The sequence below is a fragment of the Mesorhizobium sp. M0062 genome (assembly GCF_040323125.1).
GTDB lineage: Bacteria > Pseudomonadota > Alphaproteobacteria > Rhizobiales > Rhizobiaceae > Mesorhizobium.
In genome coordinates this window covers 55386-110060 of record NZ_JAMYUO010000005.1, presented here as the reverse complement: position 1 = coordinate 110060, position 54675 = coordinate 55386, and the positions used below count along the sequence as shown (strand labels likewise).

At 62.8% G+C, this 54675-nt stretch carries 60 protein-coding genes (1 of these 60 cut by a window edge); 36 read left to right on the top strand and 24 right to left on the bottom strand.

Translation table 11 applies throughout. The features are described 5' to 3' along the window. Window positions 1-145: the 5' portion of a DUF922 domain-containing Zn-dependent protease gene (locus NKJ64_RS08425; protein ID WP_023728091.1), read on the bottom strand. It extends 476 nt beyond the left edge of the window; the window shows 145 of its 621 coding nt (coding positions 1-145); its start codon is at window positions 143-145; its stop codon lies beyond the left edge, outside the window. A gap of 148 nt (window positions 146-293) precedes the next feature. Between NKJ64_RS08425 and folP the strand changes: the two genes are divergently transcribed. Genes folP through folK form a run of 3 tightly spaced genes read left to right on the top strand, consistent with a single transcriptional unit; the run spans window position 294 to window position 2018 of the window. Next, window positions 294-1139 carry a dihydropteroate synthase gene (folP, locus tag NKJ64_RS08420; protein WP_352462334.1) on the top strand — a complete coding sequence of 282 codons (846 nt, stop codon included), beginning with the start codon at window positions 294-296 and terminating at the stop codon, window positions 1137-1139. A gap of 17 nt (window positions 1140-1156) precedes the next feature. Further along, window positions 1157-1516, top strand: coding sequence for a dihydroneopterin aldolase (gene folB / locus NKJ64_RS08415; protein WP_023673502.1), 360 nt, complete (start codon window positions 1157-1159; stop codon window positions 1514-1516). Continuing rightward, window positions 1500-2018 carry a 2-amino-4-hydroxy-6-hydroxymethyldihydropteridine diphosphokinase gene (folK, locus tag NKJ64_RS08410; RefSeq protein WP_023685987.1) on the top strand — a complete coding sequence of 173 codons (519 nt, stop codon included), beginning with the start codon at window positions 1500-1502 and terminating at the stop codon, window positions 2016-2018. Before folB ends, folK begins: the two co-directional genes overlap by 17 nt. Here folK and NKJ64_RS08405 read toward each other — a convergent pair. Continuing rightward, complete coding sequence (locus tag NKJ64_RS08405) at window positions 2015-2563, bottom strand: DUF924 family protein (protein ID WP_023673500.1); 549 nt, start codon at window positions 2561-2563, stop codon at window positions 2015-2017. The genes folK and NKJ64_RS08405 overlap by 4 nt on opposite strands. Then, window positions 2563-4410 (bottom strand): monovalent cation:proton antiporter-2 (CPA2) family protein, encoded by a 1848-nt coding sequence (locus tag NKJ64_RS08400; protein ID WP_023673499.1) that lies wholly within the window; start codon window positions 4408-4410, stop codon window positions 2563-2565. The genes NKJ64_RS08405 and NKJ64_RS08400 overlap by 1 nt, the downstream gene beginning before the upstream one ends. Window positions 4411-4570: 160 nt before the next feature. On the opposite strand from NKJ64_RS08400, the gene NKJ64_RS08395 reads away from it, so the two are divergent. From NKJ64_RS08395 to NKJ64_RS08385, 3 genes are all read left to right on the top strand, one after another. Further along, a complete protein-coding gene (locus tag NKJ64_RS08395) occupies window positions 4571-5560 on the top strand; it encodes an AraC family transcriptional regulator (protein ID WP_023673498.1) in 990 nt (329 codons plus the stop codon). Between the two features lie 59 nt (window positions 5561-5619). Next, a complete protein-coding gene (locus tag NKJ64_RS08390; RefSeq protein ID WP_352462333.1) occupies window positions 5620-6828 on the top strand; it encodes an MFS transporter in 1209 nt (402 codons plus the stop codon). 183 nt (window positions 6829-7011) lie between these two features. Continuing rightward, complete coding sequence (locus tag NKJ64_RS08385) at window positions 7012-7278, top strand: hypothetical protein (RefSeq protein ID WP_023685989.1); 267 nt, start codon at window positions 7012-7014, stop codon at window positions 7276-7278. A gap of 342 nt (window positions 7279-7620) precedes the next feature. On the opposite strand, the gene NKJ64_RS08380 is transcribed toward NKJ64_RS08385, so the two are convergent. The 4 genes from NKJ64_RS08380 to NKJ64_RS08365 all read right to left on the bottom strand — a co-directional run bounded on the left by NKJ64_RS08380 (window position 7621) and on the right by NKJ64_RS08365 (window position 11381). Next, window positions 7621-8169: a hypothetical protein gene (locus NKJ64_RS08380; protein WP_023673495.1), complete on the bottom strand. Its 549-nt coding sequence runs from the start codon at window positions 8167-8169 to the stop codon at window positions 7621-7623. 82 nt (window positions 8170-8251) lie between these two features. Then, window positions 8252-9316 (bottom strand): YcjF family protein, encoded by a 1065-nt coding sequence (locus NKJ64_RS08375; protein WP_023693368.1) that lies wholly within the window; start codon window positions 9314-9316, stop codon window positions 8252-8254. Then, the gene (locus NKJ64_RS08370) at window positions 9313-10791 is read right to left on the bottom strand and encodes a YcjX family GTP-binding protein (protein ID WP_023673493.1); all 1479 of its coding nucleotides are present in this window, start codon (window positions 10789-10791) and stop codon (window positions 9313-9315) included. The genes NKJ64_RS08375 and NKJ64_RS08370 overlap by 4 nt, the downstream gene beginning before the upstream one ends. Before the next feature lie 86 nt (window positions 10792-10877). Beyond that, window positions 10878-11381, bottom strand: a complete 504-nt coding sequence (locus NKJ64_RS08365; protein ID WP_023696494.1) for a SixA phosphatase family protein — start codon at window positions 11379-11381, stop codon at window positions 10878-10880. Between the two features lie 69 nt (window positions 11382-11450). Here NKJ64_RS08365 and NKJ64_RS08360 point away from each other — a divergent pair, with 69 nt between their 5' ends. Together NKJ64_RS08360 and dksA are read left to right on the top strand one after the other, a co-directional pair. Further along, window positions 11451-11630 (top strand): hypothetical protein, encoded by a 180-nt coding sequence (locus NKJ64_RS08360; RefSeq protein WP_023696495.1) that lies wholly within the window; start codon window positions 11451-11453, stop codon window positions 11628-11630. Window positions 11631-11635: 5 nt separating this feature from the next. Beyond that, window positions 11636-12052 carry an RNA polymerase-binding protein DksA gene (dksA, locus tag NKJ64_RS08355; protein WP_023673491.1) on the top strand — a complete coding sequence of 139 codons (417 nt, stop codon included), beginning with the start codon at window positions 11636-11638 and terminating at the stop codon, window positions 12050-12052. Between the two features lie 175 nt (window positions 12053-12227). On the opposite strand, the gene NKJ64_RS08350 is transcribed toward dksA, so the two are convergent. Next, on the bottom strand, window positions 12228-12944 hold the full coding sequence (locus tag NKJ64_RS08350) for a flagellar biosynthetic protein FliO (protein ID WP_023693371.1): 717 nt from the start codon (window positions 12942-12944) through the stop codon (window positions 12228-12230). A 205-nt stretch (window positions 12945-13149) separates the two neighbouring features. Here NKJ64_RS08350 and cckA point away from each other — a divergent pair, with 205 nt between their 5' ends. Continuing rightward, window positions 13150-15720, top strand: coding sequence for a cell cycle histidine kinase CckA (cckA, locus tag NKJ64_RS08345; RefSeq protein ID WP_352462332.1), 2571 nt, complete (start codon window positions 13150-13152; stop codon window positions 15718-15720). Between the two features lie 84 nt (window positions 15721-15804). Further along, complete coding sequence (locus tag NKJ64_RS08340) at window positions 15805-16515, top strand: purine-nucleoside phosphorylase (protein WP_023712397.1); 711 nt, start codon at window positions 15805-15807, stop codon at window positions 16513-16515. A gap of 5 nt (window positions 16516-16520) precedes the next feature. On the opposite strand, the gene NKJ64_RS08335 is transcribed toward NKJ64_RS08340, so the two are convergent. Beyond that, window positions 16521-16823: a ribbon-helix-helix domain-containing protein gene (locus tag NKJ64_RS08335; protein WP_023670924.1), complete on the bottom strand. Its 303-nt coding sequence runs from the start codon at window positions 16821-16823 to the stop codon at window positions 16521-16523. Window positions 16824-17043: 220 nt separating this feature from the next. Between NKJ64_RS08335 and NKJ64_RS08330 the strand changes: the two genes are divergently transcribed. From NKJ64_RS08330 to NKJ64_RS08320, 3 genes are all read left to right on the top strand, one after another. After that, complete coding sequence (locus NKJ64_RS08330) at window positions 17044-17439, top strand: VOC family protein (RefSeq protein ID WP_352462330.1); 396 nt, start codon at window positions 17044-17046, stop codon at window positions 17437-17439. Between the two features lie 80 nt (window positions 17440-17519). Continuing rightward, a complete protein-coding gene (locus NKJ64_RS08325; RefSeq protein ID WP_352462329.1) occupies window positions 17520-18044 on the top strand; it encodes a gluconate 2-dehydrogenase subunit 3 family protein in 525 nt (174 codons plus the stop codon). Between the two features lie 51 nt (window positions 18045-18095). Continuing rightward, window positions 18096-19667: a GMC family oxidoreductase gene (locus NKJ64_RS08320; protein ID WP_352462328.1), complete on the top strand. Its 1572-nt coding sequence runs from the start codon at window positions 18096-18098 to the stop codon at window positions 19665-19667. A 65-nt stretch (window positions 19668-19732) separates the two neighbouring features. Here the strand turns inward: NKJ64_RS08320 and NKJ64_RS08315 are convergent, their stop codons facing one another. Both NKJ64_RS08315 and NKJ64_RS08310 read right to left on the bottom strand, forming a co-directional pair. Continuing rightward, the gene (locus tag NKJ64_RS08315) at window positions 19733-21646 is read right to left on the bottom strand and encodes a PhoX family protein (protein WP_023815807.1); all 1914 of its coding nucleotides are present in this window, start codon (window positions 21644-21646) and stop codon (window positions 19733-19735) included. A gap of 117 nt (window positions 21647-21763) precedes the next feature. Then, window positions 21764-22159 carry a hypothetical protein gene (locus NKJ64_RS08310; RefSeq protein ID WP_023706180.1) on the bottom strand — a complete coding sequence of 132 codons (396 nt, stop codon included), beginning with the start codon at window positions 22157-22159 and terminating at the stop codon, window positions 21764-21766. Window positions 22160-22471: 312 nt separating this feature from the next. Here NKJ64_RS08310 and urtA point away from each other — a divergent pair, with 312 nt between their 5' ends. The 6 genes from urtA (at window position 22472) to NKJ64_RS08280 (ending at window position 28963) form a co-directional block, all read left to right on the top strand. Then, window positions 22472-23782, top strand: coding sequence for an urea ABC transporter substrate-binding protein (urtA, locus tag NKJ64_RS08305; protein WP_352462327.1), 1311 nt, complete (start codon window positions 22472-22474; stop codon window positions 23780-23782). Window positions 23783-23894: 112 nt separating this feature from the next. Beyond that, window positions 23895-25511 carry an urea ABC transporter permease subunit UrtB gene (gene urtB / locus NKJ64_RS08300; RefSeq protein ID WP_352462326.1) on the top strand — a complete coding sequence of 539 codons (1617 nt, stop codon included), beginning with the start codon at window positions 23895-23897 and terminating at the stop codon, window positions 25509-25511. Next, window positions 25508-26740: an urea ABC transporter permease subunit UrtC gene (gene urtC / locus NKJ64_RS08295; RefSeq protein ID WP_023670933.1), complete on the top strand. Its 1233-nt coding sequence runs from the start codon at window positions 25508-25510 to the stop codon at window positions 26738-26740. Before urtB ends, urtC begins: the two co-directional genes overlap by 4 nt. 4 nt (window positions 26741-26744) lie before the next feature. Further along, entirely contained in the window at window positions 26745-27491 is a 747-nt protein-coding gene (urtD, locus tag NKJ64_RS08290; protein WP_023696501.1) for an urea ABC transporter ATP-binding protein UrtD, read from the top strand. 69 nt (window positions 27492-27560) lie between these two features. Then, window positions 27561-28256 carry an urea ABC transporter ATP-binding subunit UrtE gene (gene urtE / locus NKJ64_RS08285; RefSeq protein WP_023700798.1) on the top strand — a complete coding sequence of 232 codons (696 nt, stop codon included), beginning with the start codon at window positions 27561-27563 and terminating at the stop codon, window positions 28254-28256. A gap of 530 nt (window positions 28257-28786) precedes the next feature. Next, window positions 28787-28963, top strand: a complete 177-nt coding sequence (locus NKJ64_RS08280) for a hypothetical protein (protein ID WP_023670936.1) — start codon at window positions 28787-28789, stop codon at window positions 28961-28963. Between the two features lie 92 nt (window positions 28964-29055). Here NKJ64_RS08280 and NKJ64_RS08275 read toward each other — a convergent pair whose 3' ends face one another. The 8 genes from NKJ64_RS08275 to NKJ64_RS08240 all read right to left on the bottom strand — a co-directional run bounded on the left by NKJ64_RS08275 (window position 29056) and on the right by NKJ64_RS08240 (window position 37348). Then, entirely contained in the window at window positions 29056-30201 is a 1146-nt protein-coding gene (locus tag NKJ64_RS08275; protein ID WP_352462325.1) for a GGDEF domain-containing protein, read from the bottom strand. A gap of 322 nt (window positions 30202-30523) precedes the next feature. Next, window positions 30524-31327 (bottom strand): DUF72 domain-containing protein, encoded by an 804-nt coding sequence (locus tag NKJ64_RS08270; protein ID WP_023670938.1) that lies wholly within the window; start codon window positions 31325-31327, stop codon window positions 30524-30526. Window positions 31328-31355: 28 nt separating this feature from the next. After that, on the bottom strand, window positions 31356-31820 hold the full coding sequence (locus tag NKJ64_RS08265) for a GNAT family N-acetyltransferase (protein WP_023688637.1): 465 nt from the start codon (window positions 31818-31820) through the stop codon (window positions 31356-31358). A gap of 34 nt (window positions 31821-31854) precedes the next feature. After that, on the bottom strand, window positions 31855-34776 hold the full coding sequence (uvrA, locus tag NKJ64_RS08260; protein ID WP_023706186.1) for an excinuclease ABC subunit UvrA: 2922 nt from the start codon (window positions 34774-34776) through the stop codon (window positions 31855-31857). A 781-nt stretch (window positions 34777-35557) separates the two neighbouring features. Continuing rightward, complete coding sequence (locus NKJ64_RS08255) at window positions 35558-35779, bottom strand: hypothetical protein (RefSeq protein ID WP_032891865.1); 222 nt, start codon at window positions 35777-35779, stop codon at window positions 35558-35560. A gap of 146 nt (window positions 35780-35925) precedes the next feature. Then, on the bottom strand, window positions 35926-36534 hold the full coding sequence (locus tag NKJ64_RS08250) for an ATP-dependent Clp protease proteolytic subunit (protein ID WP_023684630.1): 609 nt from the start codon (window positions 36532-36534) through the stop codon (window positions 35926-35928). Window positions 36535-36563: 29 nt separating this feature from the next. Beyond that, window positions 36564-37037, bottom strand: coding sequence for an SRPBCC family protein (locus tag NKJ64_RS08245; protein ID WP_023706187.1), 474 nt, complete (start codon window positions 37035-37037; stop codon window positions 36564-36566). Then, window positions 37034-37348 carry an ArsR/SmtB family transcription factor gene (locus tag NKJ64_RS08240; RefSeq protein ID WP_023670944.1) on the bottom strand — a complete coding sequence of 105 codons (315 nt, stop codon included), beginning with the start codon at window positions 37346-37348 and terminating at the stop codon, window positions 37034-37036. Before NKJ64_RS08240 ends, NKJ64_RS08245 begins: the two co-directional genes overlap by 4 nt. A gap of 133 nt (window positions 37349-37481) precedes the next feature. Here NKJ64_RS08240 and NKJ64_RS08235 point away from each other — a divergent pair, with 133 nt between their 5' ends. From NKJ64_RS08235 to NKJ64_RS08220, 4 genes are all read left to right on the top strand, one after another. After that, window positions 37482-37883: a hypothetical protein gene (locus tag NKJ64_RS08235; protein ID WP_023730163.1), complete on the top strand. Its 402-nt coding sequence runs from the start codon at window positions 37482-37484 to the stop codon at window positions 37881-37883. Window positions 37884-38093: 210 nt separating this feature from the next. Continuing rightward, entirely contained in the window at window positions 38094-38627 is a 534-nt protein-coding gene (gene ssb, locus NKJ64_RS08230; protein WP_023684633.1) for a single-stranded DNA-binding protein, read from the top strand. A 37-nt stretch (window positions 38628-38664) separates the two neighbouring features. After that, entirely contained in the window at window positions 38665-39063 is a 399-nt protein-coding gene (locus NKJ64_RS08225; protein WP_023684634.1) for a DUF2306 domain-containing protein, read from the top strand. Window positions 39064-39099: 36 nt separating this feature from the next. Next, window positions 39100-39513: an OsmC family protein gene (locus tag NKJ64_RS08220; protein ID WP_352462410.1), complete on the top strand. Its 414-nt coding sequence runs from the start codon at window positions 39100-39102 to the stop codon at window positions 39511-39513. A gap of 9 nt (window positions 39514-39522) precedes the next feature. Here the strand turns inward: NKJ64_RS08220 and NKJ64_RS08215 are convergent, their stop codons facing one another. From NKJ64_RS08215 to NKJ64_RS08205, 3 genes are all read right to left on the bottom strand, one after another. Next, window positions 39523-40152 carry a MarC family protein gene (locus tag NKJ64_RS08215; RefSeq protein ID WP_023670949.1) on the bottom strand — a complete coding sequence of 210 codons (630 nt, stop codon included), beginning with the start codon at window positions 40150-40152 and terminating at the stop codon, window positions 39523-39525. A 106-nt stretch (window positions 40153-40258) separates the two neighbouring features. Then, window positions 40259-40636 (bottom strand): VOC family protein, encoded by a 378-nt coding sequence (locus NKJ64_RS08210; protein WP_352462409.1) that lies wholly within the window; start codon window positions 40634-40636, stop codon window positions 40259-40261. A gap of 33 nt (window positions 40637-40669) precedes the next feature. Continuing rightward, entirely contained in the window at window positions 40670-41206 is a 537-nt protein-coding gene (locus NKJ64_RS08205) for a hypothetical protein (protein WP_352462323.1), read from the bottom strand. A gap of 87 nt (window positions 41207-41293) precedes the next feature. Here NKJ64_RS08205 and NKJ64_RS08200 point away from each other — a divergent pair, with 87 nt between their 5' ends. Continuing rightward, entirely contained in the window at window positions 41294-42145 is an 852-nt protein-coding gene (locus tag NKJ64_RS08200) for a helix-turn-helix transcriptional regulator (protein ID WP_352462322.1), read from the top strand. 222 nt (window positions 42146-42367) lie between these two features. Then, window positions 42368-45157: a DNA gyrase subunit A gene (gyrA, locus tag NKJ64_RS08195; protein ID WP_352462320.1), complete on the top strand. Its 2790-nt coding sequence runs from the start codon at window positions 42368-42370 to the stop codon at window positions 45155-45157. A gap of 57 nt (window positions 45158-45214) precedes the next feature. On the opposite strand, the gene NKJ64_RS08190 is transcribed toward gyrA, so the two are convergent. Then, window positions 45215-45361, bottom strand: coding sequence for a hypothetical protein (locus NKJ64_RS08190; RefSeq protein WP_023700785.1), 147 nt, complete (start codon window positions 45359-45361; stop codon window positions 45215-45217). 194 nt (window positions 45362-45555) lie between these two features. Here NKJ64_RS08190 and coaD point away from each other — a divergent pair, with 194 nt between their 5' ends. From coaD to tgt, 7 genes are all read left to right on the top strand, one after another. Then, window positions 45556-46056 (top strand): pantetheine-phosphate adenylyltransferase, encoded by a 501-nt coding sequence (gene coaD, locus NKJ64_RS08185; protein WP_023670954.1) that lies wholly within the window; start codon window positions 45556-45558, stop codon window positions 46054-46056. A gap of 169 nt (window positions 46057-46225) precedes the next feature. Continuing rightward, window positions 46226-46720: a peptidylprolyl isomerase gene (locus NKJ64_RS08180; protein ID WP_245260126.1), complete on the top strand. Its 495-nt coding sequence runs from the start codon at window positions 46226-46228 to the stop codon at window positions 46718-46720. Window positions 46721-46763: 43 nt separating this feature from the next. Then, complete coding sequence (locus NKJ64_RS08175; RefSeq protein ID WP_023693397.1) at window positions 46764-47276, top strand: peptidylprolyl isomerase; 513 nt, start codon at window positions 46764-46766, stop codon at window positions 47274-47276. A 12-nt stretch (window positions 47277-47288) separates the two neighbouring features. After that, window positions 47289-47738, top strand: coding sequence for a DMT family transporter (locus NKJ64_RS08170; protein WP_023684639.1), 450 nt, complete (start codon window positions 47289-47291; stop codon window positions 47736-47738). Next, on the top strand, window positions 47738-48826 hold the full coding sequence (gene queA, locus NKJ64_RS08165) for a tRNA preQ1(34) S-adenosylmethionine ribosyltransferase-isomerase QueA (protein ID WP_023834129.1): 1089 nt from the start codon (window positions 47738-47740) through the stop codon (window positions 48824-48826). Before NKJ64_RS08170 ends, queA begins: the two co-directional genes overlap by 1 nt. Next, window positions 48816-49085, top strand: coding sequence for a hypothetical protein (locus tag NKJ64_RS08160; protein ID WP_023684641.1), 270 nt, complete (start codon window positions 48816-48818; stop codon window positions 49083-49085). The genes queA and NKJ64_RS08160 overlap by 11 nt, the downstream gene beginning before the upstream one ends. Beyond that, complete coding sequence (tgt, locus tag NKJ64_RS08155; RefSeq protein WP_023715836.1) at window positions 49078-50208, top strand: tRNA guanosine(34) transglycosylase Tgt; 1131 nt, start codon at window positions 49078-49080, stop codon at window positions 50206-50208. The genes NKJ64_RS08160 and tgt overlap by 8 nt, the downstream gene beginning before the upstream one ends. 6 nt (window positions 50209-50214) lie before the next feature. Here the strand turns inward: tgt and NKJ64_RS08150 are convergent, their stop codons facing one another. Beyond that, window positions 50215-50637, bottom strand: coding sequence for a DUF4864 domain-containing protein (locus NKJ64_RS08150; protein WP_023684643.1), 423 nt, complete (start codon window positions 50635-50637; stop codon window positions 50215-50217). Between the two features lie 193 nt (window positions 50638-50830). Between NKJ64_RS08150 and NKJ64_RS08145 the strand changes: the two genes are divergently transcribed. The 4 genes from NKJ64_RS08145 (at window position 50831) to NKJ64_RS08130 (ending at window position 54594) form a co-directional block, all read left to right on the top strand. Continuing rightward, complete coding sequence (locus tag NKJ64_RS08145; RefSeq protein ID WP_023693402.1) at window positions 50831-51442, top strand: DsbA family protein; 612 nt, start codon at window positions 50831-50833, stop codon at window positions 51440-51442. 68 nt (window positions 51443-51510) lie between these two features. Further along, window positions 51511-51747: an Lrp/AsnC family transcriptional regulator gene (locus tag NKJ64_RS08140; protein ID WP_023670963.1), complete on the top strand. Its 237-nt coding sequence runs from the start codon at window positions 51511-51513 to the stop codon at window positions 51745-51747. Between the two features lie 307 nt (window positions 51748-52054). Beyond that, window positions 52055-53467, top strand: coding sequence for a circularly permuted type 2 ATP-grasp protein (locus NKJ64_RS08135; protein ID WP_023670964.1), 1413 nt, complete (start codon window positions 52055-52057; stop codon window positions 53465-53467). A gap of 185 nt (window positions 53468-53652) precedes the next feature. Continuing rightward, complete coding sequence (locus NKJ64_RS08130; protein WP_023693403.1) at window positions 53653-54594, top strand: alpha-E domain-containing protein; 942 nt, start codon at window positions 53653-53655, stop codon at window positions 54592-54594. The last annotated feature ends 81 nt before the right edge of the window (window positions 54595-54675 follow it).

Genomic DNA, 54675 nt, shown 5'->3' with positions numbered 1-54675 from the left:
CATGCTTCGACAATTGCGTCTCGATGTCATCGAGCGTGCTGCCGCCGATGGCAAAATAGCTGTAGGTCTTCACCAGATTGGCAGCATTCGCCGGCAGGACGGTCAAAGCCAGCATCAGGGCGCAGAGCAGGGGTCGTTTCATCATGTTGCCTCTTCACTCACCTTGCTTTACGGCCGTTGCCGGCGCAACGGAATTGATCTTCCACCGATCACGCATCGTTGATGGATTGCAAGCGCTCGATGAGCCACATGCCAATGAGCCACATGCCAATGAGACACATGGTTGAAGGACAATGACGACAAGGCGATGGCAACTGGCGCATAAGTGCCATCTCGACCTTGGCGAGAAAGCCATTGTGGTCGGCATTCTCAACGTCACGCCCGACAGTTTTTCGGATGGCGGACTGTTCATCACGCCTGACCAGGCGGTGGCGCAGGCGCACCGCATGGTGGAAGAAGGCGCCGCCGTCGTCGATATCGGCGGGGAATCGACGCGCCCCGGCGCCTCGCCCGTGACGCCTGAAGAAGAGCAGGGCCGCATCCTGCCGGTGATCGCAGCACTCGCCGGTTCAGGCGAAGCCCTGGTATCGGTCGACACCTATCGCGAGGAAACCGCGCGCCTCGCCGTCGCCGCCGGTGCGCATATCGTCAATGATGTCTGGGGCTTGCAGCGCGAACCGGGCATCGCCCGCGTCGCCGCCGAGACCGGCGCCGGACTGGTCATCATGCATACCGGGCGCGGGCGGCAAAAACTGCCCGACGTCATCGCCGACCAGTTTTTGTTCCTCAAGGCTTCGCTGGAAATCGCCAGGCGCAGCGGCGTTGCGGACGATCATATCGTACTCGATGCCGGCTTCGGCTTCGCCAAGGAGACGGCTGAGGAAAACCTCGACCTGATGGCGCGGTTTTCCGAGCTTAAGGAGCTCGGTTTTCCCTTGATGGCCGGCACCTCCAGAAAACGCTTCATCGGCACCGTCACCGGCCGCGAAGCCGGCGCGCGCGCCGCCGGGACGGCAGCCACCAGTGTCATTCTGAGGCTGAAGGGCGCCGATCTGTTTCGCGTCCACGATGTCGCAATCAACGTGGACGCACTGGCGGTCGCCGATGCTATGCTGGCGCGCGAAAAGCCAGGACGCTGAGCCCAGGACAGTAAGAAATGTACGTCATCCGCATGAAGAACTGCGCCTTCTTTGCCCGGCACGGCGTGCTGGATGAGGAAGAGGCGCTTGGCCAGCGTTTTTATGTCGATGCCGAGTTGACGGTCGAGCCCAGCCGCCCGCTGGAGGATGATTCCATCGAGGACACCGTCAATTACGGCATCGCCTTCACGGTGATTGAAAAGATCGTCACTGGACATCGCCGCTTCCTGATCGAGGCGCTGGCGCTCGAAGTGGCGAAGGCGCTGACTTCACGGTTCCCGCAGATCAGGAAGGCCGAGATCACCGTGCGCAAGCCCAACGCACCGGTGCCCGGCGTGCTCGATTATGTCGAGGTGACCGTTGTCTGGCCAGAGTAACAATAACACGGTCTATCTCAGCCTTGGCGGCAATCTCGGCGATCCCTCGGCCTCGATGGCGGCGGCGCTGCGCCTGCTCGACGCCGACGAGAGCACGCGCGTCGTCGCCGTCTCCTCACTTTACCGCACGCCGCCCTGGGGCAAGCTCGACCAGCCGGATTTCCTCAACGCCGCTGCCGAAATCTCGACCTCGCTGGCGCCAAGGGCGCTGCTCGACCTCTGCCTCGAGGCCGAGCGCAAGCTGAAGCGGGTGCGCGAGGAGCGCTGGGGTCCGCGCCTGATCGACATCGACATATTGGTGTTCGGCGACCGCACAATCCACGAAACCGGGCTGGAGGTGCCGCATCCCCGAATGGTGGAGCGCGCCTTCGTGCTGGCGCCCTTGGCAGAGATCGCGCCGGATCTGGCGGTGGGCGGCAGGAGCGTGACCGAGCGGCTCAGCGCCGTCGATACGTCAGGCATAGAGCGGCTGGCTTCCGGCCGCGATTGGTGGCTGGGTTAACCGGAGAAGCCGCCGCCATCGAGAAATGCCTGTTCGTCCGCCGTCGTCTCGCGGCCAAGCATCTTGTTCCTGTGCGGAAAGCGGCCGAAGCGCTGGATGATGTCGCGGTGCTCGATGGCGTATTTCACATACTCCGGCGCCCTGGCGGTGGTGAGCTCGACCGATCTGTCCTGGTCGGCGGGCAGTTCCGAATGTTCGTAGGGCAGGTACAGGAAGACGCGCAGGTTTTCTTCCAGCGAAAGGTCATGGCCGGCCGCAATCGCCTTGGCGGCAAAGTGCCGTGCCAGCGGATCGGTGGCGTACATATGGCCTGAGCCGCGAAAGCAGTTGCGCGGAAACTGGTCGAGCAGGATCATCAGCGCCAGCGAACCCTCGGCATGCTCCGACCATGCGTCGCACTCGCGCCGCGCGGCGGCAAAGTGCAGGTCGAGAAACCTGCTGCGGAAATCCGCGTCGAAGACGTCGTTCTTCTCGAACCACGCGTCTTCGCCGGCCTCGCGCCAGAATTTGGTGACGGCGAGCGCGCGCTCATCCGATGCGGTCATCAGCTTTCCCCCTGATCGGCGGGCTCGGGCTTGTGCAGCACGCCGGCCGTCTCTTCGTTCAGCGCCTGGCCGGGCCGGCGCGGTTGCGTCAGCGGCGTCGGGATCGGCGTGCCGGTATTGCCCCTGAGGAAACGTTGCCCGGCGCGGACGCCTTCGGCCAGCTGCGTCTCCAGTCGGGCATTGTCGCGCCGTCGCACATCCTCGATGACATCGGCGACATCTTCCGGCTCGACGCCCAAAACCTCGAGCGCGGAACCGCCGAAGACGAGGGCCGATTCGAAGGTCTCGCGCAGCTGGAAGTCGACCCCGGCGCGGATGAGCGACAGCGCGGTGCCACGATCGAAGGCACGCGCCAGGACAGTCAGCAGCGGGAACTCCGCCTTGATCAGTTCCGCCATGCGCACGGCGGCGTCCGGCTTGTCGACGCAGATCAGCACGGCGCGGGCGCGGCCTGCACCTGCGGCGCGCAGAATGTCGAGCCGCGTGCCGTCGCCATAATAGACCTTGAAGCCGAAATCGGCGGCCGCCTGGATCATTTCGACATCATTGTCGATGATCGACACGTCGATGCCGCGCAACAAAAGCGGCTGGCTGGCGATCTGGCCGAAACGGCCGAAGCCGATGACCAGCACACTGCCGGTAAGGCCGTCGGCGATGTCGACGCCTTCAAGCGACTGCTCGTCGCGCGGCGTCACATATTTGAGCGCAATGATGGCCAGCGGCGTCAGCACCATGGAGATGATGATGATCGCGGTCAGCGTTGCGTTGGCCCGGCTGTCGATGATGCCAACCGCCGCCGCGGCCGAATAGAGGACGAAGGCGAATTCGCCGCCTTGCGCCATGATCACGGCGCGTTCCAGCGCTTCACGATGACCGCTCTTCAGCAAGCGGGCGACGAGGTAGATGCCGAGCGCATTCATCGCCATGTAGGCGACGACATAGACGGCGATCAGCCGCCAGTTGTCGGCCACCACATGTAGGTCGAGCGACATGCCGACGGCGAGGAAGAAAAGGCCAAGCAGGATGCCGCGGAATGGCTCGACGTCGGCCTCCAGCTGGTGGCGGAAGGTCGATTCCGACAACAGCACGCCGGCGAGGAAGGCGCCCATCGCCATCGAGAGGCCGGAAAGCTGCATGACCAGCGCCGACCCCAGCACGACCAGAAGGGCTGCCGCCGTCATGACTTCGCGCGCCTTGGCGTCGGCCAGGATGCGGAAGAACGGGTTGAGCAGATAGCGGCCGGCCACCACCAGCCCGACGATGGCGCCAAGACCGATGCCGATTTCGGTCAGCCTTTGCTGCAGGGTCATCTCGCTGCCGCCCGGCGCCAGGAAGGCGACCAGCGCCAGAAGCGGCACGATTGCCAGATCCTCGAGCAGCAGGATGGACACGATGCGCTGGCCCTTGGGGCTGGCCATCTCGCCACGCTCTTCCAGAAGCTGCATGACGATCGCCGTCGAGGTCAGGACAAAGCCGGCGCCGGCAACGAAGGATTGCGCGATCGGAAAGCCGCCGGCGAGACCAACACCGGTGAGCAGCAAGGCGCAGACGCCGACCTGCAGCGCGCCGAGGCCGAAAATCTCGCGGCGCAGGCCCCATAGCCGCGACGGCTGCATCTCCAGCCCGATGATGAACAGGAACATGACCACGCCGAGTTCGGCGACATGCAGGATGGCTTCCGATTCGGAAAAAATGCCAATACCGAACGGGCCGATGACCACGCCCGCGGCGAGATAGCCTAGGATCGAGCCCAGCCCCATGCGTTTGAAGATCGGAACGGCGACGACGCCTGCGGCAAGCAGCGCCACCACCTGAATGAGATCGCTGCCCGATGCTTCCGCTGCCATGCCTCTTGTCCCTGTGTCCGACAGCACTCCTTGCATGCACCGGGAGCGGGAGGCAAGGGCGGGAAGCCTGCCAGGATGGGTAGGGTGCCGTGGCAGCGATTCCCCGGTGGAACAACAGTCTGCGCTTGCCTGTCGGACGGCCGGTATCTATATCTGACAAATGCCTGATTATTCGTCCCGGCCGTCGCCGCTGCCACATATCCCGATGGATGCGCTCAGCGAAGTTCTGCAAGACTTTCGCTTGAGTGGCGTCAACTATGGCCGCTGCGAACTCCGGCACCCATGGAGCATAGACTTTCCGCAACAACAACTGCTTCGTTTTCACTTTGTCGGCCAGGGTCCATGCTGGATTCACACCGAAGCGCAAGGCTGGCAGGAGTTGCGCGATGGCGATCTGGTGCTGCTGCCGCAAGGCATCGCCCATCGGCTGGCGAGTGCGCCGGACGTGGTGGGCGATTCGCTCGAGGGCTGCCAGGTGATCAAGTTGGGCGGCAACGTTTGCGAAGTGATACGGCAGGGAACGGGCGCGACAAGCACCCTTTTCTGCGGCTCCATGTCTCTCGGCTCCTATGCGCTCAATCCGTTGATCACGTTGATGCCGCCTCTCATCAAGGGTTGCGACGTGGCCGGCAATGACCCGATGGTCGGCCCTTTGCTGGCGGCCATGACGGTGGAGGCCGCGCAACCGCAGATGGGCAGCGCCACCATCCTGTCGCGTATGGCGGATTTGCTGACAGCCAGGCTCATCCGGTGCTGGGTCAATTGCAACGGCGCATCGACCACCGGTTGGCTCGCAGCCATCCGCGACCCCCATATAGGCCGCGCTCTGGCGGCCATGCACCGCGACCCCGGCCACAACTGGACGCTGGGAAGCCTCGCCGGCGTGGCAGGCCAATCGCGTTCGATTTTCGCCGAGCGCTTCAGCGCGGTATTGGGGGAGGGTGCCGCACATTATCTCGCCCGCCTGCGAATGCAGCTTGCCCGCGAATTGCTGGGCCAAAACGGCTTGTCGGTTGCCGAAGTCGCTACCCGTTTGGGCTATGATTCCGAGGCGTCCTTCGCCCGCGCGTTCAAGCGCATCACCAATGTCTCGCCAGGCGTTGTGCGTCGCACAATTCCCGGACGAATGGATATGAATTTCGGATTTTAAGGTACATAACATCCGGGCGGACTCGCCTATCTAAGATCTCCAACTGTGGAGATCTTTCCGTGACGGACACAACATTACAGCTTGAAGACGCCGCAATCGGCCTTGATGCCGATGCACCAGCCGCGTGGAGCGCGGCCACATGGTTTGCGGTCCTATCATTGGCGGCCACCAGCTTTGCCCTGGTGTCAGCCGAGTTCTTGCCGGCAGGTCTGTTGACGCCGATGGCGCGCGATCTCGGCATCAGCGAGGGAACTGCCGGACAGGTCGTCACCGCCACCGCTTCCGTTGGCGCCATGACGGCCATGTTGAGCAATGTTCTCATCGGCCGATTGAACCGCAAGGCGGTGCTGGTTGGCCTCATGGCCCTGGCGGTCGGTTCCAATATTCTTGCGGCGCTGGCGCCCAATTTCTGGCTGCTGTTGCTGGGCCGGGCCGGGTTGGGGATCGCTCTTAGCGCTTTCTGGGCACTTTCCGTTGCCGTCGTGGCGCGGCTGGTCGGCGCCAATGCGACAGGTCGCGGCATGGCGATCGTGACCCTCGGCGTCTCGCTCGCGACCATTGCCGCGCCGTCGATGGGTGCGTTGATCAGTGACTGGCTGGGATGGCGCAGCGCGATGGCCATGACGGCGGGGCTGGCCGCGCTTGCCATGCTGCTGCAGCTTCTCAGCCTGCCGACCTTGCCTGCGGCGGCAAGCAACAGCCTTGCAGACGTCTTTCGGCTGACACGGCGGCGTGGCATCCAACTCGGCATGCTTGCCATTGTTCTGCTGATGACCGGGCATTTTGCCGGCTCGGTCTATGTGCGCCCGTTCCTCGAACAGGTGACGCTCCTCACAACCGGGCCGATTGCCCTGGCGCTGCTCGGGTTCGGCATCGCCGCTGTGATCGGCAATATTGCCGGTGGCCGCCTGGCCGACACCAACATCCACATGGCCCTCGCAGTTACCGCCGCGTTGATGGCGTTTGCGGCACTCGCTTTGGTGCTTTGGGGCGCGCAAACCGGCGTTGCCTTCGGCTTTGTTACGCTGTGGGGCTTCGCCTTCGGCATGGCGCCGGTGGTGCTGCCGACCAATATGTCTCGCGCGGCACCTGATGCGCTGGAAGCAGCAGGCAGCCTGATGGTCACTTCCTTCCAGGTTGCCATCACCGTCGGTGCGGTTGTCGGCGGCTATGTCGTGGACACCTATGGCGCTACGGGACCTTTGACCCTAACCGCCGTCCTTGCCGCGGCGACGGCCGCACTGGCGCTGCTGCAGCCTCGTGGCTGAAACCTCGCTTCGTCTGACACGGGCGGCCTCAATCAGGCCGTCCGCGCCGTTGCAGCAGCGCTGCACAGGTTTATGCGCCGCACACGTTGCGTTTTGCCGCAATCGGCGGCTATGGGACGCCAGGCTTCGGCCGTTGGAAGGCAGCGACGATCAAGTTCTGCCTTCGTGAGGAGAATGACTGACATGAAGAAGTTTTTGCTCGTCGGCGTGGGTGTCGCCATGCTTGCCGCATCGGCCTGTTCGAAGGCGCCTGAATGCACGCAGGAAATCGCGGCCAAGAAGGCGCAGGAAATGACCGCCGCGCTGCAGGAAGCGATCACCAAGGATCCGACCAAGGCCGCCGACCTGACCGCCAAGGTGCAGGCTGTGACGACCAAATATCAGGGCGCCACCACGCCGGCCGACGCCTGCAAGGCCTATGACGATCTGACGGCCGCCATCAAGGGCTGATTCTTCGTTCGGAAATTGAGGAAGGCGGTGGCTCGAGTAGCCGCCGCCTTTTTTGCTGGTGTTCTTAAAGCGCATCGCGCTGACACGGAGGACCGCCGGCACGCACAGGACCATGACACGTTGGCCTTGCTGTGGCTTGGGCCATCGGAGACGCTGACATCGTCCGTTGCGCGCCACATGTCCGGTCGCGGCAGAAAGGTGCCGCCCGAGCGGCCCGTGCTTGAGGAGCGCCAACCTGGCCGCAAGGTGGCGTGTCCTTCCCGACATCGAGCTGAGCGGAACAGCTCAGCTAACGCGCAGTGCAACCCCGTTCCGCGCTTTTTTCGGGGAACCGCTTGAGAGTCAGTTTTTGGCGATGGAGCCGACTTCGACGGCGTCGACGCGCTTGAGGCTCATGCCGATGACCGGCACCAGCTGCTGGTCGACGCGCACGGCGATGGTCACCGTCATCGAATTGTCGTCGGGAATGCGGGCCTGCATGACGCCGCGCAGCTGGTTGCGGTTGATGGTGAAGACGACTTTGCGGGCATCGACCACGTTGCCGCCGATGATGTCCAGGCCCGACCCCGCGGCGCCGCCCATGAAATTGCCCTTGTAGTCGCGGCCCTTGCGCTCGACGGTCGCCGACATTTTCTGGGTGAAGACACCGACGCGGCAGTCGCCATCGAGCGTCATGCCGGTCTTGTTGTCCGGCGTCGAGCCGTCGAAGCTGCAGGTGAACTTCGTGCCCTTGTATTTGCCGGCGATGATTTCGCCCGGGCCGACCCATTTGCCTTCAACGGTGCGGAAGAACTGCTTGTCGGGCTCCGCTGCAAAGGCTTTCCCGGTCGGGCCCAGAGGTGCTGCAAGCGCGACCAGGGGCAGGACGCAGGACAAGATTACGCTTTTCATAGACGACACCCGGCAACAAGGAGGCTGTTGTTGGACGACCATGAACAAGATTGGTTAATGCTTGGTGACCGCGAGAGGGCGTTCACTTGGTCGAGGCGGGTGCTTCATTCTCTTTTCTGGCCGCAAACGAGGTCAGCGCCGACAGGAAATCGCCCATACCCGGCCGCCTGCCGGCAATGAAGGGCAGGGGCCGCGCCGTCTCCATGGCAGCAATGCCGATACGCGCCGTCATCATGCCGTTGACCACGCCTTCGCCGAGTTTCGCCGAAAGCCGTGCGGCAAGGCCATGGCCGACGATCTGCTGGACAAAGCTGTCGCCGACGGCGATCGAGCCGGTCACCGCCAGATGGGCAAGAACGCTGCGCGCCAGCCGGAAAAAGCCCAGCGTGCCCGGCCTGCCGCCGTAGAGTTCGGACAAGCGGCGGATCAGGCGCCCGGCCTCGAACACGACATAGGCAACGTCTACGAGTGCGCGGGGGCTGACGGCGGTGACCAGCGACACGCGTTTGGCTGCTTCGAGGATCATCACCTTGGCTCTCGCATCGAGCGGCCCGAGAATTTCGGTCTCGGCCAGTCGCACCAGATTGCCGCCATCGATGATCTCGCCGCGCAATTCGGCCAGGGAGCGCCTGCCGGCCGCGGTTTCGGGTTTCGCAGCGACAAAGGCCGAAAGCTCTTCGACGACGGCCCTTGCAGCCTTCGGATCGTCGCGGGCCACGGCATCGAGCGCCCGCTTTTGCAGTTTTTCGACCTCGGCCAGCCGGGCGATAGCCAGGAATTCGCGCACCAGCACGACTGCGAGGGCCAACACGGCAATTGCGGCCATTCCCGCTGCCAGCCACCCCAGCCACTCTGCGCGCTCGAACAGGTCGCGGATGAGCTGGTCGGTCCACAGGCCGACGGCGAGCGAAACCAGCACGCCGACCGCGCCGAAAAACAGGCTGGCAAACAGCGAGCGCCTGCGCGGCGCGGTCGCCGGCGGCGGTTCGGCGGCGACAATGTCCGGCTCATCGAAGACATCGATCTCGGCCGGCACGACGACGGTGCGCGGCTTGCGCGGCGGCTCGGCATGGGGGCTGCGCGTTTCCTGCTTCGGTTCGGCCTCCGGCTCGATGCGGAAAGCTGCCGGTCTGCGGGGCGCGGTCATGCCAGATGGTCTCCGATCAGGAACTGCAAGGCGCGGTCGAGCCTGATATGCGGCAGCGACAGCGTGACGCCTTCAGCGGTGCGTTCGAGCTTTGGCGGGCGAAAGCGCACGAAACGGATCGCCGGATCGTCGCTGCTCTGCCGGTGGTCGGCTTCCGAAACGTCGAAAACCGCATCAATTTTCTCCGGCAAGTCCCCGGGAAATATGGCGGTTTCGGCTTTACCATCAAAGGTTTCGCCGTTGATCTTCTCGCCCTTCAGCGGCGTGCCGATGATCACCGGCAGGGTGTCGCGGCCTTGCTTGACCGTGCCTTCGCGCGTCGCGCGCACCGCCGCCATGGCGACCACATCGACATCGGCGCCGGTGAAATTTGCCCGCGCCACGGCGCGGTCGGCAAGCCGCCGCACGATTGCCTGCAGCCGGTCATGGCTTTCGTGATGCAAATGGTCGGCCTTGGTCGCGGCAACCAGGATGCGGTCGATGCGGCGTGAAAACAGGTCGGTGAGGAAATTGCCTCGGCCAGGACGGAAACAGGAGAGGATTTCGGTCACCGCGCGTTCCAGGTCGGCCATCGCGCCGGGGCCGGCGTTCAACGCCTGCATGGCGTCGATCACCACGATCTGGCGGTCGAGGCGGGTGATGTGTTCGCGGAAGAACGGTTTCACCACATGCGTCTTGTAGGCCTCGTAGCGGCGCTCCATCATCGCTTGCAGCGAGCCGGAGCGCGGCCGTTTCTCACCCTTGAGCAGCAAGGGCGCGAAGGTCAGCGCCGGCGATCCCTCGAGGTCGCCAGGCATCAGGAAACGGCCGGGCGGCAAGGTCGAAAGCGCCCGCTCGTCGAGCTTGCAGGCCTTGAGGTAGGCGGCAAAACTCTCGGCGAGGCGCCGCGCCGTCATCTCGTCGGCTTCGGCATTGGGTTCGATCCTCGCCGACAGCGCCCGCCAGTCCTGCGACAGGTCGGCCCGCACCGGCAGCATCGCCATCTCGAACGCCTCGCGCGAAAAATCGGCGAAGGATTTGCCGAGCAGCGGCAGGTCGAGCAGCCATTCGCCGGGGTAGTCGACGATGTCGACCGACAATCGGCCGCTGGAAAACATCCGGTTCCAACCGGAGGCAGACTCATATTCGATGGTGAGCCTGAGTTCCGAAATGGCGCGCGTCGAGTCCGGCCAGACACGGTCGTTGACCAGGGCGGAGATATGGTCCTCGTACTGAAAACGCGGCACGGCATCGTCCGGCTGTTCCTCGAGGAAGGCGCGAGCGATCCGTCCCGACTTCTGCGCCTCGAACAGCGGCAGGCGCCCACCATGGATGAGATTGTGGACAAGGGCGGAGATGAACACTGTCTTGCCGGCGCGCGAAAGGCCGGTAACGCCCAGCCGAAGCGACGGCGAAAAAAGCCCGCTCGCACGCCCCGACAGCGTATCCAGGGCAATTCTCGCTTCGTCGGTGAAAGTGGTCAGCGATGATGCCAAAATCTGTTCTCTCGAGGCTTCCGTTCGCCCGATATAGGCTTTGCATCTCCAGTTTGAAATGGCGCCTGGACCTGGCCGGTTTCCGCTCAGAGATCGGCGGGCGTCAGGAAGGCTTCGAGATAGCCCGAACCTTGCGCGGCGTCGGTGAGGGTACCGTCGAAGCGCACGACCGCAAGGCCGGAGGTCGGGAAACCATGGTTCATGATGGCCCGCGCGGCCTCGTCGCCATCGCCCGAGACCGCCATGGCAAGGTCTTCCGTCATCGGATTGTGGCCGATGACCAGCAGCGAGCCGGGGCCGCCATTGCTGCGGATGATGGCGAGGTAGCCGGCGGCATCCTCGCTGTAGAGCGTGTCGAAGAACAGCACCCGGCCGGTATCGGTGTGGCCGGCGATGCCTTCCAGCGTCTGGCGCGCCCGCTTGGCGTTGGAGCAGAGCGTGATATCGGGGATGTAGTTGCGGGCACGCATCGCAGTCCCCATCATTTCGGCATCGGCAATGCCGGATGCGTCGAGCGGGCGATCGAAGTCGCGCACGCCGGGAAGGGCCCAGCCAGCCTTCGCATGCCTCAACAGATACAGTCTGCTCACCGGACCCCCAATGGTGTGCTGCCCACCAATGACACAACTGGATTAGCCACGAGAAAGGCCTGAGGCACAATGGGCGGCGACGCCCAAGCGCAGCGAATCATGTGCGAATTCGCCCGCGCCCTTGCTATGGAAGGCTTTGCTGAGGATCGCCCGCGCGGCATTAACAATTGCGTGAAACGCGCGCGGATTACGCTTGTGCAGCCTTCTCTGCGCGAATATATAGGCGCCAAATTTGGGGTTGTTGGGTGAGTCGAATGAACGATATCGTTACAGCCAATTACGTACCCTCCGAAGACGAGCCGTTCATGAACGAACGGCAGAAATCCTACTTTCGCCTGAAGCTCGTCACCTGGAAGACCGACATACTGCGCGAAGCGCGCGAAACCCTCGAAATCCTGCAGCAGGAAAACGCCAACCATCCCGATCTCGCCGATCGCGCTTCCTCGGAAACCGACCGCGCCATCGAGCTTCGGGCCCGCGACCGCCAGCGCAAGCTCATTTCAAAGATCGATTCGGCGCTGCAGCGCATCGATGAAGGCACATACGGCTATTGCGAGGAAACCGGCGAGCCGATCGCGCTGAAGCGGCTGGATGCGCGTCCGATCGCGACCTTGTCGATCGAAGCGCAGGAGCGCCACGAACGCCGCGAGAAGGTCTATCGCGACGATTGAGCCGCTGCCGTCAGGCAGGACTGTTTCATCAGAAATGGCCGGGTTTTCCGGCCATTTCTGTTTTTGGCCGAAGGGTTTAGTCCGCCCCCAAGTTAAAGCGCGTCGCGCTGAAACGGACGACACGCTTAAGCGGCGTTCGATCGGGAATCGGCAAGATGTGACGGTTCGCCGGGCTTTACCGTTTCTGGCTGGCGAGTTCGCCGAGCAGCTTGGTCATCTCGTCGTCGAGAGACTGCGGTGCCTTCGCAGCCGGCTTGCTTGCCGGTTTGGGGTGCGAATCGTCGAGCGAGACCTCGAGCTCCCGCATCAGGGTATCGTCGATGGACTCATGCTTCGGTGGCGGGGCCTGCCGGGCAGTATTGGCGGCGGAGCCATAGGCCGGCAGCGGTGTCACATTGCTCGCCTGGTAGATTTGAGCCGGTTTCGGCGCCGGCGCGGCCTGGCGCGGCGGAACGGCGGCTGGAGCAGCCCTTACCGGTTGCGGCGGTGGCGCCTGCCTTGCGGGCGCGGTGGGAGCGGGTTGTGCTGCGCGCGGCCGCGGCGCCTGTTGCTGCTGGCCAACACCGCCATCGCCGGTCAATGCCGGACGGCGTGGCGCTGCAAGTCTGATATCGCGCTCGACGACAACGTCGGTCGGGCCGCCGATCAAAAGCAGGTGTTCGATGTCGTCGCGACGGATGAGCACCAGCCGGCGGTGGCTGTCGACCGCCGTCGCGTCCATGACCGCCAGCCGTGTCTTGCGGTTCCTGCCGCCGGCAACGAAGGTGCCGAAGGTCAGGTTGCGGACCAGCCTGATGATGATGAGCACGATGACCAGCAGGACAAGGGCAGCAAACGTCCACAGCAGCGCTGCGGCATATCCGGGACCCGCCACATTATCCAGCCACTGCATCGGTGCCCCCAATCGGCTTTTGAAGTGGAGGGACACTAGACCGTTGCGGCCAGCCACCGCAAGTTGCCTTCACGCTTCGTGAACAGCTTGAAAACACCGACGCGTCATTTTTATCCGACATTTGCCGCCAGGGCCTTTTCCGGATTAGGAGAATGTGATTCAACCGGCCGGGGGCGGTGTCGGACAACTCACGAGCAGGGGGCATATGGCCAGGGAAACGCGCGGCGATTTCTATCCGGTACCGATCGTCGATCAGAACACGCGGCCAGGCGCGGTTACCCGGCTCATCGTGTTCATCATCGTCCTGACCGGGGCCGCGATCGTTTTCGGCATTTTCCGCGAGCGTCTTGGCGATCCGTTCCTGCTCGGCATGCTGGGCGTGCTTGCCATGATCGGCGTCGGCTTCCTGTTCGCCACGGCCATCGGCTTCGTGCAGATCGCGCCGCGTTCGACCGGGGATGAACTGTCGAAGGCCTTCGTCGATTCCATGTCGCAGGGCCTGATCGTCACCGACACGAAGGGCCGCGTGGTCTACGCCAACCGGGCCTATGCCGAGATGACCGGGGCTGCGTCGGCCGCCGATCTGAAGCCGGTCGAAGGCCTGCTTTCCGATGTCCCCGAAGCTTCGGTGACCATATACCGGCTGGCCTCGGGCTTGCGCGATGGCCAGGCCGGCGACGGTGAGTTCCGGCTGGCACAGTCGATCCGGCCGGGCGCCGAACCCGGCGCGCGCTGGTACCGGGCGCGAGCCCGTACCTTCAGCGTTCCCGGTCAGCGCCTGCCGATGCTTGCCTGGCAACTCGCCGACATCTCGCAGGAACGGGCCGAGCAGGAGCGTTTCTTCCTCGACCTGCAAAAGGCTATCGACCATCTCGACCATGCGCCGGCCGGTTTCTTCTCGGCCGACCAGGAAGGCCGTGTCACCTACATCAACGCCACGCTCGCCGAATGGCTGGGCATCGATCTGGCGAGCTTCACCCCTGGCGCCGTGACACTCCCGGAAATCGTCGCCGGCGACGGCATGGCGCTGGTGCGCTCGGTCAAGGCCGATCCCGGCACCACCCGCAACGCCGTCATCGATCTCGATCTGACGACGACAACCGGCGAGGCGGTGCCGGTGCGCTTCATGCATCGGGTCTCGGCCAGCCGCGAGGGGACCAACGGTCCGACCCGCACCATTGTGCTCAACCGCACCCAGGGCGAGGACGCATCGGCCGACCTTCGGGCTTCGGAAGTGCGCTTCACCCGTTTCTTCAATTCGACGCCGATGGCCATTGCTGCCGTCGACAATGGCGGCCGCATCCTGCGCACCAACGCGCCGTTCCTGTCGCTGTTTTCCTCCGTCGTCGACGGCGACGCGGTTGACCGCCGCGTGCGGCTGGACACCGTGATCCATGAGCGCGACCGGCCGGCCTTTGCCGCCGCGTTCGAAAAGGCGCGGCTGAGGCAGGCCGACATCGAGCCGATCGACACGCTGCTGCCAGGCAATGAGGAGCGTCACATCCGCTTCTACGTCAACGCCGTCGCCGACGGTACCGGCGAGGGCGCCGAGGAATCGGCCATCGTCTATGCCGTCGAGACCACCGAGCAGAAGGCGCTCGAGGGCCAGATGGCGCAGAGCCAGAAGATGCAGGCGGTCGGACAGCTCGCCGGCGGCATCGCCCACGACTTCAACAATGTGCTGACCGCCATCATCATGGCGTCGGATCTTTTGCTGACCAATCACCGGCCGTCGGACCCGTCCTTCCCCGACATCATGAACATCAAGCAGAATGCCAACCGGGCGGCCTCGCTGGTGCGGCAGTTGCTCGCCTTCTCGCGCAAGCAGACATTGCGGCCGGAAGTGCTGAACCTGACCGACGTGCTTGCCGATCTCCGGATGCTGCTTGCCCGCCTGGTTGGCAACGAGATCAAGCTGAAGGTCGACCACGGCCGCGATTTGTGGCCGGTCAAGGTCGATATCGGCCAGTTCGAGCAGGTGGTGGTCAACCTGGCCGTCAACGCGCGCGACGCCATGCCGGCCGGCGGCGACCTCACCGTGCGCACCCGCAACGTCACCGCCGAACAATGCAAGAGCTTCTCCTACCGCGAGCTCACGCCTGCCGACTATGTCGTGGTCGAGGTCGAGGATAGCGGCTCGGGCATTGCGCCGGACGTGCTGAAGAAGATTTTTGAGCCGTTCTTCACCACCAAGGAAGTCGGCAAAGGCACCGGCCTTGGCCTGTCGATGGTCTATGGCATCATCAAGCAGACCGGCGGTTTCATCTTCTGCGATTCCGAAGTCGGCAAGGGTTCGACCTTCCGCATCTTCCTGCCGCGCCATATCGTGGAGGCGAAGAAGCCCGGCGACGTCAGCGAGGCGCCGGCTGCGCCGGTGAAAGCCGCCGACAGCGCCAAGGACCTGTCGGGCTCGGCCACTGTGCTCCTCGTCGAGGACGAAGACGCCGTGCGCATGGGCGGCTCGCGGGCGCTGACCTCGCGCGGCTATACCGTCCATGAGGCCTCCTCGGGCGTCGAGGCGCTGGAAGTCTTCGAGGCGCTCGGCGGCAAAGTCGATATCGTCGTGTCCGACGTGGTGATGCCGGAAATGGACGGACCGACGCTGCTCGGCGAACTGCGCAAGCGCCAGCCCGACATCAAGTTCGTCTTCGTGTCCGGCTATGCGGAAGACGCTTTCGCCAGAAACCTGCCGCCGGACGCGCAATTCGGCTTCCTGCCGAAGCCGTTCTCCCTCAAGCAGCTGGCCACCGTGGTCAAGGATGTGTTGGAGTCTTAGGGCGCCCTAATTCAAAGCTTGCGCAATGACGTGACGCTGCCATGATTGCAGGCGAAACGGGCGGCGGGTATTGGGGAGCATGTCGTGACGCCGCACAACGAGGCTGCCAGGGGCGACTATGCCGCAACGGTGCTGTTACCGGGCGATCCGCAACGCGCCGAGTGGATGGCAAAGACATTTCTTGAGGCACCGCGCTGCGTCAACCGCCGCCGGGGCGCACTCGGCTTCACTGGTCTCTATCGCGGCCGTCCCATCAGCATCCAGGCCACCGGCATCGGTGTCCCGTCTTTCCTGGTCTATGTGCATGAACTCCTGGATGTTCACGGCGTCAAAACGCTGATCCGCACAGGTACCTGCGGCGGCCTGACACCCCGCGTGCCGCTGCGCTCCTTGGTGATCTCGCAGTCGGTGCGCGCCGAAAGCGACCAAAGCGGCCAGGTCTTCGGCCTCTACGATGCTGCCGCCGGGCCCGATCCCGGCCTGTTCGCCCACGCTTTGGCCTGCGCCGCCCAGCTCGGCATCGACCACCAGGCCGGGCTGACCATCTGCAGCGACGTCTTCTACCACCCTGTAGGGCGCGACCGCTTTGCCGAAGCGCAGGCGCTTGGCGCTCTCGCTGTCGATATGGAAACCAGCGCACTCTACCGAATCGCGGCGCATTTCGGCGCCCGCGCGCTGTCGCTGCTGACCGTCGTCGACAACATCGTGACCGGCGAACAGACTGCCTATTCCGAACGTCAGGCGCTGTTCACCGATATGGCGCGGCTCGGGCTCGACGTTGCGGCGGAAGGCTAGCTTCCTCAGGCCGCTTCGCGCTTCGGCGTCAGCTCATCCATGTCTGGCCGGTGACCGCGCAGATAGAGCGCGCAGGTGGTACGCAGCATCGACGCGAAGTTGGGAATGGCGCCGTTGATCTCGATCGCCTCGTCATAGAGTTTTGAGATGAACTTCGGCGTCGTCAGGCCCTGGCTGTCGGCAATTTCGTCAAGCAGCGCCCAGAACGTTCCTTCAAGCTGGATACTCGTAGAGTGACCGTCGATGCGGATCGACCGGTTGATCTGTCGATAGCCTTCCGGATCCTGCCCGGCAAAAACCCTGCACATCCTTACCTCCCGATATTGTTGGTTTTGGGCGCAGCGTGTCGCGCCTTCAAGTTGTGGTTGTCCCTGCATGTTCGGCCTTGTGGGCCGAATCGGCAATCGGACTTTCGTCTTTAGGCGCTGGCATAGCAGCGATTGCAAATTTAACCGTGGTAACCGGCTGCCACCACCTTTCGCGCGTGCCGCCCATAATCGCCTCCAACATGCAGCGGCGGAGACTGATTTGGCGAAGGCAATCCATTCCATGATCCGGGTTCTCCAAGAGGCCAGATCCGTCGATTTCTACAGAAACGCTTTCGGGCTCGACGTCGCCGACAGGCTGGATTTCGAGACATTCACGCTGATTTACCTTCCCAACGCCGAAACGGGGTTCGAGCTCGAACTCACCGTGAACAAGGGCCGCACAGAGCCTTATGGGCTTGGCGACGGTTACGGCCATCTGGCGGTCTCGGTGTCCGATCTCGACAGCGAACACGACCGGATCGGCGCGCTCGGCCTCAACCCCAAGAAGATCGTCGAATTCAACCGCGACGGATCGCTGATCGCCCGCTTTTTCTTCATCGAGGACCCCGACGGCTACAAGATCGAGGTTCTGCAGCGTGGAGGGCGCTTCCAGTAGGGGATTATCAGCCGCATTTAGCCGCGCGGCGCCAGCAACGGCGCTGTTCAAGGGCGCAAACAGCAAGCAGGGAGGAACAAATGGTCACGATCTATGACGCGAGGCTCTCACGTCGTGAACTTCCCAAGCGCGGCGGCATCGGCGCGTTGCTCGTCATTTCCGGCAGCGCCGTCATCAGCCCTGAAAATGCCTGGGGGCTCGAGACATCGGCGCTCAAGCCCGAAACCATGGCAACGCTGATCCAGATGGCGCGCGACATCTATCCGCACGATCAGGTGCCCGACAAATACTACGCCATCGCCGTAAAAGGGCATGATGAGCAGGCCGGCAAGGACGCTGCCTACAAGACGATGATCGAAGACGGCATCGCCAACCTCGACAAGAAGTCGGGCGAGGGCGGCTATCGCGGCCTCGGCTGGGAGGAGCAGCGCGTTGCCGTGCTGCAGCAGATCGAGGCGACGCCGTTCTTCCAGTCCATCCGCGGCGGCCTCGTCGTCAGCCTCTACAACCAGCAGGAGGTGTGGCCGATTTTCGGCTACGAGGGCGAATCCTACTCCAAGGGCGGCTACATCGCGCGCGGTTTCGACGACATAGAGTGGCTCTGAGCCCTTCCGTCGTTCTGAAACCCCGCAAACAGGAATTCATGGGAGGAAACCATGGCAGCTTCATTTGATCTCAACAACGACGGCGTGGTCGTGATCGTCGGCTCCGGCGCCGGCGGCGGCACGCTCGGCAACGAACTCGCCCAGAAAGGCGTCGATGTCGTCATCCTCGAGGCCGGCGCGCGCCACGAATACGAGGATTTCATCAACGACGAGTGGGGTTCCTTCAGCCAGCTCGCCTGGACGGACAAGCGCACAACCTCAGGCGACTGGCGGGTGTCGAAGGATTTCCCCAATTTGCCGGCCTGGATCGTCAAATCGGTCGGCGGCTCGACCACGCACTGGGCCGGCGCCTCGTTGCGCTTCCAGAAGCATGAGTTCAGGACGCTCTCGACCTACGGCAAGCTGGAAGGCGCCAACCTGCTGGACTGGCCGGTCACATTGGCCGAGATGGAGCCGTACTACGCCAAGGCGGAAGCCAAGATGGGCGTCACCGGCACCAATGGCTGGCCGCGGCTGCCCGGCAACAACAACTTCAAGGTGCTCAAGGCCGGCGCCGACAAGCTCGGCTATAAGGAATGTCATACCGGCAACATGGCAATCAATTCGGTCGAGCGCGACGACCGCAACTCCTGCCAACAGACCGGCTTCTGCTTCCAGGGCTGCAAATGGGGCGCCAAATGGTCGACGCTCTATACCGAGATCCCCAAGGGCGAGGCCTCCGGCCATCTCGAAGTCCGGCCGAATGCCATGGCGATCAAGATCAACCACGACGCCTCAGGCAAGGTGACCGGCGTCGTCTATGCCGACAAGGACGGCAATCTGCAGGAGCAGAAGGCCCGCATCGTCGCCGTCGCCGGCAACTCGATCGAAAGCCCGCGCCTGCTGCTGAACTCCGAGTCAGCGAAGTTTCCGCAAGGGCTTGCCAATTCGTCGGGGCAGGTCGGCAAGAACTACATGCGCCACACCACCGGTTCGGTCTACGCCATCTTCGACCAACCGGTGCATATGTATCGCGGCACCACCATGGCCGGCATTATCCGCGACGAGGCGCGGCACGATCCCTCACGCGGCTTTGTCGGCGGCTATGAATTCGAGACGCTGTCGCTCGGCTTGCCCTTCATGGCCGCCTTCCTCAATCCCGGCGGCTGGGGCCGTTCCTTCACCACCGCGCTCGACCACTATGATCACATGGCTGGCCTGTGGATCGTCGGCGGGGACATGCCGCGCGCGGAAAACCGCGTCACGCTGCACAAGGACGAGAAGGACGCGCACGGTATGCCGATCGCCGACGTGCATTTCGATGATCATCCCAACGACACGGCGATGCGCAACCATGCCTACAAGCAGGCCACAGCGCTTTACGATGCGGTCGGCGCGACGCGCTCCTTCCCGACGCCGCCCTATCCCTCAACCCACAATCTCGGCACAAACCGGATGAGCGAAAAGGCGGAAGACGGCGTCGTCAACAAGCACGGCCAAGCGCACGACATCAAAAACCTGTTCGTGTCGGACGGCAGCCAGTTCACCACCGGTGCGGCTGAAAATCCGACGCTGACGATCGTGTCGCTGGCTATCCGCCAGGCCGAATACATCGCTTCGCAAATGTCGGCCAAGACGATCTGAGCCGTCCTCCGGGATCGCTACGCGGAACGCGCATGGCGCGTTCCGCCCTTTTTTCCTAGGACTCACTATGCGCCGACCGGCTGTCCGTCCTTGCGGCGGATGGCGACGACGGACGGTCGCGGCAGCTGGCCATCCCTGAAGTCGGGCCACAGCGTCTGCGCCTTGTCGAGCGTCTCTGCATCTTCCGCAGGGTGCTGCACCGACAGGAACAAAGTCGTGCCGTCCGGCGTGAAGCATGGGCCGGTCGCTTCGGCGCCATGCGGGCAGGTGAACAGCAGCTTCGGCAGGCCGCGCGCCGCACCTTCGGTGTCGACGCCATAGACGCCGTCCGGCAGGTCGAAATCATTGGCGCCGTCCGTCGCCACCCACAGCCGCCCCGCCGGGTCGAAGGTGATGTTGTCGGGGCAGACGAACCAGCCATTGTCCGACGTATCCGGATGAAAAGTGGCGCCGACCTTGGCATCTTTCGGGTTGCCGCAGAGCACGAACAGGTCCCAGGCATACTTTTCCGCGGTGTGGTCGGCATCCGCGCCGCGGCCGCCGGGTGGGATCAGTTCGACAATATGGCCCCACAGGTTCTCCGGCCGCGTGTTGGCCGGATTGACCTTCGACTGGTCGCGCTTCTTGTTCTTGGTCATCACCGCATAGACGCGGCCGGTCACCGGATTGGTCTCGATGTCCTCGGGCCGGTCCATCGGCGTGGCGCCGAGCGCATCTGCCGCAAACCGCGTCTTCAACAGCACCTCGGCCTGTTCGGCAAAACCGTTCTCGGCGGTAAGCTTGCCCTGGCCGTGCACCAGCGGCAGCCACGTCATCGAGCCATCGGCATCGAAGCGGGCGACCGACAGCACGCCATCGTCGAGCAGATCGGCGCCGGAGGCCGGATTGGCCCTATCATAGGCCTTGGCCGAGACGAAGCGGTACATGTATTCGAAATAGTCGTCATCACCCATATAGACGACGACGTGGCCGTCCTTGTTGAGGACCACGGTCGAGGCCTCATGCGACATGCGGCCAAGTGCCGTGCGCTTCACCGGCCTGGACTTAGGATCGTAAGGGTCGATCTCGACCACCCAGTCGAAGCGGTTGGCCTCGTTCGGTTCCTTGTCGAGGTTGAAGCGGTCATGGAAGCGGCCGCGGCCATAGATATCGGAGCCGTCGAAGCCGTAACGGTCCAGAAGCTCGGCGGTCGGCGCCTTCTTCGGGTCGCCGCCGAAAATGTCGGACACGCCTTCCTCGCAGGTCAGCACCGTGCCCCACGGGGTAACACCGCCGCTGCAATTATAGCTGGTGCCGAGCACTTTCGTGCCAGTCGGGTCGGCCGAAGTTTTCATCAGCGCATGGCCGGCAACCGGTCCGGAAACGGTCATTTCGGTGTTGGCGGTGATGCGGCGGTTGAGCGGGCTGTCCGCCACGGTTTCCCACTTGCCGTCCTTCAACTGCACTTCGACGATCGAATGGCCCATCGCCGCCATGCCGAGATCGACCTGTTCCTTGGTCATCGTCTTGCCGGCATCGTCCTCGGTCATTCCTGGAAACATCACATTGGGCGAGATGTATTCGTTGTTGACGCAGAGCAGGCCATGATCGGAATTTGCCGTACCCTTGGGCAGCGGCATGAAGGCGATGTAGTCGCAATTGTAGCCGAAGCGCTTTTCCTGTTCCTCCGCCGCGACCTTGTTGCCGTCGAATTCGGCGAGGCCGGCTGCAAGCGGATCGCCCCAGCGCGCGACGATGGTCGTCTCATAGCCTTCGGCGGCGGCATGGGTCTTGCCGTAGACCCGTTTCAGCTCGGGAAAGCCGAGCGTCGACTGCGCTGTGGCGGCATGCGTTTCGCCGGCAAACAAGGAGCCGACAAAGCTGCCGCCGGCAATCAGCGCGCCGGAGGCGAGGCTGCCTTTCAAAAGAGACCGGCGCGAGACGCGCTCGGCAATGATTTCGCGGATGACGGGGGAGGATGAAGACGGTGCATTGGCCATGGTGTCTGCCTCTCAGGGTGGATGTTACGGCGCACCGTTGCCCTAGTCTGCTTAGGCAACATTCACATGACATAAGAGGAAGGTTTTGCCGCAACTGGGCGCGGCACTACGCATCGCTCAGCCCTTGGTGCAGGTCGAGGCGGTGAAGGCGCCGTCGGGCTGCTTCAGAATGATGTCGAATGACGGGGCGGTCTCGCCGTCCAGTGTTGCCTGTGTCATGGAGACGGAGTTGCCACCGGTGGTATAGCCGCCCAGCGGCCCGAGCCAGGTTATCTCGCCATTGGCATTCATCTGATAGTTGTAGCCTTGCGTCGCGGTGCCGAATGTCACCGGGCCGGTATAGACATTGCCCTTGATGGTGATGTCGCCGAGGTTGAGGAAGGCGCCGAGCAGGTAGACCTCGCAATGATAGGTGCCGTCCGGAAGCTTGCCCTCGCTGAAATCGGCGCGCGCGGCGCCGCTCGTTGCCATCAGCAGCAGGATGCCGGAAATGCGTGAGATGCGAGATGTCATGACGTCACTCTTTTGAAGGGCGAGCTTGCCCTATTTTTGCGCGGTACCGCAACATTGTTAGCCCGGAACACACGGCCGGAGATCAAAAACTAGGCATTTGTCTCAATTGGGCAAAAATTAGGCAAAAGCCATGTGCGCTGCGCAAATTTGCCTCAATCAATTTTCGCCGGCTACCACTGTTTTCTCGAGGCCAATATACCAACCGGCTGATAACGCTCGGCTATTCCATCTTCGTGAGCGGCGCCTTTGCGTTTGGCACGGCAGTTGCATTGCATTATCGCGGTGCAATCAAACAGCTTGGGAGTCTTCGGTATGAGGGGTAATTTCTCCACAATAACAAAAATGTTTTCGGCCGGCGTGGTCGCCGCCGGCCTGTCGATGTCGTCTCCGGCCCAGGCCGCCGAAGACACGATCAAGGTCGGCATTCTGCATTCGCTGTCGGGGACCATGGCGATTTCGGAGACGACGCTGAAAGACGCCATGCTGATGCTCATCGAAGAGCAGAATGCCAAGGGCGGTCTGCTCGGCAAGAAGCTCGAGGCGGTCGTTGTCGATCCGGCCTCCAACTGGCCGCTCTTTGCCGAAAAGGCGCGCGAGCTGATCTCGAAGGACAAGGTCGCCGCCGTGTTCGGCTGCTGGACCTCGGTGTCGCGCAAATCGGTGTTGCCGGTGTTCTCGGAACTCGACAACATCCTGTTCTACCCCGTCCAGTATGAGGGCGAGGAAAGCGAGCGCAACGTGTTCTACACCGGCGCCGCCCCGAACCAGCAGGCGATTCCCGCTGTCGATTATCTCATGAGCGAAGACGGTGGCTCGGTGAAGCGCTGGGTGTTGGAAGGCACCGACTACGTCTATCCCCGCACCACCAACAAAATCCTCGAGGCCTATCTGAAGGCCAAGGGCGTCGCCGCCGAAGACATCATGGTCAACTACACGCCGTTCGGCTTCTCCGACTGGCAGACCGAAGTCTCCGCAATCAAGAAATTCGGCTCGGCCGGCAAGAAGACCGCCGTCGTCTCGACCGTCAATGGCGACGCCAACGTTCCGTTCTACAAGGAACTCGGCAACCAGGGCATCAAGGCCGAGGACATCCCGGTCATGGCCTTTTCGGTCGGTGAGGAAGAACTGGCCGGTCTCGATACCGCGCCGCTGGTCGGCCATCTCGCTGCCTGGAACTATTTCGAGAGCGTCGACACACCCGAAAACAAGAAGTTCATCGCCGACTGGCACAAGTTCATCAAGAATGACAAGCGCACCACCAACGACCCGATGGAAGCTCACTATATCGGCTTCAACATGTGGGTGAAGGCGGTCGAAAAGGCTGGCACCACCGAGCCCGACAAGGTCATCGACGCCATGGTCGGCGTGTCCGTGCCGAACCTCACCGGCGGCTATTCGACCATGATGCCGAACCATCACATCACCAAGCCGGTGCTGATCGGCGAGATCCAGGCCGACGGCCAGTTCGAGACCGTGTCGCAGACGCCCGGCCTCGTGATGGGCGACGAATGGTCCGACTATCTGCCCGATTCCAAGGACCTGATTTCGGATTGGCGCGCGCCTCTGTCCTGCGGCAACTTCAACGTTGCCACCGGCAAATGCGGCGGCAAGGGCACGAACTGATCCCTCCCGGGACTGACCGATCGTGGACGCGTCCACGATCGGTACCGCCAAGCGTCCGGGCGCTTCAGCCCGCCCGGACGCGGAATTTCCCCACAGAAGAGTATCTGAACGGATGATCCTGTTGCGCACTCTCGGCCCCATGCTGGTGTTCCTGGTGGCAAGCCTATTGCCGTCGAACGCAGCCGAACCCGATCTGCGCGCCATCGTCGCCAAATTCGCCACGGGCACGGGCTTTGCCACCACTGAGGCTGTTGTGCGCGAACTTGCCGCCACCGGCGATCCGCTGGTTGAACGGTCGCTTGCAGCCCTCGCCGAAGGCAATCTCTACATTCGTAAAGCCGATTCAGCCGTCTTCGTCGGCAGTGAGGCCGCCGACAGCGTCACGCTGCTCGACCCGCTGAGCGGCGAGAAAGCCGGCGACGCCGCCAAGGCCGACATCACCAAGATCAAGGTCAACAACACGCTGCGCCGTGTCATCCGAGATGCGCTGGGAACGCTGACGTTGCGCGCGAAAGATCCTTCTGTCCGCATCGCCGCCGCCGACACCATGTTCAAGACCCCCGATGCCGCCAATATCGAGCCGCTCGATGCAGCCATCGCCGCCGAGACCGACGCCAAGGTCAAGGCATTGTTCGAACAGGCGCGCGCGGCATCGGTGCTGGTCTCCGATAAGCCGGAGGCCGACAAGCTTGCCGCCATTGCCCTGATCGGCGCGCGCGGCGACCGCGACGCGGTCTCGCTGCTCACCGCGGTCGAGGCCAATGCGCAAGGCGCGGTCAAGGATGCCGCGACGGCGGCAATCGCCAGCATCAATTCGAGCCTGGCGCTGTGGGATGCCGGCCAGGACATATGGTACGGCATCTCGCTTGGCTCGGTGCTGCTGCTGGCCGCCATCGGCCTCGCCATCACCTTCGGCGTCATGGGCGTCATCAACATGGCGCATGGCGAGATGGTGATGCTCGGCGCCTACACCACCTTCGTCGTCCAGCAGGTGATCCGAACCTCATTCCCCGGCCTGTTCGACTGGTCGCTGGTGATCGCGCTGCCGCTCGCCTTCCTGGTTGCCGCTTCCGTCGGCCTGATCATCGAGCGCGGCGTCATCCGTTTCCTCTACGGCCGGCCGCTGGAAACGCTGCTCGCAACCTGGGGCGTCTCGCTTGTCATGCAGCAGGCGGTGCGCTCGATCTTCGGACCGACCAACCAGGAGGTCGGCAACCCCTCCTGGATGTCGGGATCGTTCGATGTCGGCCAACTCGCCGTCACCTGGAACCGCCTCTGGATCCTGGTCTTCGCGCTCACCGTCTTCGGCGTGCTGCTCTTTGTTATGAAGCGCACGCCCTGGGGTCTTCAGATGCGCGCCGTCACCGCCAACCGCCGCATGGCCGCCTCGATGGGCATCAGGACGCCTTGGGTCGATGCGCTGACCTTTGCGCTCGGCTCCGGCATTGCCGGCATTGCCGGCGTCGCGCTCAGCCAGATCGACAATGTCTCGCCCAATCTCGGCCGCGGCTACATCATCGACAGCTTCATGGTCGTGGTCTTCGGCGGCGTCGGCAATCTCTGGGGCACGCTGGTCGGCGCCTTCTCGCTCGGCATCGTCAACAAGGTTCTCGAACCCTATGCTGGCGCGGTGCTCGGCAAGATCGTCGTGCTGGTGCTGATCATCCTGTTCATCCAGAAGCGCCCGCGCGGCCTGTTCGCGCTCAAGGGCAGGGCGGTGGAAACATGATCACGGGACGCTTCTTCGCCGCGGGTGCCGACCGTCGCATCGCCATCACTATTTTCATCCTGCTGACGGCCGCCATTATCGTGCCGCTGCTCAACCTCGCAGTGTCGCCGCAAAGCGCGTTCTATATTCCGTCCTACATCGTCGCGTTGACGGGCAAGTACCTCTGCTATGCATTGCTTGCCTTGGCGCTCGATCTCGTCTGGGGCTATTGCGGCATCCTCTCGCTCGGCCATGGCGCCTTCTTCGCCCTCGGCGGCTATGCGATGGGCATGTACCTCATGCGCCAGATCGGCTCGCGCGGCGTTTACGGCAATCCGATCCTGCCCGATTTCATGGTGTTCCTGAACTACAAGGAATTGCCCTGGTTCTGGACCGGTTTCGACCACTTCTGGTTCGCCGCCATCATGGTGCTGGCGGTGCCCGGCCTGCTCGCCTTCGTCTTCGGCTGGTTCGCCTTCCGCAGCCGCGTCACCGGCGTCTATCTCTCCATCATCACCCAGGCGATGACCTACGCGCTGCTGCTCGCCTTCTTCCGCAACGACATGGGTTTCGGCGGCAACAACGGCTTGACCGATTTCAAGGATATTCTGGGCTTCAACGTGCAGGCCGACGCCACCCGCTCGGCCCTGTTTGCCGCCAGCGCCATCATACTCGCGCTCGCCGTCTTCATCACCTGGGCGATCGTCGGCTCCAAATACGGCAAGCTGCTAATGGCGGTGCGCGACGCCGAGAGCCGCACCCGCTTCCTCGGCTGGCGGGCGGAGAACGTAAAGCTGTTTGCCTTCACCGTCTCGGCTGTCATGGCCGGCATCGCCGGCGCGCTCTATGTGCCGCAGGTCGGTATCATCAATCCCGGCGAATTCGAGCCGTCCAATTCCATCGAAGTCGTGATCTGGGCAGCCGTCGGTGGGCGCGGCACCATTGTCGGCCCGATCGTCGGCGCGCTGCTGGTCAATGCCGGCAAATCCTGGTTCACCGGCCTGCTGCCGGAGTTCTGGCTGTTTGCGCTCGGCGGCCTGTTCGTCGCCGTAACCCTGTTCCTGCCCAAGGGCATCGTCGGCATGTGGGATTCCTGGCGCGGTAACGCTCGGGCGATGCGGGCTGCAGCGATTGCAGAGGAAGCGGGCACAGACCCTGATGCCCCGCCGCCATCGAAGATCGTGCGCAGCGCAGCAACAACGCCCGGTGCCTGGTCCGCGTCCGGGCCTGAACCGCAGCCGGCGGAATAGAGCGATGTCGAAGTCCAACACCATCCTCTATCTCGACGGCGTCTCGGTCTCCTTCGACGGTTTCCGCGCCATCAACAATCTGTCGCTGGTGCTCGACAAGGGCGAGATGCGCGCCATCATCGGTCCCAACGGCGCCGGCAAGACGACGATGATGGACATCGTCACCGGCAAGACCCGGCCCGACGAGGGCGAAGTGTTCTTCGACGGCCAGGTCGATCTGACCCGGCACGACGAGGCGGAGATCGCCATGATGGGCATCGGCCGCAAATTCCAGAAGCCGACCGTCTTCGAAAGCCACAGCGTCGAAGACAATCTGATGCTGGCGCTGAAGGGCCCGCGCTCGATCTTTCCGGCGCTGTTCCATCGCCGCTCGGCCGCCGAAGCCAGACAGATCGACGACATCCTCGGCATCATCCGGCTGGGCGACAAGCGCCACGATCTGGCAGCCAATCTCAGCCATGGCCAGAAACAGTGGCTGGAGATCGGCATGCTGCTGGCGCAGGACCCGAAGCTGCTTTTGGTTGACGAGCCGGTCGCAGGGATGACCGATGCCGAGACCGAGGAAACCGCGCGGCTGCTCAAGGACATAGCGCGCGACCATTCGGTCATCGTCGTCGAGCACGACATGCATTTCGTGCGCGAACTCGGCGTCAAGGTCACCTGCCTGCATGAGGGCTCGGTGCTGTCGGAAGGCTCGCTCGATTTCGTCTCGGCCGACGAGCGGGTCGTCGAAGTTTATCTCGGGAGATGAGCATGGTCTGGCGGGTGCAATTCCATCGCTTCGACTTTTCGTTCCTCCGCTTCTGGAGAAGGCGCTGACATGCTCGAAGTTTCCAACGCCACGCTCCATTACGGCGCTGCTCAGGCGTTGCGCGGTGTGTCGCTGACGGCGGGTGCCGGCAAGATCACCTGCGTGCTCGGCCGCAACGGCGTCGGCAAGACCAGTTTGATGAGATCGATCGTCGGCCACCACCGGCTGACGAGCGGAAGCGTTGCCTTCGAGGGGAAGGCGCTCGACCGGAGCGCGGCGTATGATCGCGCCCGGTCGGGCATCGCATTCATACCGCAGGGCAGGGAGATCTTTCCGCTGCTGACGGTGCGCGAAAACCTGGAGTCCGGCTTTGCGCCGTTGAAGCGCGCCGACCGCAACGTGCCGGCGCATGTCTTCGAACTGTTTCCGGTGCTGAAGCAGATGCTGGGGCGGCGCGGCGGCGATCTCTCAGGCGGCCAGCAGCAGCAGCTCGCCATCGGCCGGGCGCTCGTCATGCGGCCGAAACTGCTGGTGCTCGACGAGCCGACCGAAGGCATCCAGCCCTCGATCATCAAGGACATCGGCCGCGCCATCCGCTATTTGCGCGATCAGGCCGGCATTGCGGTGCTTCTGGTCGAGCAATATCTCGATTTCTGCCGCGAGCTCGCCGACGAGGTCAACATCATGGACCGCGGCCAGATCGTCCACACCGGCCCGGCCGAAGATCTCGACCGGGCGGACGTCAGGAAGTTTCTGACGGTTTAACGCAGGTCGACGGCTGCACGGATCGTACACGTCGAAGATTGGCTGAAATGCCCACAATCACTTCGTCATTCTAGGGCGGAGCAAGGAGCGGAGCGACGCGCGCAGACCCTAGAATCCATGCCGCGACATCAGCCAAAGAGTGCCGCGATGCAGAACAAGATCGCTTCTGCGGCACATTGGCCATTCCACATTCTGCACCGTTAATGACGCTTCTTCGTCCCGGCATGGATCCCTGGGTCTTCGCTCCGCTTCGCGTCGCTACGCCCAAGGATGATGAAGTCGCGAAGGTCCGCACCCGTTGCGTCGGACTTTCGTCCGAGGCCGCCACACTCTGGCACGCCGAATACTACATGCTAGTCTTTCCTAGGCCTCGGTGAGTCGGCCGCTTCCGTATCAGTCTGGTTCTGTAGCAGATCGAGGGAATATGCTGGCTCAGCCTGCAAGTTCCACGCAAGCAAGCCACCCTAGCTTCCCTCGCAGTTCTGATTGTCGGTCAATGCGTTCAGATAATCTTGCCAGGAGAATGGGCTATGGAACGGTTCGTCGAGGACCACCAGAAACGACGGCTGACAGAGCGTGTCGACATCATCACCGCCATCAACATTCTGCGCTCGCAAGGCTACCAGCAGGATGAGCTGATCGGCGAAATCACCAAGGTTTTCTACGTCGACCTCGACACTTACAACGAGATCGTCATAGCGGCCTAAAAGCGCGTCGCGCCTGAACGGCCTCATGCGACGCGCTTTGGGGTGTTGTTTTACGTGTGGTGAGGTTCAGGCCGGCTGAATATCAGCCCAGCCTACCCGGCGCGCCGGAAGGCGAGCACACGGTTGCGGCCGCCGCGCTTGGCGCCGTAAAGCGCTTTGTCGGCGGCGCTGAGCACCTTGTCGAATTTGGTGCCGCCCTCGCTGCCGAAGGCGTAGCCGGCGCTGACCGTGCAGGACAGCAGGCGGGTCTCGGTATCGATCCGGCGCATGGCAAAACTGGCCCGGATCCGCTCGGCTATGAATTCCACCTTTTCAGGCAAGGTGCGATCGAGCACCAATGCAAATTCCTCTCCGCCCATGCGCGCGGCGACATCGCCCGGCTGGAGATTGGCGGTCAAATCCTTGGCGAACAGTTTCAGCACCTCGTCGCCGGTGGCATGGCCGAACTCGTCATTTATCGCCTTGAAGCCGTCGAGATCGAACACGATCACGGCGGTGAAGGACCGGACAGGTGTTTTGCCGTGCAGATCGAACAAAGCGCGCCGGTTGAGCAGTCCGGTCAGCGGATCGGTCAGCGCTTCGCGGCGATGATACTGCGCCAGGCGTCCCTGGTTGAGCGCCAGCGAGAGCGCGCCGATGCCGGTCATGCACGCGATGACGACGATGAGGCTGAAATCCTCGGCCCAGTTGCTCGGCGCATGGCCAAGCACCAGCCTGCCATCCCAGACAAGTGCACCGGAGCACAGCACGAAGGAAATTGCGGTGGCTGTGTAGAGCCCGGCAATGCCGAGGATCGGGGCAGGGAATTCGGTGCGGCCCTTCCAGTATTCATAGGCCATCGCAAACAAAAGCAGCGCGGCGAAGGCATTCTCCAGCATGAAGCCCAGCCCGTCATAGCCAAGCGCCATCGGCGGCAAGGCGACTGCCAGCGAGACGCCGGCGCCGACAGCAATGCGGGGCAGCGGTGACCTCCCTGTCGTGAACTGATGGGCAGCGCCCAGCATGGTCGCGAAGCCGAGCAGCAGGAACGTGAAGCTGGCGAGGCCGAGCAGGCGTCCGGGCGCGTCGATATAGGCCTGGTAGGCGAAGACGTCGGCGACGATCAGAAGCACGCTGACCGCCCAGGTCAGCAGGAATTTTTCCGAGCGCGCGGTAAGCCAAATGCCGAACAGCGTCAGGCCGAGGCAAGCGGCGGAAAACCCGACAGCCAACAGAAGGGAACTGTAGTCGAGCGACATGCCCTCGTCCTTGCGCGCGGCGGCCGGCCTATAGAAAGGACCCGCACCGGATTTATGCAGGAAGGAGGTATCGATAAGGTTACGATGCGCATAAGCTATCACGCTTCTGTTGATCGTAGCAATTCTGGGTTGAAACCCTTTTCAAGGGAAAGCGCTACCCGGATTTCCGGGAAAACCGGTCCGCACTTTTCCTGGAATTGCTCCTAATGCATGTCGCCCAGAAGTGTGCCGCGGTTCTGGGACAACGGCATGCATCAAGACAAAGACTTAAGACTTAAATCGCGCCGTATGAATCCGTTTCAGCGCGACGCGCTTTAACCGATCAGCTCACTCGCTTCATCAGCGCCATGGCGCCGAACGGCGCGCGCACCTTGCCCTCGGTGATGAAGTAGACGAACACGTCGCGCGGTTTCACCGGCGCGTCGAAAGTCGGATCGGCGCGCCGCAGATCGGCCGGCTGCTTGCCTTGCGCCCAGGTCTTCACCCGCGCTGCCCATTCGTCCAGGCCCTTCGGCGTATAGCAATCCGGATTGTCGTCGCTGCCGGTCTGCAGCCGCGCATAGATAAAATCGCCGGTGATGTCGGCGATACCAGGATATTTGGCATGGTCGGCATAGACGATCGCCGCCTTGTATTTGCGCGCCAGGCCCACAAATTCCGGCACGCTGAAACTGTCGTTGCGCACTTCCAGCGCATGGCGCAGCGCCACGCCATCCTGCTTTTCCGGCAGCAGCTTCAGGAAGGCCTCGAAATCGTCGGCGTCGAACTTTTTCGTCGGCGCGAACTGCCAAAGGATCGGGCCCAGCTTGTCGCCCAGCGCGGCAATGCCGGAGCCGAGGAAGCGCGTCATGGACTCGCCGGCTTCGCCAAGCACGCGCCGGTTGGTGACGAAGCGATTGCCCTTCAGCGAATAGACGAAACCGTCCGGCGCCTCGCCCGCCCATTTGACGAAGGTCGGCTCCTTGAAGCTGGAATAGTAGGTGCCATTGACCTCGATGCTCGGTACCTGGCGGGTGGCGTAACTTAGCTGTTTGGCCTTGGAAAGCTTGTCCGGGTAGAAAGACGTATCCCAGGGTTCGAAAGTCCAGCCGCCCATCCCGGCGCGGATTGTTCCTTGGCTGATCATCGTCTTCCTCCCAGTTCTAAAAATGCGGTCAGGCTATTTTTCCAATCGGTTTGATCATGTCGACCACGGTCCATCCGGGACGGTGGGGATTGGCTCGGCGGCCCGTTTCGTGGAAGCCATAGGCCGTATAGATCTCGATGTTCCGCTCCATGCGCGAATTGGTGTAGAGCCGCACCTCCGGCACACCCCATAGCCGCGCCTGTTCCTGGGCGAAGTCGAGCAGCGCGGTGCCGAGTTTCCTGCCCTGGAAAGCGGGGGAGACCGCGACGCTGAAGATCATCGCATGATCGGGATGGCGCTCAATAACGATCAGCCCGGCGAGTTCCGCGCCGCTCTCCAAGAGCCAGACCTCGCCACGCTCGATGCGTGGCGCATAGTCCTCGGTGACTGGGAGCGGCGGCGCGCCTAACAGGGGCGTGTAGTGCTCATAGGCGGTCTGCGTCAGCGAGACGACTGCGTCGAGATCACCGGCAAGCGCCTGTCGGACTGTCATTCAAAGCTCTCCAGGCGCCCGACCGGTCTGTCAGTTACTCCGCCGCTTCGCGCTTGCCTCCGGGCCGCCGCTCCAAAAGCTCCTTCAGGAACTGGCCGGTGTAGCTGCGCTTTTCGCGCACGATCGCTTCCGGTGTGCCTTGGGCAACCAGCTCGCCGCCGCCATCGCCGCCTTCGGGGCCGAGGTCGAGCACCCAGTCGGCGGTCTTGATGACTTCGAGATTGTGCTCGATCACCACCACCGTGTTGCCCTGGTCGACCAGTTCGTGCAGCACTTCCAGCAACTTGGCGACGTCGTGGAAGTGCAGGCCGGTGGTCGGCTCGTCGAGGATGTAGAGCGTCTTGCCGGTCGCCTTGCGCGACAATTCCTTGGCGAGTTTTATCCGCTGCGCCTCACCACCCGACAGCGTCGTCGCCTGCTGGCCGATATGGATGTAGCCGAGGCCGACCTGCTTCAGCGTGTCGAGCTTGTCGCGCACCCCGGGCACGGCGGCAAAGAAATCGACGCCTTCCTCGACCGTCATGTCCAGGACGTCGGCGATCGACTTGCCCTTGAACACGACGTCGAGCGTCTCGCGGTTGTAGCGCTTGCCGTGGCAGACGTCGCACGTGACGTAGACGTCGGGCAGGAAGTGCATCTCGATCTTGATGACGCCGTCGCCCTGGCAGGCCTCGCAGCGGCCGCCCTTGACGTTGAAGGAGAAGCGGCCCGGCTGATAGCCGCGGGCCTTGGCCTCGGGCAACCCGGCGAACCAGTCGCGGATCGGTGTGAAGGCGCCGGTGTAGGTGGCCGGGTTCGAACGCGGTGTGCGGCCGATCGGCGACTGGTCGATGTCGATGACCTTGTCGAGGAATTCGAGGCCCTCGATGCGGTCGTGATCGGCCGGATGCTCGCGCGAGCCCATGATGCGGCGCGACGCCGCCTTGAACAAAGTCTCGATCAGGAAGGTCGATTTGCCGCCGCCAGACACGCCGGTGACGGCGGTGAAGGTGCCGAGCGGGATTTCGGCAGTGACGTTCTTGAGATTGTTGCCGCGCGCGCCGACGATCTTCAGCCGGCGGTTCTTCTTGGCCTCGCGCCTGACACCGGGCGTGGCGACTTCGAGCGCGCCCGACAGATATTTACCGGTGATCGAATTAGGATTGGCCATCACCTGCTGCGGCGTGCCCTGGGCGATGATCTCGCCGCCATGGATGCCGGCGGCCGGACCCATGTCGACGACGTAGTCGGCATGCAGGATGGCGTCTTCGTCATGCTCGACGACGATCACCGTGTTGCCGATGTCGCGCAGATGCTTCAGCGTGTCGAGCAGGCGGGCATTGTCGCGCTGGTGCAAGCCGATCGACGGCTCGTCCAGCACATAGAGCACGCCGGTGAGGCCGGAGCCGATCTGCGACGCCAGCCTTATGCGCTGGCTCTCGCCGCCCGACAGCGTGCCGGAATTGCGCGACAGCGTCAGATAGTCGAGGCCGACATCGTTGAGGAAGCGCAGCCGGTCGCGGATCTCCTTGAGAACGCGCACCGCGATCTCGTTCTGCTGGTCGTTGAGATGTGGCGGCAGTTCGGTGAACCATTTGTCGGCGTTGCGGATCGACTGCTCGGTGACCTCGCCAATGTGTTTTCCGGCGATTTTGACCGCCAGCGCTTCCGGCTTCAGCCGGTAACCCTTGCAGACCGGGCAGGGCGTCGCCGACATGAAGCGCTCGATCTCCTCGCGCATCCAGGCGGATTCGGTTTCCTTCCACCGCCGTTCGAGATTGGGAATGACGCCCTCGAACGTCTTGGTGGTCTTGTAGGAGCGCAGGCCGTCATCATATTGGAAGGTGACCTCGCGCTCGCCGGTGCCGCGCAGGACGGCTTCCTTGGCCTCTTCGGTCAGGTCTTTGAACTTGTCGCCGAGCTTGAAGCCGTATGCCTTGCCCAGCGCTTCCAGCGTCTGGGCGTAATAGGGTGAGGTCGACTTCGCCCACGGGCTGACGGCGCCGTCGCGCAGCGAGACGTTTTCGTCCGGCACGATCAGGCTGGCGTCGATGGCGCGCTGGTTGCCGAGGCCGTCGCAGGTCGGGCAGGCGCCGAACGGGTTGTTGAACGAGAACAGCCTGGGCTCGATCTCCGGAATGGTGAAGCCGGAAACCGGGCAGGCGAATTTTTCCGAGAACAGGATGCGCTCATGCGTCTCGTTCTTCGATTTGTTGACCGAGTCCTCGCCGGTCTGGCTGGCGTCGAGCGGCCGGTCGGCGAACTCGGCCACCGCCAGCCCTTCCGCCAGCTTGAGCGCCGTTTCGATGGAATCGGCAAGCCGTGTCGCCAGGTCGCCGCGCACGACGATGCGGTCGACGACGACATCGATGTCGTGCTTGTACTTCTTGTCCAACGCCGGCACATCGGCGATCTCATAGAAGACGCCGTCGACCTTGACGCGCTGAAAGCCCTTCTTCTGCAGCTCCAGCAGTTCCTTGCGATACTCACCCTTGCGGCCGCGCACGATCGGCGCCAGCAGGAAAAGGCGCGTGCCTTCCTCGACCGCCAGCACCCGGTCGACCATCTGTGAAACCGTCTGGCTCTCGATCGGCAGGCCGGTCGCCGGCGAATAGGGGATGCCGACGCGCGCGAACAGCAAGCGCATGTAGTCGTAGATCTCGGTGACGGTGCCGACCGTCGAACGCGGGTTCTTCGACGTGGTCTTCTGCTCGATCGAGATGGCCGGCGACAGGCCGTCGATCTGGTCGACATCCGGCTTCTGCATCATTTCGAGGAACTGGCGCGCATAAGCCGACAGGCTCTCGACGTAACGGCGCTGGCCCTCGGCATAGATGGTGTCGAAAGCAAGCGACGATTTGCCGGAGCCCGACAGGCCGGTCATGACGATCAGGCTGTCACGCGGCAGGTCGAGATCGACATTCTTTAGGTTGTGTTCGCGTGCCCCGCGAATGGAAAGGTATTTATGGTCGGCCATCGCCGGTCGCCGCCTCAGGTCTGGTGTCAGTGGGATCGGCGGGTTTTCCCGGCCATTCCCTATGTAGGTATTTTTGCCGCCACGTCGAGAGACGCCACACTTCTCGACCAAAGCCGTTTAACCGTCTTTCGCGCGAAGGGGCAAGCGGAAAGAACAAAGACCGAACACGCTCCTGACAAAGCTGTGCAGAAACTGACAAGGTGTTTCAGAAACTGACCCTGACGTAAGCTCCCGGCGATCACATTTTCCGTAACCGGCTATTCAAGGTTGACGTCCTCGAATCGGGGGCGCACTCTGCCGGAGTCAACGGAGCCGGCCGTCTTTGATGGCCTCGCCGCCCATAGCGGCCTGCGAGACGCCGCAGGTTTTTGCGATTTGTGCTTCGGATTGACACCTGTCGCAACGGACATAGGAGCGGAGCATGACGCCACCGGATAGTCCTTGAGGCTCCACCTGCTAGTGGAGCCGCGGCGGGCGTAAGTGCCAGGTAGTTTCGAGGCATTGAAGTGTATGTGTCCAAATGGACGCATCGCGACAATCCAACAAACCACCCGACAAACCGTGACCTGCCGAATCCCACAAAAATCAGAGACGGCTAGTCGGATCGTCGGCTGAACGCCGCGAAGCATCCGAAATCAAAGTCGGTATAACACTACCGGCAGTTTGGATTTGGAATCCAAGAAAAGCCCCGACCGTTAGCGGAAGCAACGGCGGGGCTGTTCTTTTGTGAGGAAGTCGTCGGCGCAGGCTTTCTCTTCCGTATAGTAACTGGGAAAAGGGGCTACCGGCGCGGCGGCTTGATCCCACCAGTGCCGACATCGACAGTGATGCTGCCGGAAATCCTGACATCGGTGTCGCCGATCTTGAACGTGCCGTTCTCGCCGGCAGGCAGCGCGTCATCCGGCTCCGGCTGCGGCGCGGGCTTGGCGATGCGGTAGTCGCCGGTCACGCCGGGCAGGGCGCCTTTCCGCGACGTGCTGGTGCTGCCCCCGGCAAAGGCCATGCTCGATGTCGCCGCCGTGATGGCAATGGCTATGGTCAGTCTGTTCAGGTGGTAGCGCATGGCAAGACTATAGTGCCGCGCTCAAGGCGAGGCCAGACCAGCGGCGTTGAAATTGAGGGAACACCGGCCTGCATTCGATACGGTGATCAGGCCGCTGCCTGCTTGCGGGTGTCGAAGACGTGGTCAACGAGGCCCCAGTCCTTGGCCTCCTTCGCGGTCATGAAGAAATCGCGGTCAAGCGTGCGTTCGACCTCTTCGTGGGTGCGGCCGCAATGGTGAGCGTAGAGGTCGGCCATGTGCCGCTTGGTGCGCAAAATGCCTTCGGCGTGACGCTGGATGTCGGAGGCCTGGCCCTGGAAGCCGCCCAGAGGCTGGTGCAGCACGATGCTGGCGTTGGGGAGCGCGATGCGCCGCCCCGGCGTTCCCGCCATCAGCAGGAAGGAGGCCATCGACGCGGCAAAGCCCATGCACACGGTCGACACCGGGCAGCTGACATATTGCATCGTGTCGTAGATGGCGAAACCGCTGGTCACCACGCCGCCCGGCGAGTTGATGTAGAGCGAGATCTCCTTGTCGGGATTGTCCGATTCCAGCGACAGGAGCTGGGCGCAGACCAGCGCCGACATGCCGTCATTGATCTCGCCATTGACGAAGATGATGCGCTCGCGCAGCAGCCGCGAGAAAATGTCGAAGGCGCGTTCGCCGCGGCTCGATTGCTCGATCACCATCGGCACCAGATTGGCAAAGCCGCTCATCTCATTGTCTCCGTTCTGATTTTTCCGGTTCAGGCAGCGCGCAGCAACAGGCGCGGCGCGTTGGCGGCGACTGGCGGCTTGGGCTTGTATGCGTGCAGCGAGAGCAGGCAGCCGGCGCCGGCCATCGCAACCGCAGGCGTTGCCGCCGCGGCAAACCCGTCATGAACAATGCGCAAATGCGTGCCACCGGAAACAGTGCGGGCAAGCGTGAAGGTCACGATGCTGTCCAGCCCATTGGCATCGCCGGTTTCAGAACGCTCGCGCCAGGAATAGCGCAGCAGGCGCCCCGGTTCGGCATCGAGCACTTCGCACTCGATCGGCTTCTCAGGCCCGGCAAAGGCAAAGCGGCTGCCGGTTTCCGGCTTGATGTCGTTCGGCATCATCCATTCCGCCAAAAGCTCCGGCACGGTCAGCGCCCGCCACACTTTTTCCGGTGCGTCCGGCAGATCGCATTCGAAGGCGAGGGCATCCTTGGCGGTCTGCGTCTGCTTTTCGTCGGTCATTGGTCCATGTCCTTCAAAACGGCCTTCAGTCTTTCGATGCGCTCCGGCCAGAATGCGCGGTAGCGTTCGATCCAGCCGAGCAGCGGCTCGAGCCCTTGCGGATCGGCGCGATAGTAGGCGTTGCGGCCGGCCCGCCTTTCGCTGACCAGGCCGGCGCCGCGCAGTACGGCAAGGTGCTGCGACACCGCCGGCTGCGACACGCTCATGCCGGTGCGCAACTCCGACACGCTCATCTCTCCGGAAGTCAGCCGCTCGTAGACGGCGCGTCGCGTCGGGTCGGCCAGGGCGCGAAAAATCTCTGCTTCGATCATGGCAAAAGCATAAGTCGATACTTATCGATTTGGCAAGGGGTGTTTTGAATGCCCCGTATTGATTGGATCCTGCCGGGCCTCTAATCCATGGGGAACAAGATGGGCCGATCATCGCGAGGCAGGAGTAGTATTTATGAATTCCAACGTCGATCTTTCGTCCGCCGAGAACCTCAACGAGGCTCTGAGGCTCTATCGCCGCCTCGTCCTCGGTATAGGCGCCATCGCCGTCATCGGTTTCGTGGCCGTGATCTTGTTGGCCAAGCTGGGTACGGCGCTATCGCCGCCCTACGGGATTTACATCTTCGGCGAAGGATTGGGGACCTGGGGCCTGATCGCGGTGGTAGCGGCGCTCGTCGCTCAGGTCTGGTGGCACGGGCGCGCGATCGGGAAATTGCTGAATGACCCGGCTCTGAAATCTGAACCTGCAGTCGGGCTGATGTCGGCGCCAACCGTGATCGCACAGCGCGCCCATGGCATGGGCATGGAGTGGAGCGGCTTTTTCGGTCCGTTGCGGCCAGCTAAAAAACGGCGCTGACGACACCGCTTCTCGCCCCTGCGTGTCAGCTAAATCCACGCGCCCGCGTCGGCGATTGCTGCCATTCCTTGACAATCCGTGGTTAACAGTATAGGAACGAAAAGGGAACAAAAACCTTGTGGGAAAAGCCAGCCGCGGCAAGCCAGGATTGTGCGCGGCCTGTAAGGTGAACGACTTGAAATTTGTTTCGGATGAGCACGGAGAAGTGTCATGGCGGGTAGCGTCAACAAGGTCATTCTGGTCGGTAACCTCGGCGCGGACCCTGAAATCCGCCGCCTGAATTCCGGTGATCCGGTCGTCAACATCCGCATCGCCACGTCGGAAAGCTGGCGCGACAAGAACTCCGGCGAGCGCAAGGAAAAGACCGAATGGCACAACGTGGTCATTTTCAATGACCAGATCGCCAAGGTCGCCGAGCAGTACCTGAAGAAGGGCATGAAGGTTTACGTCGAAGGCCAGCTGCAGACACGCAAATGGCAAGACCAGACCGGCGCCGACAAGTACACGACCGAAGTCGTGCTGCAGAAATTCCGCGGCGAGCTGCAGATGCTCGATTCTCGCGGCGAGGGCGGCGGTCAGGTCGGCAACTATGCCGGCGGCAGCGGCGCGAGCCGTGGCTCGGATTTCGGCCAGTCTGGCCCCAATGAGAGCTTCAACCGCGGCGGCAACAGCGGTGGCGGCGGTTCCAAGGGCGGCGGTGGCGGCGGCTCGTCGCGCGAACTGGACGACGAAATCCCGTTCTGAGCTGACGGTAGTCAGCGATATCTGAGGAGAGGGCGCGATGTCGCTCGGACCGCTTCTATCGGCGCGCCCTCCCATTCCATGGCACGCCTTCGCGGCCCTTGCCGCGCTGGCCATTGGCGCTACGCAACTAGCGCTGCCGAAAGGCACGACGCGTCATCGTGTCGTCGGCTATACCTGGGCGGCGCTGATGCTGGTCGTCGCCATCTCCAGTTTCTGGATCCAGCAGATACGCCTCGTCGGTCCGTTCAGCCCGATCCATCTCTTGTCGATGTTAGTGTTGATCGCCGTGCCGCTGGCGGTCTGGCACGCGCATATGCATCGGGTCGCCACACATCGCAGGGTCATGATATCGCTGTATGTTTTCGCCCTGATCGGCGCCGGCGTGTTCACGCTGCTGCCGGGGCGGATCATGCACACGGTCGTCTTCGGCCAGTGACGCTTTCTGAAAGGAAGATTGCCGTGAAAAGCCCGGATCAAATGGGTCGAGGAGCGCACCTTCGTCGGCGAGTCCGGCAGCGGCCACAAGGTTGTGCTGGGAACCGCCTCCGGGCCGGAAGGCAAGACGCCGGGTCCGAGCCCGATGGAGCTGGTGCTGATCGGCACCGGCGGCTGCTCGGCCTATGATGTCGTCCACATCCTCGAAAAAGGCCGCGAGGCGATCGAGGACTGTGTTGTCGAACTCGACGCCGACCGGGCCGAAACCGACCCGAAAGTCTTCACCCGCATCCACATGCATTTCATCGTCACGGGCCACGCGCTGTCGCGCGACAAGGTCCAGCGCGCCATCAACCTGTCGATCGAGAAATACTGCTCGGCCTCGGCCATGCTGGCCAAGACGGCTGTCATCACCCACGATTTCAAGGTCGTCGATACGGCGGTGGAGTAGGGGCTGCCGTTACCCCGCCATCAGCGCCTTGATGCCATCCGCGACGAACTGAACCGCAAGCGCGGCCAGGATGACGCCGAGCAGGCGGGTGAGGATCGAGCGGCCGGTCTGGCCGAGGATGCGGTCGATGCGCTCCGACAGCACGAACACCAGATAGGTGATGGCAAGGCAGACGAAGATGATGCCGACCAGCGCCGCTTGTGCTGCAAAACCCTGAAACGAGCCCGACAGTAGCACGGTCGCCGAAATCGCACCGGGGCCGGCGATCAGCGGGATCGCCAGCGGGAAGGCCGCGATGTTGTGGATCATGTCCTTGGTGATGGCGACGTCGCCGATCTTCTCCTTGCGGTCCTGGCGGCGCTCGAACACCATTTCGAACGCGATGAAGAACAGCAAAAACCCGCCGGCGACGCGGAAAGCCGGCAGCGTGATGCCGAACACCGACAGGATGGACGCCCCGGCCACCGCAAACAGCGCCATCACCAGGAAGCCGATGATCGAGGCGCGCACTGAAACCTGCTGACGTTCCTCGCGGTTCATGCCGCGTGTCACCGCGAGGAAGAGCGGCGCGAGACCTGGCGGGTCGATGGTCACCAGAATGGTGACGAAGGCGTTGAACAGGCTGTCGAAACTCGGCATCGCTGACCCCTCCCGCCGGGCCGGACCCCTGCGCCACGATAGTGGTAGAGCAAAGCCTGCCCGGTGGGAACCGTCTGAGATGCCGATACCGGAGACGCCGGCTATGTTAGGCGGCAGCGTTGCAATAGGCCTCCAGGCGATAGCCGTCGGGATCGACGATGAAGGCAGCGTAATAGTCCTCGCCATAGTCGGCGCGCAGGCCCGGCGCGCCATTGTCGCTGCCGCCTGCACGCAAGGCGGCGGCATGGAAGGCGACGACACTCTGCCTCGTCGGCGCGCTAAAGCAGAAATGCAGACCGAACTTCTCGTCCGATGGCACTGGCCGCTCCGCGTCGTTCACCCACAGCGCGACGGCTTGCGCACCATAACCCAGTGAGCCTGGCGACTGGCCGAGGCAAGAATAACCGAGCGGCTTTAGCGCGGCATCGTAGACGGGCTTCGAAACGTTGGTGTCGCGGACACCGATCGAGACATGGTCAAGTATGTTTTTTCACCTTTTTTGCAATATGTTGCGTCATCAGTCCTGGGCGACGCGGCGCGCCAGGAACTCGACTTCGAGACGCCATGTCTTGCCATCGTCGTGCGAACGCTCGCCGAGCCAGCGGAAGCCGTCCTTGGTGATGCGCGAAAAGCTCCAGCGAACCGAGGAACCAGTGCCGTCGGCGCCGACCTGCACAATTGTGTCGCCTTCGGCGCGACCAAGCTGGCGGCTGTAGTATTGGTTTCGCGGGTCGCTCCAGAAGATGTGCCAGGCATCCGAGCCGGGATCATAGGCCCGCAGCGTTGTGCCATAGAAAGTCCATTTGCCGAGAGAAGGCGAGGGGCCGGCATCCCGCGCGGGCAGGATCCATACATCCTGGATCGCCCTGCCTTCCAGGACCCAGCCGAAATGCACCTCGCCGCCTCCGGTGAGAACCGTGCCGTCCTCGAGATGGCGCGTGGCATCGAATGTCCAGGCGCCGACGAAGCGGCCGTAGAGATCAAGCTTTTCAGCCAGGCCGGGGTTGGGACCGTCGCTGTGGAGCGCTTCGGCAAAGGAGGATGTACCGATCATACTTGCTGCCTTCGTTATGTCAGGAGGCTGCAAGCGATAGGCCCCGACCGGGTGTCGCGCTTGGGAAAAATTGCTATCTTTCAAGCCATGACGACGAGCGAACAAAACCTGGCATCGGGGCAGGGCTGGCATGTGTCCGACGTGCTGTGCACGGCCGGCGCCGGCGACCGCCCGTTCGAGGAGGCGCACGACACCTTCTGCGTAGCCGCTGTCACCAGCGGCACCTTCCGCTACCGCACCAGGCAAGGCGCCGCCATGCTGGCGCCGGGCGCGATCCTGCTCGGCAATGTCGGCGCCTGCTATGAATGCGGGCATGAGCATGGCGCCGGCGACCGTTGCCTGTCCTTCCACTTCGCTCCGGCCTATCTCGACCGCATCGCCAGCGACGTGCCCGGCGCGAGCAAGCTCGCCTTCCGCGTGCCGCATATGCCGCCCTTGCCGGCGCTGGCATCGCTGCTGGCCGAGGCGGAAGCGGCGCGCGAGATGGTCGACATCGACGCCTTTGAGGAGCTTGGCCTGCGAATTGCCGGCGCAGCACTGGCAGTTGCCGGCGCAGCACTGCCTGTGGCCAGCGATGCGGTGCCGGGCGTCCGAGCGCCGAGCCGCCGCGACCAGAAACGGGTTGCCGAGGCGGTGCGGCAGATCGAGCTCCATGCCGACCGGCCGGTCTCGCTTTCCGAGCTTGCCTGCGCGACGGCGACCAGCCCGTATCATTTCCTGCGCACCTTCCGGCAGGTCGCCGGCATGACGCCCTATCAGTTTCTGCTGAGAACCCGGCTGCACCGCGCGGCGGTGCGGCTGCGCATGTCAGGCGATGCCATCTCGGCAATCGCCTTCGAGGCCGGTTTCAACGATTTGTCGACGTTCAACCGCCGTTTCCGGCGCGTCATGGGCGAGACGCCTGGCGACTATCGCGCCCGGCGGGTGGCTACCCGCTGATGCGTCCGCCTGCCTCCAGATACGCTCTTGGCTTGGAAAACGGTCCACCGCAGGCTTTTGCCCTGGCGGCGGCGAATGCGTTATGGCCAAATCGTCGCGATCAGAGGTATCCATTTGAATTTACCACTGAAATCCTCATTGGAAAAGCACCACGAATATTGGAGTTTCGGCCGTGCTTCCTATATAAGCGGTCAGTGATTCCTGATTAGATTGTGATCCGATTTGACCGACCAAAAACCCCCGCGCGGCGCCGACGGCGGCCCCACCGGCATCGAGCCCATCTCCATCATCGAGGAGATGCAGAGCTCCTACCTCTCTTATGCCATGAGCGTGATCGTCAGCCGTGCGCTGCCCGATGTGCGCGACGGCCTGAAGCCGGTGCACCGCCGCATTCTCTATGCGGCGCATGAGAGCGGTTACCACTGGAACCGCAAATATGTGAAGTCGGCCCGCCCGGTCGCCGACGTGATGGGTAAATACCATCCGCATGGCGACGCCTCGATCTACGACGCCTTGGTGCGCATGGCGCAGGACTGGTCTCTGCGCGTGCCGCTGATCGACGGGCAGGGTAATTTCGGCTCCATCGACGGCGATCCGCCGGCGGCGATGCGCTACACCGAATCGCGGCTGACCAAGGTCGCACATGAGCTGCTGGAGGACATCGACAAGGAAACCGTCGATTTCCAGGAGACTTATGACGCCTCCGATACCGAGCCGAAGGTGCTGCCGGCGCGCTTCCCCAACCTTCTGGTCAACGGTTCCGGCGGCATTGCCGTAGGCATGGCCACCAACATTCCGCCGCATAATCTGGCCGAGATCTGCAACGGCGCGATCGCCATCATCGACAATCCGGCAATCGACTTGCCGGCGCTGATGGAGATCATTCCGGGTCCCGATTTCCCGACCGGCGGCATCGTGCTCGGCCGTTCCGGCATCTACAGCGCCTATGCGACGGGCCGTGGCTCCATCGTCATGCGCGGCAAGGTCAATGTCGAACAGCGCGGCAACGACCGTGAATCGATCATCATCACGGAAGTCCCGTACCAGGTGAACAAGGCCTCGATGATCGAGAAAATGGCCGAGCTGGTGCGCGACAAGCGCATCGAAGGCATTTCCGACATTCGCGACGAAAGCGACCGCCAGGGCTACCGCGTCGTCATCGAGCTGAAGCGCGACGCTGTCGCCGACGTCATTCTCAACCAGCTTTACCGCTTCACGCCGCTGCAGACCTCCTTCGGCGCCAATATGGTGGCGCTGAACGGCGGCAAGCCGGAAGTGATGAACCTGACCGACATGCTGAAGGCGTTTGTCAGCTTCCGCGAAGAGGTGATTAGCCGGCGCACGAAATTCCTGCTGCGCAAGGCGCGCGACCGCGCCCACGTGCTGGTCGGCCTCGCCATCGCCGTCGCCAACATCGACGAAGTGATCAAGCTGATCCGCACCGCGCCCGATCCGCAGACGGCGCGCGAGCAGTTGATGGAGCGGCGCTGGCCCTCCGGGGACGTGGAGTCATTGATTCTGCTGATCGACGATCCGCGCCATCGCATCAATGAGGATGGCACCTACAACCTCTCCGAGGAACAGGCGCGCGCAATCCTCGAACTGCGCCTGCAGCGCCTGACCGCGCTCGGCCGTGACGAAATCGCCGACGAGCTGAACACCATCGGCGACGAGATCAAGGATTACCTCGATATTCTGTCGTCCCGCGCCCGCATCCAGCAGATCGTCAAGGACGAGCTTGCCGCCGTGCGCGACGAGTTCGGCACGCCGCGCCGCACCGAGCTCACCGACGGCGGCGCCGACATGGAAGACGAGGACCTGATCCAGCGCGAGGACATGGTCGTCACCGTCAGCCATTCCGGCTACATCAAGCGCGTGCCGCTGTCGCTCTACCGGGCGCAACGCCGCGGCGGCAAGGGCCGCTCCGGTATGTCGACCAAGGAAGAGGATTTCGTCACCCGGCTGTTTGTGGCCAACACGCATACGCCGGTGCTGTTCTTCTCCTCGCGCGGCATCGTCTACAAGGAAAAGGTCTGGCGGCTGCCAATCGGCAATCCGCAGTCGCGCGGCAAGGCGCTGATCAACATGCTGCCGCTGGAGCAGGGCGAGCGCATCACCACCATCATGCCGCTGCCCGAGGACGAGACCAGCTGGGGCGAACTCGACGTCATGTTCGCCACCACGCGCGGCACCGTGCGCCGCAACAAGCTGTCCGAATTCGTCCAGGTCAACCGCAATGGCAAGATCGCCATGAAGCTGGAGGAGGAGGGCGACGAGATTCTCGGCGTCGAGACCTGCACAGACAATGACGATGTGCTTTTGACCGCCAGCTCCGGCCAGTGCATCCGCTTCCGCGTTGGCGATGTGCGCGTCTTCCAGAGCCGCAATTCGGTCGGCGTGCGCGGCATAAGCATGGCCGAGACCGACCGCATCATCTCCATGTCGGTGATCGAGCATGTCGATGCTTCACCGGCGGAACGCTCCGCCTACCTCAAGCGGGCAGCACTGGAGCGGCGGCTTGCCGCCGAGGTGACCGGCGAGGAAGAAGAGATTGCACTCACCAATGAGGAGATTGGCGAGGAGACCGAGCTTTCCGACAGCCGTTACGAAGAGCTCAAGGCGCATGAGCAGTATGTGCTGACGGTGACCGAATATGGCTACGGCAAGCGCTCGTCATCCTACGATTTCCGCCTGACCGGACGCGGCGGCAAAGGCATCCGCGCCACCGACGTGTCGAAGGTGGCCGAGATCGGCCAGCTGGTGGCGACTTTCCCGGTCGGCAATGACGACCAGATCATGTTGGTTTCGGATGGCGGCACGGTCATCCGGGTGCCGGTCAACGGTATCCGTTTCGCCAGCCGCGCCACCAAGGGCGTGACCATCTTCAACACCGCCGAAGGCGAGAAGGTCGTTTCGGTCGAACGGATTTCGGAGCCGCAGGCCGACGAGGATGTCGAAGAGGGTGTCATTGAGGCCGGCGCCGGAGATGCCGTACCGGACAGCGCCGAATAGGTTTTGACCAACAACGCCGGCCCGATGGGCCGGCGCAAACAAGAAACTAGCAATAAATCAGGGGTGACGGTGGGGCCAGCGAGCGCCGAAACCTTCGAACCGCTTTGTGCGGACACGGACGCGCTCTGCCTCGCTATGCAATCCGAATGCGGTGGCGATCAGCATGGCGACGGTCATTGCGGTGGCGAGCATGTAGATCAGCATGTGCGTGTTCTCCTGCGCCTATCCAACGGTTAGATCGGGTTTTGGTTTCATTTTCCGAAGTGCAAACTAGCGAACGCGGCGTGAAGTCTTCGTGATCAAGGCATTCATCTGTCGTTCATGTCTGCGAAAAGGTTCACGCAGATGTTCCCAATCGCATTTGCCTTCCGCCCAATGCCCCGCTAGAAGCACCTCCCATGACCGATCGCATCGCCCTTTATGCCGGCTCCTTCGACCCGCTGACCAACGGCCATCTCGATGTCCTGAAGGCATCGCTGGCTGTCGCCGACACGGTTTATGCGGCGATCGGCACCCACCCCGGCAAGACGCCGCTGTTTTCCTTCGACGAACGGGTGAAGCTGATCGAGGCCGCGACCAAGGCCGAATTTGGCCGCGACGGCGACCGGATCAAGGTCGTCGCCTTTGACGGGCTGGTCATCGACGCGGCCCGCAAGCATGGCGCCTCGATCATGATCCGCGGCCTGCGCGACGGCACCGATCTCGATTACGAGATGCAGATGGCTGGCATGAACGAGACCATGGCGCCGGAACTGCAGACGGTTTTTCTGCCCGCCAGCCCATCGGTACGCACCATTACTGCCACACTTGTGCGCCAGATAGCCTCGATGGGCGGAGACATCCGTCCCTTCGTACCGGCCGCCGTTGCCGGTGCGCTCACCGCCAAATTCGCGAAATAGTGCATGTCGCCCCAAAGTGGATGCCGGTTTTTGGGGCAACGACATGCACCCTAACAAAGACCTTCGGAGATCCCTTATGCAGCTGAAAAAGCTCGCCTCGTTCCTCGTCGTGCTTGCCGGTCTCGTGACCGCATCCGTTTCGGCCTTCGCCGCCGAACCGGAAAACACCATGGTCATCACCTTGAAGAACGGCGACGTCACCATCGCGCTACGCCCCGACCTGGCACCCAAGCATGTCGCGCAGATCAAGAAGCTGGTGCGTGAAGGCGCTTATAACGATGTCGCATTCCACCGGGTCATCAACGGCTTTATGGCGCAGACCGGCGACGTCAAGTTCGGCAACATGAAGAAGGGGTTCAGCCCCGAGGCCGTCGGCACTGGCGGTTCAGACCTGCCCGACCTGCCGGCCGAATTCTCGCAGAGCGAACATTTCAAGCGCGGCACGCTCGGCATGGCCCGCTCGCAGGACCCGAACTCCGCCAATTCGCAGTTCTTCATCATGTTCGCGCCGGCGCCGAACCTCGATGGCCAGTACACCATCGTTGGCAGTGTCGTCAGCGGCATGGAGCTGGTGGACAAGATCAAGAAGGGCGACGAGGCCGACAACGGCACGGTCAGCGAGCCCGACCGCATGATCAAGGTACGCATCGCCGCCGACAAGTAAACCAATCAAATCAATCTGTTTTCTGAGATAAAGGATATACGACATGGCTGAGATCAAGGACCGCGAGAACGCGCTCATCCTGGAAACGACCAAGGGCAAGGTCGTCATCGAACTGTTCCCCGATTTGGCTCCCGGCCACGTCGCCCGCATCAAGGAACTGGCCCGCGAAGGCGCCTATGACGGCGTGGTCTTCCACCGCGTCATCGAAGGCTTCATGGCGCAGACCGGCGACGTGAAGTTCGGCAATTCGTCGAAGCCGACCTTTGCGCCTTCGCGTGCGGGCATGGGCGGCTCGGAAAAGCCGGACCTGAAGGCTGAGTTCTCCAACGCCAACCATGGCCGCGGCACCTGCTCGATGGCCCGTTCGCAGAACCCGAACTCGGCCAATTCGCAGTTCTTCATCTGCTTCGACGATGCCGCTTTCCTCAACCGCCAGTACACGGTCTGGGGCCAGGTCATCGAAGGCATGGACAATGTCGACAAGATCAAGCGCGGCGAGCCGGTGGTCGATCCCGACAAGATCGTGTCGCTGAAGGTCGCGGCCGACGTCAGGTAAGGACAAACGAAGATGATGGGCTTGGTCTGGTCGCTGCTCGGCATCCTGTCAGGCGCCTTCATCGCCGTCCAGGCGCCGATCAACTCGCAGCTGGCGCGCGGCCTGGGGCTCCCGGTCGCGGCTGCTGCGTTTTCGTTCCTGTCGGGCGCGATCGTGCTTGGTATCATCTCCATTGCCGTTGTGCGGCTGCAGGACATCTCGCTCGACTGGAAGGCGCCGGCGCCTTGGCTGTTCATCGCCGGCGGCATGCTCGGCGGTTTCTATGTTACCCTGTCAACCATTCTTACGCCGCGCATTGGTGCAGCCGCGTTGATGGCGTTCCTGGTTGCCGGCCAGTTGCTGGCCGGCATGCTGATCGATCGCGTCGGCTTTCTCGGCGTGGCGGTGCGCGAGATTTCGCTCGGCCGCATCGCCGGCGCGGTGCTGCTGTTGGCCGGAGCGCTGCTCGTCCGGCTCTACTGATGCGCGTCGATCTCTTCGACTTCGACCTGCCGGAGGAGCGCATCGCGCTGCGCCCGGCCGAGCCGCGCGACAGCGCCAGAATGCTGGTGGTCAGGCCAGGCGAAGACTTTGCGGACCGCGCGGTGCGCGACCTTCCGTCCTTGCTCAGAACGGGCGACGTGCTGGTCTTCAACGACACCAAGGTCATTCCTGCCCAGTTGAGAGGCATCAGGCGGCGCGGCGAAGCGCAGGCGCAGGTCGACGCCACGCTGCATATGCGCATGGCGCCGGACCGCTGGCTGGCCTTCATGCGGCCGGGCAAGCGCATCGCCGCCGGCGACCGCATCCATTTCGGCCATGACGGCAATTCCTGTTTTCTCGGCCAACTCGACGCCACGGTGATCGAGAAGGGCGACGCCGGCGAGGCGTTGCTCGGCTTCGACCTCTCCGGCCCATTTCTCGACGAAGCGCTGCGCGCCGTCGGCCACATCCCGCTGCCCCCCTATATCGCCTCCAAGCGCGACGACGACGCACGCGACCTGACGGATTACCAGACAATCTATGCCAAGGAGGAGGGCGCAGTCGCTGCCCCCACCGCAGGCCTGCATTTTACGCCGGAGCTGTTTGCCGCGCTGGATGCAAAAGGCATCGAACGCCGCTTCGTCACCTTGCATGTCGGCGCCGGCACCTTCCTGCCGGTCAAGGCGGACGACACCGCTGACCACAAGATGCATGCCGAGACCGGCTCGGTCAGCGAAGCAACAGCCGACGCTCTGAATGGCGCCAAGGCGCGGGGCGGGCGCATCATCGCTGTCGGCACGACCTCGCTGCGCCTGCTGGAGAGCGCGGCACGGCCTGATGGCTCGCTGACCGCCTGGTCCGGCCCGACCGACATCTTCATCACGCCGGGCTATCGGTTCAAGACCGCCGACCTGCTGATGACCAATTTCCATCTGCCGCGTTCGACGCTGTTCATGCTGGTTTCGGCCTTCAGCGGCCTAGATACGATGCGTGCGGCCTATGCTCATGCCATCGGGAACGATTACAGGTTCTATTCCTACGGAGATGCAAGCCTGCTTTATCGAGCGGAGATGAGCGATGGACGATGACCTGCAGGCCTTTGATCGCGAAAGCCTGATCGCCGAAGTGAAGAAATTGCGTGCCGGCATTCGCCAGCACCGAGATTCTACCGGCCATGATTTATGCTGGCATCATCCCAACCTGTGGGACCTGCTGCCGGAAAAGACCGATCCATCGATTGCCGTGCCGCCATGGCCGAAATTCATGCGCGGCTGCATCCAATACCGCCAGTCGCTCGACAGGCAGGCGCCAGGCGCGCCTGTCCATGACAAGGAATTCAATGGCTGAGACATTCACCTTCAAGATCCTCGCCACCGACGGCAAGGCGCGGCGCGGTTCCATCACCATGCCGCGCGGCGAAATCCGCACGCCGGCCTTCATGCCGGTCGGCACCGGCGGCACGGTCAAGGCCATGTATATGGACCAGGTGCGCGGCGTCGGCGCCGACGTCATTCTGGGCAATACCTATCATCTTATGCTGCGGCCAGGCGCCGAGCGCGTGGCGCGGCTTGGCGGCCTGCATGAGTTCGCCCGCTGGCCACAGCCGATCCTGACCGACAGTGGGGGTTTTCAGGTCATGTCGCTGTCGAAGCTCAGAAAATTGACCGAGAAGGGCGTCACCTTTCGCTCGCACATTGACGGCGCTGCCTACGAGATGTCGCCGGAGCGCTCGATCGAGATCCAGGGCCTGCTCGATTCCGACATCCAGATGCAGCTCGACGAATGCACAGCGCTGCCGGCCGACCTCAAGCAGATCGAGCGCGCGATGGAGCTGTCGCTGCGCTGGGCCGAGCGCTGCAAGACAGCGTTCGGCGACCAGCCCGGCAAGGCCATGTTCGGCATCGTCCAGGGTGGCGACAACGCAGCACTCAGGGTGCGCTCGGCGCAGGCGCTGAGCGCGATGGAGCTGAAGGGCTATGCCGTCGGCGGCCTGGCCGTCGGCGAGCCGCAAGCGGTGATGCTGGATATGCTGGAGATCACCTGTCCGGAATTGCCTGACAACAAGCCTCGATATCTCATGGGCGTCGGCACGCCGGACGACATCGTGAAATCGGTGGCGCGCGGCATCGACATGTTCGACTGCGTGATGCCGACCCGCGCCGGCCGCCATGGCCTGGCCTATACCAGGCGCGGCAAGGTCAATCTCAGGAATGCCCGCCATGCGGACGATCCGCGGCCGCTGGACGAGGAGAGTGACTGCCCGGCGGCACGCGACTATTCACGCGCCTATCTGCATCATCTCGTGCGCTCGCAGGAGGCGCTGGGCGCGATGCTTCTGACCTGGAACAACCTGTCTTACTATCAGAAGCTGATGCAGGACATTCGCGCCGCGATCGAGGCAAAGGCCTTCGAGGCGCACACATCAGACATTTCAGAGGGATGGGCGAGGGGCGATATTCCGGTGCTATAAGCACATCTAGGTGCTGAGCGAATTCGCAGCGCGCAAGCTGCAGCCGGTGATTTGAAAGCTGCCGTCGGGCTGCTGTTCCAGCGTGTAGACCGCCTCATAGTCCTTGCCGTCGGGCCCAACGATCAGCACTTGCTGGATTAGCGAAGTTGGCCCCATCTGCTCGACCTTGCCGAAGGAATAGCTCTGCGGCTGGCGCACCGGCGGATAGCCGTTGGTCACCATGTTCATGAAGGTGTCGACGGTCGGAAAGATGCGCTTCACATTTGGAGCGGCGAAACTGTACGCCTTGGCGCCATCATTGGCGATGAGCGCCTTCAACTGACCATCGATGACGGCCTGGCCGGCCTTGACTTCGGCGTCGCCGGCAAGGGCTGCCGACACGAACAACGCGAACAGCAATGAAACAACTGCGAATGCGGTGCGGCGCATGGCCTGTCTCCATTGTCCCCCAACAAAACCTGTCCCGGGACGCATCATACCATACGGTTTGCGGAGCCTCACGGTTTCAGCAACCGCAATATTCGCCACGCAAGTGCCACATGATCATGCTTAAGCCTCCTTTAACGCGGGGCGCGCATCGTAGGGACGGGTGGGGACCCGTTCGCGCAACCAGGGGACGACCATGTTCAAGCAGCCGATCGACCGGCGCCTTTTGCTGAAGGGCGCGGCAAGCCTCGCAGTTTTGGCTCCCTTGCCCGCCTGGGCAAGCACCGGGCCGACTGTCACGGAAGTCGCCTTCGATCCCGCCATTCCAGCGCTCGGCAACCCCGATGGCGACGTCACCATCGCCGAATTCGTCGACTATCAATGCCCGATCTGCAAGCTCGTCTTCGTCGAACTGAAGAAGTTGATGGAAGAGGACAACGGCGTCCGGCTTGTGATGAAGGACTGGCCGATCTTCGGCGACGTGTCGCGCGACGCGGCGCGGGTGACGCTGCTGAGCGGCGAACACTATGGCGCGGCGGTCGATGCGCTGATGACCAACCAGCGCGGCCTTTCGGAACGCCGCACCAACGACATCCTTTCTTCCGTCGGTGTCGATGTGGCGATGGTGCGTGCCGACCTCGCCATCCGTGAACCCGACATCGACGCTGCCCTTGTCCGCACCGAAGCCCAGGCGACGGCTTTCAAGCTGCGCGGCACGCCAGCCCTGGTCATCGGCGGCAACCTGTACCGGCGCGGCATGCCCGTGTCCGAACTGAGACAAGCCGTCGCCAAGGCCCGCTCCGCCTGATGCTTGAAAGCCGGGCGGCAGTCTGCCACAAGGGCCGCTTGAGTGCTGAAGCTTGATCGGGACCGGCAATGAAGACGTTTTTCATGCAGATAAAGTGCGATCTGGGCAAGTCCTATGAGGTCGCCAGCGCGCTCGCCGATGCCGAAATCGCCTCGGAGATCTACTCGACCGCCGGCAATTACGACTTGCTTGCCAAATTCTACGTCGACGACGAGGAAGATGTCGGCCACTTCGTCAACGAGAAAGTGCAGATTATTCCCGGAATCAAGGACACCTTCACGGTCGTCACTTTCCGCGCATTCTAAAGCAATTCCAGGAAAAGTGTGAAGCGGTTTTCCGTCCGGAATTGCGGCAAAGCAAAAAGCCATGGCAGGTCGCCGTTTCCATGAAACGGTGAACTGCTATGGCCGCATCAGGCACTTGCCCGGTGAACTGCTAGAGCCGCATCAGGCACTTGCCCGGCGACAAGGCAGAGCCTGATTAAGGTCCTGTTCCGACTGCCCGAATTTTGGGCAGTCGGAACATACTGATCGCCGATATCCTCCAAATCACCGATTGCGCTTGATTTTCTCCCGCGACGCCAGTGAAATGGCGTCACAGGGGAGTATGCGATTGGCAGCGTTCGATGAAATGCTTCCGGAAGTTTCCGGGCTTAGACAACCGTATACGGCTTACGACCGCTGGCTGAAGGAGCAGGACCCGGCCAGGCTTACCGAAAAGATGCAGGACGCCGAGCGCGTCTTCCGCAAGACCGGCATTACCTTCGCCGTCTATGGCGAGCAGGAAGCCTCCGAGCGGCTGATCCCCTTCGACATCGTGCCGCGCATCATCTCCGGCAATGAATGGCGAAGGCTGACGCAAGGCATCGAGCAGCGCGTGCAGGCGCTGAACGCTTTCCTCGACGACATTTACCACCGCCAGGAAATCCTGCGCGCCGGCCGCGTGCCGAGGGAGCTGATCGCCAGGAACGAGGCGTTCCTGCCGGAAATGATCGGAGTGCGGCCACCGGCCGGCGTCTACACCCACATTATCGGCGTCGATATCGTCCGCATCTCCGAGAACGAGTTCTACGTGCTGGAGGACAATGCGCGCACGCCGTCGGGCGTCTCCTACATGCTGGAGAACCGCGAGACGATGATGCAGCTCTTTCCCGAGCTGTTCCAGCAGATCAAGGTGCGGCCGGTGGAGAATTATCCGCAATTGCTGCGCCAGTCGCTGGCGGCAGTGCGGCCGCAAAGCACCAAGGGTGCACCGACCATTGCCGTGCTGACACCGGGCAGCTTCAACTCCGCCTATTTCGAACATGCCTTCCTCGCCGACCAGATGGGCGTGCAACTGGTCGAAGGCCAGGATCTGCGCGTTGTAGACGGCCACGTCGCTATGCGCACGACCGAAGGCTACAAGCAGATCGACGTGCTTTACCGGCGCGTCGACGATTCCTTCCTCGATCCGCTGACCTTCCGGCCGGACTCGGCCCTTGGCGTGCCCGGCATCATGGACGTCTACCGCGCCGGCAACATCACCATCGCCAACGCGCCGGGAACCGGCATCGCCGACGACAAGGCGATTTATTCCTACATGCCCGACATCGTCGAGTTCTACACCGGCCGCAAAGCCATCCTCGGCAACATCCCGACCTGGCGCTGCTCGGAGCCCGACAGCCTGAAATACGTGCTCGAACACATCCATGAGCTGGTCATCAAGGAAGTGCACGGCTCCGGCGGCTACGGCATGCTGGTCGGCCCGGCTGCGACCAAGAAGGAATGCCAGGATTTCGCCAAGAAGCTGCAGGCGAAGCCCTCCAACTACATCGCCCAGCCGACGCTGGCGCTGTCGACTTGCCCGATCCTGACCGAAAAAGGCCTGTCGCCGCGCCATGTCGATCTCAGGCCCTATGTTCTGGTCTCCGACCGAATCCAGATCGTTCCCGGCGGCTTGACGCGGGTGGCGCTGAAGGAGGGGTCGTTGGTCGTGAATTCCTCGCAAGGCGGCGGGACGAAGGATACGTGGGTGTTGGACGATTAGGTAGACAGTAGACAGTAGGCAGTAGGCAGTAGGCAGTAGGCAGTAGGCAGTAGGCAGTAGGCAGTAGGCAGTAGGCAGTAGGCAGTAGGCAGTAGAGGGACAAGAAATGCCATATTCCACAGAGAATCAAATGCTTACTAATCCCTACTCACTATTCCCTACTCACTAGTCCGAAGGGTCTTGCCATGCTTCTCGGCCGCACCGCCAACGGGCTCTACTGGATGAACCGTTATATCGAGCGGGCGGAAAACATGGCGCGTCTGGTCGATGCCGGCCTTCGCATGGCGCTGACCCGCACCCAGAGCGCGTCGGAAGAGTGGAATTCGGTGCTGCTCAGCGCCGGCTCCGACGTCACCTTCACGCAGAAATACAAGGACTACACCGCCGCCAATGTCGCCGACTTCCTGCTGCGCGACACCTCGAACCCGTCGAGCACGATGTCGGCGATCGAGACCGCTCGCAACAATGCCCGCATGGTGCGCACCGCGCTGACGCGCGAGACCTGGGAGAGCATCAACGAAGCCTGGATGGCCCTGAAGCGCATGCTGGCAAAGCCGATCGACGAGCGCGACCTGCCGAGTGTGCTCGACGCCATCAAACGCGAGACGGCGCTGATCCGCGGCTCGTTCTACGGCACGATGCTGCGCAACGAGATCTTCGACTTCTCACAACTCGGCACCTATGTCGAGCGGGCCGACAACACGGCACGCATCCTCGACGTGAAATACTACGTGCTGCTGCCGTCGATCTCCTGGGTCGGCTCGAGCCTCGACAACTACCAATGGGAATCGATCCTGCGCTCGGTGTCGGCGCACCGTTCCTATCGCTGGGTCTATGAGGCCGACTACAAACCCACCAACATTGCCGACTATCTGATCCTCAATGTGCGCATGCCGCGTTCGCTGACCTTCTGTTATCGTTTTCTTGCCGAGCATCTGAAGTTCCTCGGCGACGACTATGGCGACCGTCATGCCTGCCACGCCACCGTCGACAGGACACAGGCGATGCTGCAGGCAGGGTCGATCAAGGACATATTCGACGCCGGCCTGCACGAATTCCTGGCCAGGTTCATTCAAGACAACACCAAGCTTGGCGAAGAGATCGCACAAGATTACCGGTTCAATTGAGCATGATCGCGAACCGGAGGGCCGCGCTAGCGACAAGTGGGACCCGGTTTTCGGATAAGATCATGCTTACAAACGGAAAAT

What these genes read in the sequence shown, in the direction of transcription:
- folP (WP_352462334.1), top strand. Translation starts at nt 294, where the DNA reads ATGACGACAAGGCGATGGCAACTGGCGCATAAGTGCCATCTCGACCTT.
- folB (WP_023673502.1), top strand. Translation starts at nt 1,157, where the DNA reads ATGTACGTCATCCGCATGAAGAACTGCGCCTTCTTTGCCCGGCACGGC.
- NKJ64_RS08405 (WP_023673500.1), bottom strand. Translation starts at nt 2,563, where the DNA reads ATGACCGCATCGGATGAGCGCGCGCTCGCCGTCACCAAATTCTGGCGC.
- NKJ64_RS08400 (WP_023673499.1), bottom strand. Translation starts at nt 4,410, where the DNA reads ATGGCAGCGGAAGCATCGGGCAGCGATCTCATTCAGGTGGTGGCGCTG.
- NKJ64_RS08395 (WP_023673498.1), top strand. Translation starts at nt 4,571, where the DNA reads ATGCCTGATTATTCGTCCCGGCCGTCGCCGCTGCCACATATCCCGATG.
- NKJ64_RS08385 (WP_023685989.1), top strand. Translation starts at nt 7,012, where the DNA reads ATGAAGAAGTTTTTGCTCGTCGGCGTGGGTGTCGCCATGCTTGCCGCA.
- NKJ64_RS08380 (WP_023673495.1), bottom strand. Translation starts at nt 8,169, where the DNA reads ATGAAAAGCGTAATCTTGTCCTGCGTCCTGCCCCTGGTCGCGCTTGCA.
- NKJ64_RS08375 (WP_023693368.1), bottom strand. Translation starts at nt 9,316, where the DNA reads ATGACCGCGCCCCGCAGACCGGCAGCTTTCCGCATCGAGCCGGAGGCC.
- NKJ64_RS08360 (WP_023696495.1), top strand. Translation starts at nt 11,451, where the DNA reads ATGGGCGGCGACGCCCAAGCGCAGCGAATCATGTGCGAATTCGCCCGC.
- dksA (WP_023673491.1), top strand. Translation starts at nt 11,636, where the DNA reads ATGAACGATATCGTTACAGCCAATTACGTACCCTCCGAAGACGAGCCG.
- NKJ64_RS08350 (WP_023693371.1), bottom strand. Translation starts at nt 12,944, where the DNA reads ATGCAGTGGCTGGATAATGTGGCGGGTCCCGGATATGCCGCAGCGCTG.
- cckA (WP_352462332.1), top strand. Translation starts at nt 13,150, where the DNA reads ATGGCCAGGGAAACGCGCGGCGATTTCTATCCGGTACCGATCGTCGAT.
- NKJ64_RS08335 (WP_023670924.1), bottom strand. Translation starts at nt 16,823, where the DNA reads ATGTGCAGGGTTTTTGCCGGGCAGGATCCGGAAGGCTATCGACAGATC.
- NKJ64_RS08325 (WP_352462329.1), top strand. Translation starts at nt 17,520, where the DNA reads ATGGTCACGATCTATGACGCGAGGCTCTCACGTCGTGAACTTCCCAAG.
- NKJ64_RS08320 (WP_352462328.1), top strand. Translation starts at nt 18,096, where the DNA reads ATGGCAGCTTCATTTGATCTCAACAACGACGGCGTGGTCGTGATCGTC.
- NKJ64_RS08315 (WP_023815807.1), bottom strand. Translation starts at nt 21,646, where the DNA reads ATGGCCAATGCACCGTCTTCATCCTCCCCCGTCATCCGCGAAATCATT.
- NKJ64_RS08310 (WP_023706180.1), bottom strand. Translation starts at nt 22,159, where the DNA reads ATGACATCTCGCATCTCACGCATTTCCGGCATCCTGCTGCTGATGGCA.
- urtA (WP_352462327.1), top strand. Translation starts at nt 22,472, where the DNA reads ATGAGGGGTAATTTCTCCACAATAACAAAAATGTTTTCGGCCGGCGTG.
- urtB (WP_352462326.1), top strand. Translation starts at nt 23,895, where the DNA reads ATGATCCTGTTGCGCACTCTCGGCCCCATGCTGGTGTTCCTGGTGGCA.
- urtC (WP_023670933.1), top strand. Translation starts at nt 25,508, where the DNA reads ATGATCACGGGACGCTTCTTCGCCGCGGGTGCCGACCGTCGCATCGCC.
- urtD (WP_023696501.1), top strand. Translation starts at nt 26,745, where the DNA reads ATGTCGAAGTCCAACACCATCCTCTATCTCGACGGCGTCTCGGTCTCC.
- urtE (WP_023700798.1), top strand. Translation starts at nt 27,561, where the DNA reads ATGCTCGAAGTTTCCAACGCCACGCTCCATTACGGCGCTGCTCAGGCG.
- NKJ64_RS08280 (WP_023670936.1), top strand. Translation starts at nt 28,787, where the DNA reads ATGGAACGGTTCGTCGAGGACCACCAGAAACGACGGCTGACAGAGCGT.
- NKJ64_RS08275 (WP_352462325.1), bottom strand. Translation starts at nt 30,201, where the DNA reads ATGTCGCTCGACTACAGTTCCCTTCTGTTGGCTGTCGGGTTTTCCGCC.
- NKJ64_RS08270 (WP_023670938.1), bottom strand. Translation starts at nt 31,327, where the DNA reads ATGATCAGCCAAGGAACAATCCGCGCCGGGATGGGCGGCTGGACTTTC.
- NKJ64_RS08265 (WP_023688637.1), bottom strand. Translation starts at nt 31,820, where the DNA reads ATGACAGTCCGACAGGCGCTTGCCGGTGATCTCGACGCAGTCGTCTCG.
- uvrA (WP_023706186.1), bottom strand. Translation starts at nt 34,776, where the DNA reads ATGGCCGACCATAAATACCTTTCCATTCGCGGGGCACGCGAACACAAC.
- NKJ64_RS08255 (WP_032891865.1), bottom strand. Translation starts at nt 35,779, where the DNA reads ATGGCCTTTGCCGGGGGCAGCACCAGCACGTCGCGGAAAGGCGCCCTG.
- NKJ64_RS08250 (WP_023684630.1), bottom strand. Translation starts at nt 36,534, where the DNA reads ATGAGCGGCTTTGCCAATCTGGTGCCGATGGTGATCGAGCAATCGAGC.
- NKJ64_RS08245 (WP_023706187.1), bottom strand. Translation starts at nt 37,037, where the DNA reads ATGACCGACGAAAAGCAGACGCAGACCGCCAAGGATGCCCTCGCCTTC.
- NKJ64_RS08240 (WP_023670944.1), bottom strand. Translation starts at nt 37,348, where the DNA reads ATGATCGAAGCAGAGATTTTTCGCGCCCTGGCCGACCCGACGCGACGC.
- NKJ64_RS08235 (WP_023730163.1), top strand. Translation starts at nt 37,482, where the DNA reads ATGAATTCCAACGTCGATCTTTCGTCCGCCGAGAACCTCAACGAGGCT.
- ssb (WP_023684633.1), top strand. Translation starts at nt 38,094, where the DNA reads ATGGCGGGTAGCGTCAACAAGGTCATTCTGGTCGGTAACCTCGGCGCG.
- NKJ64_RS08225 (WP_023684634.1), top strand. Translation starts at nt 38,665, where the DNA reads ATGTCGCTCGGACCGCTTCTATCGGCGCGCCCTCCCATTCCATGGCAC.
- NKJ64_RS08215 (WP_023670949.1), bottom strand. Translation starts at nt 40,152, where the DNA reads ATGCCGAGTTTCGACAGCCTGTTCAACGCCTTCGTCACCATTCTGGTG.
- NKJ64_RS08205 (WP_352462323.1), bottom strand. Translation starts at nt 41,206, where the DNA reads ATGATCGGTACATCCTCCTTTGCCGAAGCGCTCCACAGCGACGGTCCC.
- NKJ64_RS08200 (WP_352462322.1), top strand. Translation starts at nt 41,294, where the DNA reads ATGACGACGAGCGAACAAAACCTGGCATCGGGGCAGGGCTGGCATGTG.
- NKJ64_RS08190 (WP_023700785.1), bottom strand. Translation starts at nt 45,361, where the DNA reads ATGCTGATCTACATGCTCGCCACCGCAATGACCGTCGCCATGCTGATC.
- coaD (WP_023670954.1), top strand. Translation starts at nt 45,556, where the DNA reads ATGACCGATCGCATCGCCCTTTATGCCGGCTCCTTCGACCCGCTGACC.
- NKJ64_RS08180 (WP_245260126.1), top strand. Translation starts at nt 46,226, where the DNA reads ATGGTCATCACCTTGAAGAACGGCGACGTCACCATCGCGCTACGCCCC.
- NKJ64_RS08175 (WP_023693397.1), top strand. Translation starts at nt 46,764, where the DNA reads ATGGCTGAGATCAAGGACCGCGAGAACGCGCTCATCCTGGAAACGACC.
- NKJ64_RS08170 (WP_023684639.1), top strand. Translation starts at nt 47,289, where the DNA reads ATGATGGGCTTGGTCTGGTCGCTGCTCGGCATCCTGTCAGGCGCCTTC.
- queA (WP_023834129.1), top strand. Translation starts at nt 47,738, where the DNA reads ATGCGCGTCGATCTCTTCGACTTCGACCTGCCGGAGGAGCGCATCGCG.
- NKJ64_RS08160 (WP_023684641.1), top strand. Translation starts at nt 48,816, where the DNA reads ATGGACGATGACCTGCAGGCCTTTGATCGCGAAAGCCTGATCGCCGAA.
- tgt (WP_023715836.1), top strand. Translation starts at nt 49,078, where the DNA reads ATGGCTGAGACATTCACCTTCAAGATCCTCGCCACCGACGGCAAGGCG.
- NKJ64_RS08150 (WP_023684643.1), bottom strand. Translation starts at nt 50,637, where the DNA reads ATGCGCCGCACCGCATTCGCAGTTGTTTCATTGCTGTTCGCGTTGTTC.
- NKJ64_RS08145 (WP_023693402.1), top strand. Translation starts at nt 50,831, where the DNA reads ATGTTCAAGCAGCCGATCGACCGGCGCCTTTTGCTGAAGGGCGCGGCA.
- NKJ64_RS08140 (WP_023670963.1), top strand. Translation starts at nt 51,511, where the DNA reads ATGAAGACGTTTTTCATGCAGATAAAGTGCGATCTGGGCAAGTCCTAT.
- NKJ64_RS08130 (WP_023693403.1), top strand. Translation starts at nt 53,653, where the DNA reads ATGCTTCTCGGCCGCACCGCCAACGGGCTCTACTGGATGAACCGTTAT.